General features: G+C 40.7%; 68 protein-coding genes (2 of these 68 running past the window's edge). 47 read left to right on the top strand and 21 right to left on the bottom strand.

All coding sequences use genetic code 11. From position 1 onward, the window contains the following. On the bottom strand, nucleotides 1–90 hold the start of the coding sequence (locus MN869_RS10095; RefSeq protein WP_004805002.1) for a hypothetical protein. It extends 126 nt beyond the left edge of the window; 90 of the gene's 216 nt are visible here — the first part of the coding sequence; the start codon lies at nucleotides 88–90; its stop codon lies off the left edge, out of view. A gap of 98 nt (nucleotides 91–188) precedes the next feature. Between MN869_RS10095 and MN869_RS10090 the strand changes: the two genes are divergently transcribed. The 12 genes from MN869_RS10090 (at nucleotide 189) to MN869_RS10035 (ending at nucleotide 6,410) form a co-directional block, all read left to right on the top strand. Further along, a complete protein-coding gene (locus tag MN869_RS10090) occupies nucleotides 189–479 on the top strand; it encodes a hypothetical protein (protein ID WP_243307410.1) in 291 nt (96 codons plus the stop codon). A gap of 67 nt (nucleotides 480–546) precedes the next feature. Then, on the top strand, nucleotides 547–990 hold the full coding sequence (locus tag MN869_RS10085) for a hypothetical protein (RefSeq protein WP_243307408.1): 444 nt from the start codon (nucleotides 547–549) through the stop codon (nucleotides 988–990). Nucleotides 991–1,003: 13 nt separating this feature from the next. Further along, nucleotides 1,004–1,327, top strand: coding sequence for a hypothetical protein (locus MN869_RS10080; RefSeq protein WP_243307397.1), 324 nt, complete (start codon nucleotides 1,004–1,006; stop codon nucleotides 1,325–1,327). 14 nt (nucleotides 1,328–1,341) lie between these two features. Beyond that, the gene (locus tag MN869_RS10075; protein ID WP_004804997.1) at nucleotides 1,342–2,352 is read left to right on the top strand and encodes an ERF family protein; all 1,011 of its coding nucleotides are present in this window, start codon (nucleotides 1,342–1,344) and stop codon (nucleotides 2,350–2,352) included. After that, nucleotides 2,349–3,032, top strand: coding sequence for a DUF3820 family protein (locus MN869_RS10070; protein WP_243307388.1), 684 nt, complete (start codon nucleotides 2,349–2,351; stop codon nucleotides 3,030–3,032). The genes MN869_RS10075 and MN869_RS10070 overlap by 4 nt, the downstream gene beginning before the upstream one ends. Before the next feature lies 1 nt (nucleotide 3,033). Then, on the top strand, nucleotides 3,034–4,368 hold the full coding sequence (locus MN869_RS10065) for a hypothetical protein (RefSeq protein WP_243307385.1): 1,335 nt from the start codon (nucleotides 3,034–3,036) through the stop codon (nucleotides 4,366–4,368). Nucleotides 4,369–4,507: 139 nt separating this feature from the next. After that, a complete protein-coding gene (locus MN869_RS10060) occupies nucleotides 4,508–4,744 on the top strand; it encodes a hypothetical protein (protein ID WP_243307383.1) in 237 nt (78 codons plus the stop codon). Further along, nucleotides 4,741–4,977: a hypothetical protein gene (locus tag MN869_RS10055; RefSeq protein ID WP_171551691.1), complete on the top strand. Its 237-nt coding sequence runs from the start codon at nucleotides 4,741–4,743 to the stop codon at nucleotides 4,975–4,977. Before MN869_RS10060 ends, MN869_RS10055 begins: the two co-directional genes overlap by 4 nt. A gap of 1 nt (nucleotide 4,978) precedes the next feature. Beyond that, nucleotides 4,979–5,584, top strand: coding sequence for an HNH endonuclease signature motif containing protein (locus MN869_RS10050; protein ID WP_171551692.1), 606 nt, complete (start codon nucleotides 4,979–4,981; stop codon nucleotides 5,582–5,584). Then, nucleotides 5,578–5,982: a helix-turn-helix domain-containing protein gene (locus MN869_RS10045; protein WP_243307381.1), complete on the top strand. Its 405-nt coding sequence runs from the start codon at nucleotides 5,578–5,580 to the stop codon at nucleotides 5,980–5,982. The genes MN869_RS10050 and MN869_RS10045 overlap by 7 nt, the downstream gene beginning before the upstream one ends. Next, nucleotides 5,979–6,161: a hypothetical protein gene (locus MN869_RS10040; RefSeq protein ID WP_243307379.1), complete on the top strand. Its 183-nt coding sequence runs from the start codon at nucleotides 5,979–5,981 to the stop codon at nucleotides 6,159–6,161. The genes MN869_RS10045 and MN869_RS10040 overlap by 4 nt, the downstream gene beginning before the upstream one ends. Beyond that, entirely contained in the window at nucleotides 6,162–6,410 is a 249-nt protein-coding gene (locus tag MN869_RS10035; RefSeq protein ID WP_004805755.1) for a hypothetical protein, read from the top strand. On the opposite strand, the gene MN869_RS10030 is transcribed toward MN869_RS10035, so the two are convergent. The 4 genes from MN869_RS10030 to MN869_RS10015 form a co-directional block, all read right to left on the bottom strand. Then, nucleotides 6,407–7,630 (bottom strand): site-specific integrase, encoded by a 1,224-nt coding sequence (locus MN869_RS10030; protein ID WP_243307377.1) that lies wholly within the window; start codon nucleotides 7,628–7,630, stop codon nucleotides 6,407–6,409. The two genes, MN869_RS10035 and MN869_RS10030, sit on opposite strands and share 4 nt — an antisense overlap. Before the next feature lie 434 nt (nucleotides 7,631–8,064). Continuing rightward, nucleotides 8,065–8,595, bottom strand: a complete 531-nt coding sequence (locus tag MN869_RS10025; RefSeq protein ID WP_005322095.1) for a GNAT family N-acetyltransferase — start codon at nucleotides 8,593–8,595, stop codon at nucleotides 8,065–8,067. 36 nt (nucleotides 8,596–8,631) lie between these two features. After that, nucleotides 8,632–9,084: an acyl-CoA thioesterase gene (locus MN869_RS10020; protein WP_033133639.1), complete on the bottom strand. Its 453-nt coding sequence runs from the start codon at nucleotides 9,082–9,084 to the stop codon at nucleotides 8,632–8,634. 121 nt (nucleotides 9,085–9,205) lie between these two features. Then, nucleotides 9,206–10,582, bottom strand: a complete 1,377-nt coding sequence (locus tag MN869_RS10015) for a Do family serine endopeptidase (RefSeq protein ID WP_004805748.1) — start codon at nucleotides 10,580–10,582, stop codon at nucleotides 9,206–9,208. 372 nt (nucleotides 10,583–10,954) lie between these two features. Here MN869_RS10015 and nadB point away from each other — a divergent pair, with 372 nt between their 5' ends. Beyond that, a complete protein-coding gene (nadB, locus tag MN869_RS10010; RefSeq protein ID WP_171248658.1) occupies nucleotides 10,955–12,592 on the top strand; it encodes an L-aspartate oxidase in 1,638 nt (545 codons plus the stop codon). Between the two features lie 205 nt (nucleotides 12,593–12,797). On the opposite strand, the gene tmk is transcribed toward nadB, so the two are convergent. Genes tmk through pabC form a run of 3 tightly spaced genes read right to left on the bottom strand, consistent with a single transcriptional unit; the run spans nucleotide 12,798 to nucleotide 15,290 of the window. Further along, nucleotides 12,798–13,397, bottom strand: coding sequence for a dTMP kinase (tmk, locus tag MN869_RS10005; RefSeq protein WP_033133637.1), 600 nt, complete (start codon nucleotides 13,395–13,397; stop codon nucleotides 12,798–12,800). Continuing rightward, on the bottom strand, nucleotides 13,397–14,476 hold the full coding sequence (gene mltG, locus MN869_RS10000; RefSeq protein WP_005322091.1) for an endolytic transglycosylase MltG: 1,080 nt from the start codon (nucleotides 14,474–14,476) through the stop codon (nucleotides 13,397–13,399). The genes tmk and mltG overlap by 1 nt, the downstream gene beginning before the upstream one ends. A 1-nt stretch (nucleotide 14,477) precedes the next feature. Further along, a complete protein-coding gene (gene pabC, locus MN869_RS09995; protein WP_033133636.1) occupies nucleotides 14,478–15,290 on the bottom strand; it encodes an aminodeoxychorismate lyase in 813 nt (270 codons plus the stop codon). A 251-nt stretch (nucleotides 15,291–15,541) separates the two neighbouring features. Here pabC and MN869_RS09990 point away from each other — a divergent pair, with 251 nt between their 5' ends. The 6 genes from MN869_RS09990 to MN869_RS09965 all read left to right on the top strand — a co-directional run bounded on the left by MN869_RS09990 (nucleotide 15,542) and on the right by MN869_RS09965 (nucleotide 21,151). Further along, nucleotides 15,542–16,549 carry a sulfate ABC transporter substrate-binding protein gene (locus tag MN869_RS09990; protein ID WP_004654537.1) on the top strand — a complete coding sequence of 336 codons (1,008 nt, stop codon included), beginning with the start codon at nucleotides 15,542–15,544 and terminating at the stop codon, nucleotides 16,547–16,549. 148 nt (nucleotides 16,550–16,697) lie between these two features. Beyond that, the gene (locus MN869_RS09985) at nucleotides 16,698–17,300 is read left to right on the top strand and encodes an alpha/beta hydrolase (protein ID WP_033133635.1); all 603 of its coding nucleotides are present in this window, start codon (nucleotides 16,698–16,700) and stop codon (nucleotides 17,298–17,300) included. A gap of 77 nt (nucleotides 17,301–17,377) precedes the next feature. Continuing rightward, complete coding sequence (gene cysT / locus MN869_RS09980; RefSeq protein WP_005189928.1) at nucleotides 17,378–18,211, top strand: sulfate ABC transporter permease subunit CysT; 834 nt, start codon at nucleotides 17,378–17,380, stop codon at nucleotides 18,209–18,211. Next, a complete protein-coding gene (gene cysW, locus MN869_RS09975; RefSeq protein WP_243307374.1) occupies nucleotides 18,208–19,092 on the top strand; it encodes a sulfate ABC transporter permease subunit CysW in 885 nt (294 codons plus the stop codon). The genes cysT and cysW overlap by 4 nt, the downstream gene beginning before the upstream one ends. Before the next feature lie 11 nt (nucleotides 19,093–19,103). After that, nucleotides 19,104–20,174 carry a TOBE-like domain-containing protein gene (locus tag MN869_RS09970; protein WP_005204853.1) on the top strand — a complete coding sequence of 357 codons (1,071 nt, stop codon included), beginning with the start codon at nucleotides 19,104–19,106 and terminating at the stop codon, nucleotides 20,172–20,174. Nucleotides 20,175–20,227: 53 nt separating this feature from the next. After that, a complete protein-coding gene (locus MN869_RS09965) occupies nucleotides 20,228–21,151 on the top strand; it encodes a CysB family HTH-type transcriptional regulator (RefSeq protein ID WP_005189937.1) in 924 nt (307 codons plus the stop codon). Between the two features lie 103 nt (nucleotides 21,152–21,254). Here the strand turns inward: MN869_RS09965 and carO are convergent, their stop codons facing one another. Next, complete coding sequence (carO, locus tag MN869_RS09960; protein WP_033133633.1) at nucleotides 21,255–22,004, bottom strand: ornithine uptake porin CarO; 750 nt, start codon at nucleotides 22,002–22,004, stop codon at nucleotides 21,255–21,257. Between the two features lie 577 nt (nucleotides 22,005–22,581). Here carO and dapD point away from each other — a divergent pair. The 8 genes from dapD to MN869_RS09920 all read left to right on the top strand — a co-directional run bounded on the left by dapD (nucleotide 22,582) and on the right by MN869_RS09920 (nucleotide 27,762). Further along, nucleotides 22,582–23,403, top strand: coding sequence for a 2,3,4,5-tetrahydropyridine-2,6-dicarboxylate N-succinyltransferase (gene dapD / locus MN869_RS09955; RefSeq protein WP_005204857.1), 822 nt, complete (start codon nucleotides 22,582–22,584; stop codon nucleotides 23,401–23,403). Between the two features lie 119 nt (nucleotides 23,404–23,522). Then, the gene (queE, locus tag MN869_RS09950; protein ID WP_005204859.1) at nucleotides 23,523–24,233 is read left to right on the top strand and encodes a 7-carboxy-7-deazaguanine synthase QueE; all 711 of its coding nucleotides are present in this window, start codon (nucleotides 23,523–23,525) and stop codon (nucleotides 24,231–24,233) included. 77 nt (nucleotides 24,234–24,310) lie between these two features. Then, nucleotides 24,311–24,979: a 7-cyano-7-deazaguanine synthase QueC gene (queC, locus tag MN869_RS09945; RefSeq protein WP_201772399.1), complete on the top strand. Its 669-nt coding sequence runs from the start codon at nucleotides 24,311–24,313 to the stop codon at nucleotides 24,977–24,979. A 30-nt stretch (nucleotides 24,980–25,009) separates the two neighbouring features. Then, on the top strand, nucleotides 25,010–25,435 hold the full coding sequence (locus MN869_RS09940) for a hypothetical protein (RefSeq protein ID WP_004805717.1): 426 nt from the start codon (nucleotides 25,010–25,012) through the stop codon (nucleotides 25,433–25,435). 94 nt (nucleotides 25,436–25,529) lie between these two features. Beyond that, complete coding sequence (locus MN869_RS09935) at nucleotides 25,530–26,216, top strand: diphthine--ammonia ligase (RefSeq protein ID WP_033133681.1); 687 nt, start codon at nucleotides 25,530–25,532, stop codon at nucleotides 26,214–26,216. A 19-nt stretch (nucleotides 26,217–26,235) separates the two neighbouring features. Beyond that, on the top strand, nucleotides 26,236–26,697 hold the full coding sequence (locus MN869_RS09930; RefSeq protein WP_033133632.1) for a peroxiredoxin: 462 nt from the start codon (nucleotides 26,236–26,238) through the stop codon (nucleotides 26,695–26,697). 121 nt (nucleotides 26,698–26,818) lie between these two features. Beyond that, entirely contained in the window at nucleotides 26,819–27,388 is a 570-nt protein-coding gene (locus tag MN869_RS09925; protein WP_033133631.1) for a CAP domain-containing protein, read from the top strand. An 11-nt stretch (nucleotides 27,389–27,399) separates the two neighbouring features. Beyond that, nucleotides 27,400–27,762 carry a glyoxalase/bleomycin resistance/extradiol dioxygenase family protein gene (locus tag MN869_RS09920; protein WP_033133630.1) on the top strand — a complete coding sequence of 121 codons (363 nt, stop codon included), beginning with the start codon at nucleotides 27,400–27,402 and terminating at the stop codon, nucleotides 27,760–27,762. Nucleotides 27,763–27,810: 48 nt separating this feature from the next. On the opposite strand, the gene MN869_RS09915 is transcribed toward MN869_RS09920, so the two are convergent. The 3 genes from MN869_RS09915 to gstA are packed head-to-tail and all read right to left on the bottom strand — an operon-like array spanning nucleotide 27,811 to nucleotide 29,058. After that, complete coding sequence (locus tag MN869_RS09915; protein ID WP_033133629.1) at nucleotides 27,811–28,185, bottom strand: nuclear transport factor 2 family protein; 375 nt, start codon at nucleotides 28,183–28,185, stop codon at nucleotides 27,811–27,813. A 2-nt stretch (nucleotides 28,186–28,187) separates the two neighbouring features. Further along, entirely contained in the window at nucleotides 28,188–28,415 is a 228-nt protein-coding gene (locus MN869_RS09910; protein WP_005204869.1) for a 4-oxalocrotonate tautomerase family protein, read from the bottom strand. 40 nt (nucleotides 28,416–28,455) lie between these two features. Then, complete coding sequence (gstA, locus tag MN869_RS09905; protein ID WP_005204870.1) at nucleotides 28,456–29,058, bottom strand: glutathione transferase GstA; 603 nt, start codon at nucleotides 29,056–29,058, stop codon at nucleotides 28,456–28,458. Between the two features lie 97 nt (nucleotides 29,059–29,155). Between gstA and MN869_RS09900 the strand changes: the two genes are divergently transcribed. Beyond that, nucleotides 29,156–30,073: a LysR family transcriptional regulator gene (locus MN869_RS09900; RefSeq protein ID WP_033133628.1), complete on the top strand. Its 918-nt coding sequence runs from the start codon at nucleotides 29,156–29,158 to the stop codon at nucleotides 30,071–30,073. Nucleotide 30,074: 1 nt separating this feature from the next. On the opposite strand, the gene MN869_RS09895 is transcribed toward MN869_RS09900, so the two are convergent. Then, a complete protein-coding gene (locus MN869_RS09895; RefSeq protein WP_162180585.1) occupies nucleotides 30,075–30,641 on the bottom strand; it encodes a nicotinate-nicotinamide nucleotide adenylyltransferase in 567 nt (188 codons plus the stop codon). A gap of 107 nt (nucleotides 30,642–30,748) precedes the next feature. Here MN869_RS09895 and MN869_RS09890 point away from each other — a divergent pair, with 107 nt between their 5' ends. Further along, nucleotides 30,749–31,549 (top strand): enoyl-CoA hydratase-related protein, encoded by an 801-nt coding sequence (locus tag MN869_RS09890; protein ID WP_033133626.1) that lies wholly within the window; start codon nucleotides 30,749–30,751, stop codon nucleotides 31,547–31,549. Between the two features lie 132 nt (nucleotides 31,550–31,681). Next, nucleotides 31,682–32,827 carry a glycerate kinase gene (locus tag MN869_RS09885; RefSeq protein WP_033133625.1) on the top strand — a complete coding sequence of 382 codons (1,146 nt, stop codon included), beginning with the start codon at nucleotides 31,682–31,684 and terminating at the stop codon, nucleotides 32,825–32,827. Between the two features lie 3 nt (nucleotides 32,828–32,830). On the opposite strand, the gene MN869_RS09880 is transcribed toward MN869_RS09885, so the two are convergent. Both MN869_RS09880 and MN869_RS20410 read right to left on the bottom strand, forming a co-directional pair. Beyond that, nucleotides 32,831–33,145 carry a hypothetical protein gene (locus MN869_RS09880; protein WP_004805695.1) on the bottom strand — a complete coding sequence of 105 codons (315 nt, stop codon included), beginning with the start codon at nucleotides 33,143–33,145 and terminating at the stop codon, nucleotides 32,831–32,833. 63 nt (nucleotides 33,146–33,208) lie between these two features. Continuing rightward, nucleotides 33,209–33,340, bottom strand: coding sequence for a KGW motif small protein (locus tag MN869_RS20410; RefSeq protein WP_264673604.1), 132 nt, complete (start codon nucleotides 33,338–33,340; stop codon nucleotides 33,209–33,211). A 162-nt stretch (nucleotides 33,341–33,502) separates the two neighbouring features. On the opposite strand from MN869_RS20410, the gene MN869_RS09875 reads away from it, so the two are divergent. After that, the gene (locus MN869_RS09875; RefSeq protein ID WP_241345135.1) at nucleotides 33,503–34,096 is read left to right on the top strand and encodes a hypothetical protein; all 594 of its coding nucleotides are present in this window, start codon (nucleotides 33,503–33,505) and stop codon (nucleotides 34,094–34,096) included. Here the strand turns inward: MN869_RS09875 and MN869_RS09870 are convergent. Next, entirely contained in the window at nucleotides 34,091–34,501 is a 411-nt protein-coding gene (locus MN869_RS09870) for an NUDIX domain-containing protein (protein WP_033134583.1), read from the bottom strand. The two genes, MN869_RS09875 and MN869_RS09870, sit on opposite strands and share 6 nt — an antisense overlap. Nucleotides 34,502–34,563: 62 nt before the next feature. After that, a complete protein-coding gene (locus MN869_RS09865) occupies nucleotides 34,564–35,124 on the bottom strand; it encodes an SMI1/KNR4 family protein (RefSeq protein ID WP_033134582.1) in 561 nt (186 codons plus the stop codon). Between the two features lie 387 nt (nucleotides 35,125–35,511). On the opposite strand from MN869_RS09865, the gene MN869_RS09860 reads away from it, so the two are divergent. Then, the gene (locus tag MN869_RS09860) at nucleotides 35,512–36,060 is read left to right on the top strand and encodes a hypothetical protein (RefSeq protein ID WP_033134581.1); all 549 of its coding nucleotides are present in this window, start codon (nucleotides 35,512–35,514) and stop codon (nucleotides 36,058–36,060) included. 65 nt (nucleotides 36,061–36,125) lie between these two features. On the opposite strand, the gene MN869_RS09855 is transcribed toward MN869_RS09860, so the two are convergent. Beyond that, nucleotides 36,126–37,331: a multidrug effflux MFS transporter gene (locus MN869_RS09855; RefSeq protein WP_033134580.1), complete on the bottom strand. Its 1,206-nt coding sequence runs from the start codon at nucleotides 37,329–37,331 to the stop codon at nucleotides 36,126–36,128. A gap of 75 nt (nucleotides 37,332–37,406) precedes the next feature. Then, the gene (gene purL, locus MN869_RS09850) at nucleotides 37,407–41,237 is read right to left on the bottom strand and encodes a phosphoribosylformylglycinamidine synthase (RefSeq protein ID WP_033134579.1); all 3,831 of its coding nucleotides are present in this window, start codon (nucleotides 41,235–41,237) and stop codon (nucleotides 37,407–37,409) included. A gap of 464 nt (nucleotides 41,238–41,701) precedes the next feature. On the opposite strand from purL, the gene MN869_RS09845 reads away from it, so the two are divergent. The 10 genes from MN869_RS09845 to pal all read left to right on the top strand — a co-directional run bounded on the left by MN869_RS09845 (nucleotide 41,702) and on the right by pal (nucleotide 50,808). Further along, nucleotides 41,702–43,042, top strand: coding sequence for a deoxyguanosinetriphosphate triphosphohydrolase (locus MN869_RS09845; RefSeq protein ID WP_004805678.1), 1,341 nt, complete (start codon nucleotides 41,702–41,704; stop codon nucleotides 43,040–43,042). Between the two features lie 74 nt (nucleotides 43,043–43,116). Next, entirely contained in the window at nucleotides 43,117–43,719 is a 603-nt protein-coding gene (ruvA, locus tag MN869_RS09840; RefSeq protein ID WP_033134578.1) for a Holliday junction branch migration protein RuvA, read from the top strand. A gap of 7 nt (nucleotides 43,720–43,726) precedes the next feature. Further along, entirely contained in the window at nucleotides 43,727–44,725 is a 999-nt protein-coding gene (ruvB, locus tag MN869_RS09835) for a Holliday junction branch migration DNA helicase RuvB (RefSeq protein WP_033134577.1), read from the top strand. Nucleotides 44,726–44,813: 88 nt separating this feature from the next. Further along, nucleotides 44,814–45,722 carry a hypothetical protein gene (locus tag MN869_RS09830; protein WP_033134576.1) on the top strand — a complete coding sequence of 303 codons (909 nt, stop codon included), beginning with the start codon at nucleotides 44,814–44,816 and terminating at the stop codon, nucleotides 45,720–45,722. A gap of 130 nt (nucleotides 45,723–45,852) precedes the next feature. Further along, nucleotides 45,853–46,260: a tol-pal system-associated acyl-CoA thioesterase gene (gene ybgC / locus MN869_RS09825; RefSeq protein WP_004805671.1), complete on the top strand. Its 408-nt coding sequence runs from the start codon at nucleotides 45,853–45,855 to the stop codon at nucleotides 46,258–46,260. 24 nt (nucleotides 46,261–46,284) lie between these two features. Then, nucleotides 46,285–46,983, top strand: coding sequence for a protein TolQ (gene tolQ / locus MN869_RS09820; protein ID WP_004805668.1), 699 nt, complete (start codon nucleotides 46,285–46,287; stop codon nucleotides 46,981–46,983). After that, nucleotides 46,983–47,435: a protein TolR gene (gene tolR / locus MN869_RS09815; RefSeq protein ID WP_004805667.1), complete on the top strand. Its 453-nt coding sequence runs from the start codon at nucleotides 46,983–46,985 to the stop codon at nucleotides 47,433–47,435. Before tolQ ends, tolR begins: the two co-directional genes overlap by 1 nt. A 3-nt stretch (nucleotides 47,436–47,438) precedes the next feature. Next, nucleotides 47,439–48,836 (top strand): cell envelope integrity protein TolA, encoded by a 1,398-nt coding sequence (gene tolA / locus MN869_RS09810; RefSeq protein WP_033134575.1) that lies wholly within the window; start codon nucleotides 47,439–47,441, stop codon nucleotides 48,834–48,836. Between the two features lie 99 nt (nucleotides 48,837–48,935). After that, nucleotides 48,936–50,219 carry a Tol-Pal system beta propeller repeat protein TolB gene (gene tolB, locus MN869_RS09805; protein WP_005322019.1) on the top strand — a complete coding sequence of 428 codons (1,284 nt, stop codon included), beginning with the start codon at nucleotides 48,936–48,938 and terminating at the stop codon, nucleotides 50,217–50,219. 22 nt (nucleotides 50,220–50,241) lie between these two features. Beyond that, complete coding sequence (gene pal / locus MN869_RS09800; RefSeq protein WP_004805662.1) at nucleotides 50,242–50,808, top strand: peptidoglycan-associated lipoprotein Pal; 567 nt, start codon at nucleotides 50,242–50,244, stop codon at nucleotides 50,806–50,808. 58 nt (nucleotides 50,809–50,866) lie between these two features. Here the strand turns inward: pal and MN869_RS09795 are convergent, their stop codons facing one another. Continuing rightward, nucleotides 50,867–51,052 (bottom strand): NF038105 family protein, encoded by a 186-nt coding sequence (locus MN869_RS09795; RefSeq protein ID WP_004805661.1) that lies wholly within the window; start codon nucleotides 51,050–51,052, stop codon nucleotides 50,867–50,869. A gap of 178 nt (nucleotides 51,053–51,230) precedes the next feature. Between MN869_RS09795 and MN869_RS09790 the strand changes: the two genes are divergently transcribed. The 5 genes from MN869_RS09790 (at nucleotide 51,231) to MN869_RS09770 (ending at nucleotide 54,501) form a co-directional block, all read left to right on the top strand. Continuing rightward, on the top strand, nucleotides 51,231–52,202 hold the full coding sequence (locus tag MN869_RS09790) for a class 1 fructose-bisphosphatase (protein ID WP_004805658.1): 972 nt from the start codon (nucleotides 51,231–51,233) through the stop codon (nucleotides 52,200–52,202). A gap of 56 nt (nucleotides 52,203–52,258) precedes the next feature. Next, nucleotides 52,259–53,035, top strand: a complete 777-nt coding sequence (locus MN869_RS09785) for an RNA methyltransferase (RefSeq protein WP_004805656.1) — start codon at nucleotides 52,259–52,261, stop codon at nucleotides 53,033–53,035. 159 nt (nucleotides 53,036–53,194) lie between these two features. Further along, nucleotides 53,195–53,812: an RNA polymerase sigma factor gene (locus MN869_RS09780; protein WP_033134574.1), complete on the top strand. Its 618-nt coding sequence runs from the start codon at nucleotides 53,195–53,197 to the stop codon at nucleotides 53,810–53,812. Next, nucleotides 53,799–54,122, top strand: coding sequence for a hypothetical protein (locus MN869_RS09775; RefSeq protein WP_004654617.1), 324 nt, complete (start codon nucleotides 53,799–53,801; stop codon nucleotides 54,120–54,122). Before MN869_RS09780 ends, MN869_RS09775 begins: the two co-directional genes overlap by 14 nt. Beyond that, nucleotides 54,112–54,501, top strand: a complete 390-nt coding sequence (locus tag MN869_RS09770) for a DUF3106 domain-containing protein (RefSeq protein ID WP_033134573.1) — start codon at nucleotides 54,112–54,114, stop codon at nucleotides 54,499–54,501. Before MN869_RS09775 ends, MN869_RS09770 begins: the two co-directional genes overlap by 11 nt. A 64-nt stretch (nucleotides 54,502–54,565) precedes the next feature. Here the strand turns inward: MN869_RS09770 and MN869_RS09765 are convergent, their stop codons facing one another. Then, nucleotides 54,566–54,944: the end of a CSLREA domain-containing protein gene (locus MN869_RS09765; protein WP_033134572.1), read on the bottom strand. 2,132 nt of this gene lie beyond the right edge of the window; the window shows 379 of its 2,511 coding nt (coding positions 2,133–2,511); the start codon falls outside the window, past its right edge — the gene reads right to left on this strand; it ends in the stop codon at nucleotides 54,566–54,568.

Here is a 54,944-nt window from a genome sequence, read left to right as displayed (position 1 = left end):
AATCTCACAACCACTCGTCAAACCAGCATCAATTAACTTTTCACACATTGCTTGACGAAATTCGATTTTTTGTGAATTTGATAAACTCATCTCAATAAACTCCAATCAACCCACCCCTATGGTGGGTTTTCTTTTGTCTATTAAAACATAAAAATTCGGGATACCTAAAATAAAATTAGGAATACCTATTGACTTATTTGTTAGGCATACCTAATATTTACCTCATGAACAGCAAAAACCCTGACCACTTGCAGGAAATCAGGGCTTCTTACTCAAATGAGGAAATGGTTATGAATATGTTCAAACTACGCAACAAAAAAACTGGTCATAAAACCGTAATCCACACCAGTAAGACAAGTTCGGCGGTTGCTAAAGATCAGGCAATCAAGGACTACGCTGAAGTTATCAATAAGACAAATAACACGCGCGCAAACTGGGAGGTTTTGGACTTCACAAGCAATGGTTGCTGGAATTACTAATTTTTCACCAAATAAAAAAAGTCCTGACTGTTTGGCGACGCAGGACTTCTCTCACGAGGATTTCATTATGGAACAAAATGTTTTAAATCACAATCGCAGCTTTGCAATAAGCAAGAGAGTGTTAAAAAAATGCGCAGCTGCAGCTCTTGGTGCTGGTGTATTAACTGGTGCTTATGCACTTGTTACTAAGCCAATGAATCCTGCACCTGTTTACTCTTATGCGAACACGCAATCTGTATATGGGCCAGTAGCGGTTCAAATCACTTCTGATACCACAGGACAAGCCGTAGTTAATCTTGATGGTTTCCGTGTCTACGTTAGCTTTGACTTTGAGCTAATAGAAGAATGGAACGGTGCAATAGGTGGTGAAAAACCAACAATACATATCACCAACTTGGCTGTTGACCAGATATTCACTCCTGATGGTGGCAACTACGGCGATTTCACAAACTCTGATGATATCCGAAACATGATTTCAATCATCACCGCCCATATCGAAAAAATAAGATGATTCGGGGGTGATCATGAGCATTACTAAATTCACTACCCCATTCCGCGAGTTCATTACTCGCGATGACATGGGCCGCTATCACGTCCGTTTGGGTCCTCAAATATTCTCTACAAACTGGAAGCTTACGGATATTCGTATCGAAAACGAGCACGGCGGCTCACCAGTTGAACCTGAGTATTTGAGATCTAAGCCATGGATTTTGCGCAATCTAAAACAAGAAGTAGCTAAGCAGCGAGACGAAGAGCGTAAAGCTATGTTCGCAAAGGATTGTTTTCAGCGCACCCCATACAGCGCAAACCAAAAAATTGCATATAAAAATGCACGTTATAACGGATAACAGAGGTACTCACTATGAATGCTGCGATTCATCCAGACGTGATGGTGAATGCCATCCCTGAGAATATTCTTGATTTACCTGGTCTTGAACAGGTATATCACCACCCTACTTTCTTGAAAGTAATTAACGAACTGGAAGCGCCAAAAGGCCACACTAGTGATTTTGGTGGTTATAAGTATCGTTCTGCTGAAGATGTTCAAGCTGCTCTAAAACCAATTTTACTCAAATACAAATGCACGGTATTTACCCGTAAGTTTGATCTTGAGGATGGTTTTGAGGTTTACGCTTATATCGTATTCAAAGATCAAAAATATATGCGCTGCGACCTACCTGGTGTAGCAACTTATGACTTTGCTAAAGATCTAGCCAGCAATAAGAAAATCTCAAAAACCCAGCAATATGCTGCTTATCAAAGTTACGCCAAAAAATATGCGCTTTGTAATTTGTTATTGATTGATGACTCACAGAATGATCTTGATGCTCTTACCAATAAGAATATCGAAAATGAACACCAGTCAAAGAACAAACAGAATTACCAAAACCAAAATAACAATCGTGTAGCAACACAAGCCGATTGTGATCGTGCATTAAAGCAAATTGAGAATTTACCTCTAAACACTTCACTTGAGCAGGCCTCATTTATTTTTGACGGCCTACGTCGACAATACCCTGAATTTAACCAGGTAATCTTTGATGCTGGTTGTGCGAAATATAACGCAATCATGCAGCATTTAGAGGCTTTAGGTCAGCAACAGCATTCCTCAAATCAAACTGGTGATACACAAAAGCAAGCCAACCAGGCACATCAAAGCAATTCAGCAACAACTGCCAATAATACAGGCTCCCCATGCATCACCAACAAGCAACGTGATCATCTGCAGGCATTTATTCATGAGCGCGGCTTAGATGTTCGCCAGGTTTGCAAGCACTTTGGTATCGATACATTAATGAAGATCCAAGAGCATGCTTTGGATGAAGCAAAGCAAGAAATTGAAAAACTAGCCAAACAGGAAATAAAGGCATGAGCGCAATAATTTTAGATACAGAAACCCATGACATGAATGGTTATCCAATCGAGATTGCTCATGTGCCTGTAAGTTTTCTTGAAAGCGGTGAACTATCTGTTGATAAAGATGCTTGTTTTGATGAGTACTTTTCATGCCCTAAGCCAATTAGCTACGGCGCTATGGCGGTCCACCACATTCTTGAATCAGATATTGAAGGCAAGCCAGGTTATGAAACTTTTCGCTTACCTACAGGCATTCAATACATCATTGGCCACAATGTTGATTATGACATTCAAGCAATAAAACTGGCTGATAAATCGGTTGATGCAAAAGCTATATGCACGTTGGCTTTATCTCGAATGGTTTGGCCAGATGCTGCACACAATCTTTCAGCATTAATTTACATGCTGGCCAAAGGATCTTTTAAGTCACGCGAATCTATCCGGAATGCTCACAATGCAAAGAAAGATATTTTGCTGACTGCAGTATTACTTAAACAGATCTGCAAATCACTTGGCATCAAAGATATGCAATCTCTTTATCTTTTCTCAGAGCAAGCTCGCGTACCTACCCGCATGCCTTACGGCAAACATAAGAACACCCTTATCAAAGATCTGCCTGCTGATTATGTGTCCTGGTTACTCAGACAAGATGACCTCGATCCGTATATCAAAAAAGCATTAGTAAAAGGACAATAACATGGAAATTATTTTAAATGCACAGGATGCTTTCACAGCCCTCCAAAATGGAAAAAATCTATTATGTCGCATGATTGGTGGCGAGTTTGATGAATTAAATCAATTCCCTGCTACGGTTTTTGGTTTGGATGGTTATGAATTTTGCATCGACCTGGAAAAGATTGAATTAGCCGGTATTTCATTTACCAAACCGTGCACTGTTGAAGAACTCACTAATGGCCAAAAAATCTTTGTTGTTAATTTCTCTCAAGCAACAATTAATGAAATGGCATTTAAATCAAATGTTCCTGATGCAAACAATCTTGTGTATTGCGGCGTTGTGCAGCGAGATTTAGAAAACGCAACGCTACAGATGAAAGCCTATCACGCATTTTTGGGTTTAGACCTGGCAATAACAATTAATGGTGTCGCCGATGCAGGAAGGAAACAACCTAAGAAACGGGAAAGCAAAAAAGTTGATGTAGATCCACAGATTGAGTCAAACAAGGATCTCGTTATTGATGCTATCGGTACGTGCTTGACTGCAGAAGAAGTTGAAACCACTTGTTATGGTTTAGATAGAAATGGATTTAATGAAGCGCAACTTGAAGCTATCACTGGTGCCAAACTTGCAAAACTGGAACAGTTAGCACAAGAAAAGGTTGCAGCTGAAAGCGAAGATCATGAGCTGTTTATCCAGGACAAATCTGAACCTGAGTTATCTGTTTTATGTGAGGCATTTATCGGGGAAATAATGGAAGCAACCACCCCCGCTAAACTAAATGTTATTCATGGCCGTATAAATACAAGCACAGGATTGGAAAGTTTTGAGCATGAGATTCTGGCCAAAGAACTAGAATTAAAATACACCTCATTTACAGCACAAGAACCGCCTGTTGATATTGAAGTAGTAGCCGCCGCCGCAGTTGCTAAAGCTCAAAATATAGATGTTGAAACTGTGCAAAAAAACAATGAGCTCAAGCCAATCGAAGAAGAAGAGGAAAAATACCAAAACAAACTTATCAGTTTGAAGAAACGTGTTGATGAGTCCACGACACCTGAAGAGGTCAATACTGTTATTAAATCAACTAATTCTTGGTCAGCAAATCAACGCCAGCCATTAATCAAGTATATGCACAAGCGATTAGAAGAACTGCAAAACGAAAAAGCTGCAGCTCAACCCTCTTTAATGGTTCAGATCCAGAATGCAACAGATTTAACTACACTGGACGCTCTTGAGATCGATGTATCAAGCTTGGACCCAATAGCCCAACCGGAAATGATGCGTTATATCCGTTCTCGCAGAGCAGAGTTGGAACAATCTGCATCAACCTCCATCGATGAGGATCTGCCATGAAATTCAACTACTCAACCAAAACCCGAATACTTTATGTATTCGGTGGGAATATGACGCACATTTTTCAAAATGTGAATGAATCAGAAGTAACGGACCTGGTGGCCAACGCCAAGTTTAAAGAATCGATTTGGAGAAAGTAATGTCAAATCAAGATCAAGAAAAATTTATTCTTATGCCTGCCGAGTTGAGCCTAGAAACTGCCACTAAACGTGCAGAAGAACAATTGGCCGAGAACTTTGGCATCTTTATAAATATGAACCGGTATTGTACAGAGCAAGAGCTCACACGCCAAAAAAGTCGGTGGATTGAGAAACGTGCTGTGGAATTACAAGAACAATACCGTGCTCTGATTAAAGTAGTTGGGAGAACTTCATGAATACATTAGGTGATTTGAATAAAGCTCTATTTGACCAACTCGACAGACTTTCAAATGCAAGTAAAGAAGATCTGGCTACAGAAGTTGTTCGTGCGCAAAACATGGAAATCATTAGCGAGCAAATCATTAAAACACATGAAACTCAACTTGAAGCAGTGAAACTGGTTGCTGAATACAAGGGTTTAAGTGAAAACCAAACCGCCCCACTACTAGACGTGAAATACGAGGGATAACATGCCAAAAGGTCAAGCGATTAAATATACGCCTGAGCAATTAGACTTTATTAAGTCTAATTGCAGCCTTGGGCGCAATGAACTTACAGCAAAAGTGAATCTTAAATTCAACGAGAATTTTACTGTTGATCAAATCAAATCACTTTGCACACGTAATAAATGGAACACTGGCCGAACCGGTTGTTTTGGAAAAGGTGACAAGCCTTGGAATACTGGTACTAAAGGCCTGGTTAAACCCAATTCTGGAAACTTTAAATCTGGTCAGATTGCATGGAATAAAAAGCCAATTGGCTATGAGCGAATCTGCTCTAAAGATGGTTATGTAATTATTAAAATTGCTGAACCAAGTGAATTTGCTCATAAACACCGTGTTGTATGGGAAAAAGCTCACGGCCCTATTCCAGACGGCCAAGTGGTAGCATTTAAAAACATGGATAAAACTGACTGCCGTTTAGATAACCTTATGCTTATGACCAAAGCTGAAATGGTTCGTTATAGCCAAAGCTTTTACAAATTGGCCAATTCAGCAACAAATGAAACTTGCCTACTTATGGCCAAAGTGAAATCGAAAAAACACCAGGTAATTAAAGGCGGTGCGTCATGTTAAATATCAAAGTTGAGCAAGCATACTTTACAGACCATGTTAAAGCCTTAGGTGTGCTGAAAATTGAATGGGATCAGAAAGGCAGTATCCATTCTATCCAGCGTGACACAAACTGCATTTTTAGATTCGATCAAATTGTAGTTCTTTGGGATACCTGGCTAAAAGCTAAAAATACAGGGATTGTTCTTTGTGAGAATGATATTGAATGTGCAATTGAGGTCGAAGGTACGGCGGTTAAAAGAATCCTATCGCATATTGAAATGACCATCATTCAAAAAGCATTAATTTATAGCAAAGGTAATCAGCGTTTAGCTGCAGATCAGATCGGCATGAGTCGCACCAAACTCGGATACAAAGTTAGAGGCATTAGATCCAATACAAGCGTGAGGGCTGCAGCATGAATGAATTAACTGCAAAAGCAGCTGATGCAATTATTGAAATCTGCAATGACCTAGTGATTGATAATATCGAAGGTGAAAAAGCTGTTCCAGAATGGCGGTACCAAACTATAGAAAAAATTGAATCTTGGGCGAAAGCTATACGCGATGCGAATAGAAAAGAAAATGTGGAGAGCAAATAAATGGCTAGTTTTCAAGGTATGACAATTGAAGAAGCTTTGAAGTCTGAACCGGTATTAAAGACTGCAGATCTAGAGCAAATTCTTAAACGCTCATCACGTACATTATGTCGCTGGCAAGATGAGGAAGAATTTGAGAACCCTATGCCTAAGCCATTCTCAGCATGCCGTAATTCAGGCAACAATTATGACTCAGGCAAAATCCTTACATGGTTTCAATCGTTGCCACTCCGCAAAAAGAAAAAACGCTAGTTCGCTAGCGTTTCATCTATCCAAATATTTTCTAACCGTTCTACCCACTTCGTATAAGCTTCATATTGCTCATCTAAATAATCATGCTTATCGTATGTTCCCCAAATTTTAGGCAATGCATGCCCTAGCATGATCTCACATACGTGCGGCTGTGCGATCGTAGACATGTTTGTTCTCATGGTACGTCTCAAGTCATGCACTGACCAGTGTTGAATCTCAATCCCTTTATGCCGCTTTAACCATTGAAAAATGTTATATGGCATTGTCAGGTGTGATGATTCACCAAGTGGCTGATCTGATCCATCTGCAGTGAATAGATAAACTGATTCAGGTGATAACTTCATAACTTGCATCAAATATGGCTTGATGTTTTCGGTAATTGGCCTGATTAAAGGTTTTTTAGTTTTTTTGCCAGTTTTATGGTTTGCTGCTGGTACTGACCAAATATTCTTTTCAAAATCAAAATCTGATTTCTTGGCTAATTTTAACTCTCCTACTCGGCATCCATATACCAATAGCATCGTTAAAAATAGCTTATTCTTTTCGGCCATTCTTGTATTTTTCAACGCATCAAATGAGATATGAATTTCATAATCACTTAATGCCCTCTCTTTTACGTTCTTCTCGATTCTAAGGTCATGTTTTGCTGAGACGTTGGCAAGGTGGTTCGTAGTAACTAAACCCCGCTTACCGCCCCATTTTAAGCACTGGTTAGCATTCAAAAGTAAACGTGCTGCAATTGATGGGCTATGACGCACGACATCCTCTAATAATGAAATCCATTGATAAGCTGTAATGTCATCACTATTTTGGCTTCCAAATTTCGGCAGAACATAAATTTCGAATGAACGCTTAATATCATGATGACTAGCTTTGTTAGGAAAACAGAATTTTTCATACCATTCAGAAAATAGTTTTTCAAATGTATAGGCATTCTGAATGCTTGAAAGCTCTTTTAATCTTACTTGTTTAGGGTCATGGCCTTTTTCCAATAGAGCACGTAAACGATCCGACTCTAAACGGGCCTCTTTTAAAGTGATGTTTGGATATGAGCCAAGATCAAGTCGGTGTTGTTTCCCGTTATAGCGGTATCGTAATTGAAATATAACTTTGCCCTTGGGTGTGATTCTCACCCCCATGGCATCACGATCTGAAAATTCTTCTAGCTTATCTCTATCCCTTCCGAGCTGCGCTTTTAACCAAGATTCTGTAAGAGCCATAAATACCAACACTAAACTGAAGGAACAGTGAAAAACCCTCAAATATGTACTCATTTGTGTACATAATTTGCTTTGCTTATAGGTTCGCTTAGTGTCTGATTATGTCCGATAGTGACCGTGAAAAAAAGCCCAACATGTGGGCTTTACTTGATTTCTTGACTTATTGTGTCCGATAGCGACTTTTAGCTACTCCACTTCAATCATAAATATGAGCAATGATCGAGAAATTGCGTATATTTTTGATATCTACGGATTTTTTAGCTTGCGCCATGGGTTACCTTAACAAAATAGAACGCCCTATACTTTCAAAAAGTAGTGAGCCAAATGGTTTAATAAAATTGCCCGCGATTATAACAGAAGCTCGGTATGAAGACGAAAGAAATTTATGCCTAGACGTTTTATGCGGTATAGCATTAGGCCCAAATAGCTCAATATCAAAATAACGACAATCGGAATTGTAAGAAAGTTCGCCCCATTTCGACCACAGGTTGAATTTGATGAAATTCTAATTTCTGTAACAGTCGTTGTGATTTAAGGTTTTGCTGCATGACTTGTGCATCTACATGGCGAATTTTTCGATCAAACAACAACTCGGTTCGAATCAAATTTAACATCGCTGTAATCGCCTCAAGCATATAACCATTTCCCCAATAGTTCGGATGTAAGTCATAACCAATAATCGCACGATGATCACCCTCCTCCTCAACAATACGATTAACACCACAACCACCTATCATTTCGCCGGTCTTTAAACGTATCGCATAACGAAAGCCCGATGCTGAACAATAACGATGATGCATTCGATGAATCAGCGCTTCCGCCTGTTCAATCTCAGAGAAAGCATCTAAATCATAAAATTCGAGTACTTGAGCATTTGAAAACATATCGAGAACGAATGCAGTATCATCTAAATGTAGGCTATTTAAAATCAAACGTTCTGTTGCTAAAGTCTTCAATGGTTGCATCAAATACTCTCTCATCTGGTCGAAACTTAATGCTTTCTATTCAAAATAGGTCACACTAAAGTCCATTGGATTTAAACTGGTTGCAATTGGCTGATACGCTTGGGTAAAGCTTGGTGACATTCGCTTTGGTCGCCCTGAATCAATTTCTATACACGCCCATTTGGTATTGCCAACAAATAAAATACTCTGATCTTTAGGTCGATAGAAGGCGTACTGACGGAACGAGTAAAGTGCATTAATATCATCTAGCCATGTCCGCAAAATGACTTCTTCGCCTTCCAGTGCAGCCTTACGGTATTGAACATGATGTTCAACCGCGACCATAGCGTGTTTCAGTTCTAAATATTGTGCCAAACCTAAACCCAATGCTTCGATGTGCGCTGAAGCAACGTCTTGCATCCACTGGATGTACATCACATTGTTCACATGACCCAATACATCGATATGCTTGGGCTGGACTTGTATTTTTAAATCAAAAATCGTACTCATAATTTTGTATACTTCATCAAACAATGTGCCGCTAGCTACACTAGTCTAAACACGAAAGTATTTCAAAATAAAAACCACCCTAATCTAGAGTGGTTTTAGCAACATAACCTTCATGCCATCATTAAGGTAAACGTAATCCAAGGATTGCACGTTGACCTTGGCGAATAATCGTTACACGCGCAACACTATTTTTTGGTAAGGCAGAAACAGTTTTTGCAAACTGTTGGCTATTGGTAATCGCTGTACCATTCACCTGTACTATCACATCACCCGCAACCAGATTTGATAACGACGCAGTACCACCACGCTTCACATCTTGTATCAAGATACCACCACGCACATCTAAACGCGCTTGCTCAGCTGCCGTTAGATCACGGATACTCATGCCTAAACCACTGGTTGGGTTATTTTTCTCAGCATCAGCAGCAGTGTCATCTGGTGCAGTGCCCAATGTTGCTGAAATTGTACGTGTTTTATCATCACGTAGAATTTCCAGTTGAACAGTTTGGTTCGGCGCGATACGGTTGAGTGAATAAAGCAAATCGCTAGTACGCGAAATTGGCGCACCATTGGCTTTTAAAATCACATCACCAGATTTTAGACCTGCTTTTTCAGCTGGGGACTTTGGCGCAACCTGAGTAATCAACGAGCCTTCTGGCTTCGGTAACTTATAGGCTTCTGCCAAGTTACGATCAATATCCTGCATCATAATACCAAGATAAGAACGGGTGACTTTACCAGTTGTTTTCAATTGTTGTACGACATCCATCGCCACATCAATTGGGATCGAGAATGATAAGCCCATATAACCACCCGTACCACTAAAGATACGTGAGTTGACTCCCACTACTTCACCACGCTGGTTAAACAATGGACCACCTGAGTTACCTGGGTTTAAAGCCGCATCAGTTTGAATAAATGGAACCGAAGTTTCTCCACTCATATTTCTTGATTTTGCACTGACGATCCCTGCCGAAGCCGAATAATCAAAACCAAATGGCGAACCAATTGCGAGTACAGGTTCGCCAACTCGGAGTTGGTCTACATTACCAATTCTTAATTCTGGAAAATTATTGCCATTCACTTTAAGCAATGCAATATCGGTACGCTCATCACTTCCTACAAGTGTCGCATCCAATTCACGACGATCATTTAAGGTAATACTGATACGTGAAGCATCTGCAATTACATGACGGTTCGTGAGTAAGTAGCCATCTTTCCCGATAAAGAAGGCACTACCATATGCCGTTTTTTCTTGAGGTCCCTGCTGTTGAGGGATAATCACTTGGTTACCAAAAAAACGACGTAGAATTTCTGGGACTTGTTGCTGTAATAACTCTTCCTGAGTCATTTTCTTAACAACATTGACACTCACAACCGCAGGACTGACCTGCTCAACGAGATTTGAAAAATCTACTGGCGATGCAGCATTGACTTGAGATGCTGCTATCGTAAATACCGCAGCATACATTCCTTGTTGTAAATAGCGACTTTTCATGAAGCAAGAACCTACATACTGATAATTAAAATGAAATTTAGGTCTATATTTCTAGCACACACCCATCATTCTTTTCGTAAAAATATGTTTATATTTTCAATGCATACAACGATCTAGAATGATGAAATGTGAATAAACTATGGAGAAACACACCATAATTTACCCGATAGAAATGGTTTTATCCTGAACAGCTTAACGATAGATTAAAACAATGTACTGAAACGTAATCATTTTCTCATCCATATAGATTAAGCAAAAAATAATCGGCAAATAAATCTCATTCGCTAAAAATTCACTCAATTCTAGGCAGATTGGCCCTTGCCTTTTTGATAAAAAAGCGGTGTCATTAGCAAACGTTTAAAACTGAAGCAGATTGACATGCCTGATTTAAAAACAATTCACCATTTTGATGTGATTATTGTGGGCAGTGGCGGTGCAGGTTTAAGTCTTGCACTCTCTTTACCAAGTCATTACAACATTGCAATTTTAGCTAAGGCGGCGCTGACGGAAGCCAGTACCTTCTATGCGCAAGGCGGTGTTGCTGCAGTATTAGATGAAACAGATTCTATTCAACAACATATTAATGACACTATGATTGCAGGTGGTCATCTTTGTGAATTAGATGCCGTCAAACATACCGTCGAAGGTGGCAAACCTTCCGTTGATTTCCTGCTCAAACAAGGCGTGCAATTTACGCTAGATGATGACGAACAATTGCACCTTACCCGCGAAGGTGGTCATTCACAACGTCGTATCATTCACTCTGCCGATGCAACCGGCAAAGCCATTTCAACCACCTTGGTTGAACGTGCGAAAGAACGAGAAAATATTACGATTTTTGAAAATTATATTGCGATTGATCTGATTACCCTACACAAGCTTGGGCATCAAAACCAAGCCAATCGTTCAATTGGTCTTTATGCTTTAGATGAAGCTAATGAACAGGTGCATACTTTCCTCGCGCCATTTACTGCACTGGCTTGTGGCGGTGCAATGAAAGCGTATCTATATACTTCAAACCCTGATATTGCCACAGGTGATGGTATTGCCATGGCTTATCGTGCAGGTTGTCGCGTGGCGAATATGGAATTTAACCAATTCCATCCAACCTGTTTATATCATCCGAAAGCGCGTTCGTTCTTGATCACCGAAGCGATGCGTGGTGAAGGTGCTTATTTACGCTTACCAGATGGCGAACGTTTTATGCTGCGTTTTGATGAACGCGCTGAACTTGCTCCACGTGACATTGTGGCACGTACCATCGACCACGAAATCAAACGTTTAGGTATTCGTCATGTCTGGTTAGACATCACCCATAAATCACCCGAATTTATTACTGAACACTTCCCGACACTATATGCGCGCTTACTTGAACTCGGCATTGATATCACTAAAGATATGATCCCTGTTGTTCCAGCAGCACATTACACCTGCGGCGGCGTGGTGGTAGATGAACATAGCCAAACTGATTTAGACGGTTTATATGCCATTGGTGAGACCTCTTATACAGGTCTACACGGCGCTAATCGTATGGCGAGTAACTCACTACTTGAATGTTTCGTTTATGGCATGAGTGCAGCAGAAGATATCGAACAGAAATTTGATGCTGAGTTTCAATTCCCTGATGTTCCAACATGGGATGAAACGCAAGTTACAGATGCAGATGAAGATGTGGTAATCCTGCAAAACTGGGATGAGCTTCGTTCTACCATGTGGAACTATGTGGGTATTGTCCGTACCACCAAACGCTTACAACGTGCCTTGCACCGTATTGAAATGTTGAAACGTGAAATCACTGAGTATTATCAGGATTATCGTGTCAGTAAGAATCTAATTGAATTGCGTAATCTAGTTCTAGTTTCGGAAATGATTGTACGTTGTGCAATGGAACGTAAGGAATCACGTGGTTTACATTACACGCTAGATTATCCTGAACTTTCAAATGAGATTCGTAAAACAGTGTTAACACCACCTAATTTTAAAGTGGAACAGCCGTTGGTGAATGAGTGATACTTTCAAAGAAGACTCTTAGTTAATATTTACTATCGCGGTAAGCGACAGGGATGTCGCCCGTTGAGCTGCGGTATCAAGGATGTACCGTCAGCTCAACAAAGGATTTTTGTTACTTTTCATCCCTGAAAAGTAAGGCATAAGAAATAAAGCCAAAGCATCACACAAACTTTTTAGATGATGCAGATTGAGTATATAGCTGCTTTCATTTCAAATATTGCAGCGCCTCTTCAAACACAACATCTGCATTCTGTGTTGCATCCAAACGCTTCATCCGTTCAGGTTCTGCTTGCCATAAGGTCTCATAACCTGCACGCACCTTAGCAAAGAAACTTAATTTCTCCTGCTCAAAACGATCCAATGCACCACGCTCTCGCGCACGGGTCATGCCCAATTCAATTGGGGCATCCAGCCAAAAGGTGATATTCGGCATTTTCGCCACAAAGGTTTGATTTAACAGTTGCAACTTTTCCTGACTTAAACCACGTCCAGAACACTGATAAGCAAAGCTGGCATCGGTAAAACGATCACTCAACACAATCTTACCCGCCTCTAATGCAGGTAAAATCACTTGCTGTAAATGCTGTGCACGCGCTGCATAAATTAATAACAGCTCGGTATCATGACTCATTTGCTCTTCATGATTCACCGCCAATAATAAGGAGCGAATCTGTTCCGCCAATGGTGTTCCACCTGGTTCACGGGTCAACACCACTTCTTTACCTTGCTGTTCAAAGTACTGATGAATTTTACGAATCAGCGTAGTTTTTCCTACACCTTCCGTCCCTTCAAAACTAATAAACATTATTCGCCCTGCTTTTTCTTTGAACGTAGCACAGTTAAATATTCTTGCACTGCACGATTATGGTCTTCTAAAGACGCGGTAAATTTATGCCCACCATTGCCCGTGGCAACGAAGTAAATATTTTTGGCATCATCAGGATGCATCGCTGCTTCAATTGCTTTCTTACTTGGCAAAGCAATTGGCGTTGGTGGCAAACCATTAATGGTATAGGTGTTATAAGCCGTTGGCGTACGCAGGTCATTACGGGTGATATTGCCTTTATAGTTATCGCCCATACCATAAATCACCGTTGGATCTGTTTGTAAGCGCATACCCATTTTCAAACGACGGACAAATACACCTGAAACTTGTTCTAACTCGCTATCAAGGCTAGTTTCTTTCTCAATAATCGAAGCCATGATCAACGCTTCATACTTATCTTTATACGGTAAGTTCGGTGCTTTCTTGGCCCAAGCCTCATCCAGCGATTTCATTTGACGGCGATACAAATCGGTTAAGATTTTTTTATCGGTCTCGCCTTTGGCAAAGAAGTAAGTATCAGGCGCAAATAGGCCTTCTGGATGCGTATATGAGATATTTAATTGTTTTAATAATTCACTGTGCGGAAGATCAAGCAAAGTATTGGTGACATTTGGGTCTTTTCTTAAACTCTGAATCAATTGTGAAAAAGTGGTTCCTTCAATCACTAAAATACGGTTCATCTGTGCATTGTCTGCATCAGACAACATATCCATCACCTGACGAATACTCATGCCTTCTGTAATTTCATAAACGCCCGCTTTCATGGTGTCATGAATCATAAACTTCTGATACAGCTTTAAAACTATTGGAAAATTCACCTTATTTTCTTTGGCTAAACGATCAATAAAGCGTGAATAGGTATCACCAGAAGAAATCACCAAAAGCTGTTTTTTACTGTCTACAGGGTAATTTTTAAATAAACTCGACCATACAATGCCAAAGATCGCCAATACAAAAATAACAATGGCGATCAAAAAGGCTTTAAAAAAAGAAAATCTAGATTTCGGTTTCGCTTTGGGCTTTTTCTTACTTTTGCTGGAATTTGGCGGCTTTGGCATATTAATCAATCTGGCTAAGTTTTAAAGTTTCAAATAAATCAAGATAGGGTTGCTGCGCTAAGGCCTGATCATTAAATCGAACAACCGCTTTCATTGGATGTAACGCATTGCAAAAAAATAAACTTTGGATATGGCCAATCTCATTCATATCGATACACCGCTGCTCACATTCAATCTGATATTGCTGCATTCTCGACAAGATTTTGGCTCTCATCACACCGTGGACGCCATTATAACGAAGTTCAGGCGTAATCCATCGATCATTTATACGAATAAAACAATTACTGCTTACCCCTTCAACAATATAACCTTGTACATCACTAACAAGGGCTTCTAACCAACCACGCTGATCAGCTTCTTGCTTGAGTAAGACCTGTTCTAATCTATTCAGCGTTTTTAAACCCACTAAATGCGGCATATTCAAACCCAAAGCATGATTTAACATGCCACTTTCAATCCACTCAGGCTGAAAAGCCTGTGTCACTCTTGGGTAATACCAGACATACACATCAGCCGCATGTAATGGCAAACTATAGCCACGATCGCCTTCACCACGGCTAATCACGACTTTTAATGTGCCATTGAGATTTGAATATTGCTGCTGTAATTGTACAAGAGACTTTTCTATACAAGATAAATTTGCATCCAGCTGTAAGGACTGACATGCCAATTTTAAACGTGCAAAGTGTAGTTCTTTTAGTTCAAAAATTCCGTGAAAAATACGTGCTGTGGTAAAGCAGCCATCGCCATAATGAAAAGCTCGGTCTAATAAAGGGATGGAATCAATTAATTGTCCATTTTTATAACACTGCATAATCTAGATACCTTTCCACTTTATAAGCCAGCATCACCAAAACCAATAAGCTATTGATTTTAAATAAGTATAACAATTAAAATCTAAAATTAAAAATCACTTATATATCAATAATTCAGCAAAGCTTATCTGTTTTATCTATTTCTATTTTTTTCATAACAAATTCGATTTTAATTATTTTTTTTGCAAAAAAACTGGCGTTATGCTGCGTACATATTCCAAACAGTGATTTAGATTTTAAGGGGTTTTCCATGCGTTTTTCTCAAGTTAAAGTCGGCGTCATTGCCGCATTACTCTCAGTTTCTTCATTCGCGGCACAAGAATTCTTAAACGTTTCTTATGACCCAACGCGTGAGCTGTATACAGATTTCAATAAACAATTCGGTACGTTCTGGAAACAGCGTACAGGTCAGGACATCGACTTTAAACAATCACACGGCGGTTCAGGTAAACAAGCCCGTGCCGTGATTGATGGCTTAAATGCCGATGTAGTCACACTTGCACTTGCAGCAGATATCGATGAAATCGCTGAAAATGCAAAACTTCTTCCAGCAGACTGGCAAAAGAAATTACCGAACAACTCTACGCCATATACCTCAACAATTGTATTCCTTGTTCGTAAAGGCAATCCAAAACAAATCAAAGATTGGGGTGATCTGGTTAAGCCAGGTGTAGAAATTATTACACCAAATCCAAAAACATCGGGTGGTGCACGTTGGAACTACTTAGGTGCCTGGGCTTGGGCGAAACATCAAAAAGGTGGTAACGACGCTAAAGCTCAAGAATTTGTTCGTCAAATTTATAAACAAACCAAAGTACTAGATTCAGGTGCACGTGGTGCAACCACAACATTTGCTGAACGCGGTATCGGTGATGTATTGCTGGCTTGGGAAAATGAAGCCTACCTTGCAGTCCGTGAACAACCGGGCAAATTCGAAATCGTTACCCCTTCTCTATCGATTCTCGCTGAACCACCAGTGGCTGTTGTAGAAAAGAATGCTGAGAAAAAAGGCAACTTGCAAATCGCTCGTGGTTACTTGAACTACCTGTATTCACCAGCAGGACAAGAGATTGCTGCACGTAACTTCTACCGTCCACGTAATGCCGCGGTATTAAAGAAATACAGCAACGTGTTTAAACCACTTAAATTGGTAACGATTGATCAAGAATTTGGTGGCTGGACCAAAGTACAAAAAACACACTTTGATAACGGCGGTATCTTTGACCAAATCGTCAAGATCAACAGCACAGGCAAATAAAAATCTCCCTTGCGCTGCAATAAACGCAGCTCACCTCTTTTGAAAGAGGGGAATTACACAGATTTTAGTTTAGTTACTAAATTCGTGTTACTCCTCCCTTTCTTAAAGGGAGGTTGGGAGGGATTCTAAGGGGTTAAGGAGAATAGACATGATTCATACCGTAATTGTTCCAGGTGTAGGTGGTAGCGAAGCGCAGCATTGGCAGTCTTGGTTACAACAGCAACTCGTGTCTAGCTCTCGCGTTCAACAGAAACATTGGGATCGTCCTGTGTTAAGCGAATGGGTTGCTCAATTTGTTAAAACTGTTGTTGCAGCTCCAGCGCCTGTTCAAATCGTTGCACATAGCTTTGGCTGCTTAACCAGTGTTGCTGCGCTGGCTGAACACCCAGAACTCAGAGCAAAAGTTAAAAATCTGATTTTGGTTGCACCCGCGAATCCAGCACGTTTTGGTGAAGCAGGCTTCGCTCGTCATAGCTTGACTGACTATAAACAGTATTTTCAGCAACTGAAAATTGACGTGCCGACCACGTTATTGATCAGTGAAAATGATCCGTGGTTGGGTTATGTCGATGCACTACAACTTGCTCAAGCATGGAAATTAACACCAATCAATTTAGGTCCAGTTGGTCATATCAATGTTGCTTCTGGATTTGGTCCTTTCCCTGAGATCCTGAACTACCTGCTACCTGAAAAAAAGATGCAGCCTATCGTCCGAATGAGTCAGGCAAATTTTAATTTGAAATTTGCCTAACCCCAGCTTTCCGTAATTTTAGTATTCGCATTATTTATTTGCTTGTTTTAGCAAACATTTCTCTTTGAGGAAATATCATGTCGCAGCGTTCCCGAGTGCTGCCTGGGTTTGGTCTCTCATTAGGCTTCACCCTCGCTTACGTGTCTTTGATTGTGCTTATTCCTTTATCTGCTGTCTTTATCAAATCTTTAGGGATTGGATGGGATGGCTTATGGGAAATCTTAACCTCAGAACGAATTTTAAAATCCTTACAGCTTAGCTTTAGTGCCGCACTGATTGCCGCTTTGGTTAACGTTATTTTTGGTTTGTTATTGGCTTGGTGTCTTGTGCGTTATAACTTCCCAGGCAAACGCATTGTCGATGCTTTGGTGGACTTGCCGTTTGCCCTACCGACTGCTGTTGCAGGTATTGCCTTAACCTCTTTATATGCCCCAACAGGCTGGATTGGACAATACCTTTCTCCACTCGGGATTGAAGTGGCTTATACCCCGATTGGGATCACACTTGCTTTAATCTTTATTGGTCTACCCTTCGTGGTTCGTACCGTACAACCTGTACTCAGTGATATTGAAACCGAATTGGAAGAGGCAGCTTCAGCACTAGGTGCCAATCGCTGGCAGACCATTACCAAAATCATTTTGCCGATTTTATTCCCCGCTTTGCTAACAGGTTTTGCCTTAGCATTTGCACGTGGCGTTGGTGAATATGGCTCTGTTATTTTCATTGCAGGCAACCAACCATATAAAACAGAAATTGCACCATTGATGATCATCTCTCGCTTAGAGGAATACGATTACGCAGGTGCAACGACCATTGCTGTGGTTATGCTCATCCTCTCTTTCGGCATCTTATTTTTAATTAACTTGGTGCAAGCATGGGCTAGCCGTCGCACAGGGAGAGTTGCACAATGAGCTTAAATACCAATAGCAACGCTTTAGCAATCAAATTACAAACCCGAGATGCAACCCGAGAACCAACTTGGGTTCGCTATACCTTGATTGGTGTTGCCTTAATCTTTTTTTTAAGTTGCCTACTACTTCCCCTGATCTTGGTATTTGTTGAGGCATTTAAGCAAGGTCTGAATGTTTATATTAACGCCTTAACCGATTCGGACACATTATCTGCAGTAAAGTTAACCTTACTTACAGCCGCGATTGCTGTACCCATTAATGTGGTGTTTGGTGTCGCAGCAGCATGGGCCGTTGCGAAATTCCATTTCCGCGGTAAAGCCATTCTTACCACGATTATAGATATACCATTTTCGGTCTCTCCTGTGATTGCAGGCTTGATGTTAGTCTTGATTTTTGGCGCGCAAGGCTGGATGGGTGGCTGGTTAATGGATAACGATATCAAAATTCTTTATGCCGTACCTGCGATTGTACTCGCCACCATTTTCATTACTGTTCCGTTTGTAGCCCGTGAAGTCATTCCATTAATGGAAGCACAAGGCACAGAGGAAGAAGAAGCCGCAATTGTACTTGGTGCTTCAGGCTGGCAAACCTTCTGGAGAGTCACTTTACCCAATATCAAATGGGGTCTGATTTACGGCGTGATTTTGTGTAATGCCCGCGCAATGGGTGAGTTTGGTGCAGTATCCGTGGTTTCTGGTCATATTCGTGGTCAAACCAATACCTTACCGCTACACGTCGAGATTCTTTATAACGAATATACCTTTAGTGCTGCATTTGCTGTGTCATCGTTACTGGCATTTTTAGCGATTCTCACTTTGATCTTGAAAACGTGGCTCGAAGTCCGCCAAGAACAAGCAAATAAACATCAGCCCAATCACTAAGGAATAAACACATGAGTATTCAAGTTAAAAATATTGAAAAACACTTTGGTGCATTCCATGCGCTAAAAAATATCTCTTTAGATTTTCCTGAAGGTGAATTGGTTGCCCTACTTGGTCCTTCAGGCTGCGGTAAAACAACATTATTACGCATCATTGCAGGATTGGAATCTGCAGATGGTGGTCAGGTTTTACTTGAAGGTGAAGATGCAACAGACATCCACGTGCGTGAACGTCAGGTTGGTTTTGTTTTCCAACATTATGCCCTATTCCGCCACATGACTGTTTTTGACAATATTGCCTTTGGTTTACGCGTTCGCCCACGTGCAACACGCCCTTCGGAAGCTGACATCAAAAAACGTGTGACACGCTTACTTGATCTGGTGCAACTTGGTTTCTTGGCAGATCGTTACCCTGCTCAGCTTTCTGGTGGTCAACGCCAACGTATTGCTTTAGCCCGTGCACTAGCAGTTGAACCACGTGTTTTGTTACTTGATGAACCATTTGGTGCACTTGATGCCAAAGTACGTAAAGAATTACGCCGTTGGTTACGTACCTTACATGATGAGCTGCATATTACTTCGATCTTCGTGACTCACGATCAAGAAGAAGCTTTAGAAGTGGCTGACCAGATCATCGTGATGAACAAAGGTGACGTTGAACAGATTGGTTCACCACGTGAAGTGTATGAAAAACCTGCTACCCCATTTGTTTTTGATTTCCTTGGTCAAGCAAATCGTTTTGAAGGTGAGCATACTGGCGGTATTATCCGTATCGGCGATGACCGTATTCAGCTACCGACTCTATTAGATGCGCCACAAGGGAAAGTCATTGCATTTGCACGACCAAATGAATTACATATTCATACCCAACCTCAAGCCAATACCCTTGAGGCAACGTTCTTACGTGAAGTGTGGATTGCAGGTAGAGTTGTGGCGGAATTACAAGATCGTAGTGGACGTACTATCGAAATTTTATTAAGTGTAGAAGAAGCGAACTTACATCAATTCAAACCAAATCAAACCGTTTGGATCAGTGCAGCTCAACTTCATTTATTCGCAGATCAAACAACGCAAGTTGCTTAAAATAATATTGATGGGGTAAAACACGCCCCATCCTCTTATGAGGAAAAACTTTTATGAACTTCCAACAACTCAGAATTATTCGAGAAACTGTTCGCCAAAACTTTAATTTAACTGAAGCATCTGCGGCACTTTATACCTCCCAATCTGGTGTCAGTAAACACATTAAAGATTTAGAAGATGAATTAGGTGTACAACTTTTTGTACGTAAAGGTAAACGCTTATTAGGCCTCACCGAACCAGGACAATCCTTATTAAGCATTGTAGAGCGCATGTTGGTCGATGCTGACAATATTAAACGTCTAGCCGATGATTTTAATAAAGTGGATGAAGGCACACTGACCATTGCAACCACGCATACTCAGGCACGTTATGTGCTGCCACCGATTGTGAATCAGTTTAAAAAATTATTTCCAAAAGTCCATTTGGTTTTACAACAGGCCAGCCCAGTTGAAATTGCAGAAATGCTGCTACAAGGTGAAGCAGATATTGGTATTGCAACCGAATCATTAACAACAGAAGATAATTTGGCCAGCGTACCTTATTATGAATGGCACCATAGTATCATCACCCCAAAAGACCACCCTCTAGCGAAACTAGATAAAATCAGCTTGGACGTCTTAGCCGAATATCCGTTGATTACCTATCATGGCGGTTTTACAGGCCGTTCTAAAATTGACAAAGCCTTTGAAGATGCACAATTGCATGCCGACATTGTAATGTCAGCCCTCGATGCCGATGTCATCAAAACCTATGTCGAACTGAATATGGGGGTCGGGATTGTCAACGATGTCGCTTATGATGCGGAGCGTGATTATCGTTTACAACAAATTAAAACAGATATATTTGGTGTTAATACCACTTGGATTGCGGTACGAAAAGGACATCTGCTCCGTGGCTATGGTTATGAATTTATTTCGCTCTGCTCACCAGAAACAGATATTAAAGCACTGAAAAAAGTAGCTTATCCAGAAGAATAAATTATCCAAAAAAACAAAAGGCTCATATGAGCCTTTTGTTTTGCTTATTAAAACGCATAAAAAAACGAGCATTGAGCTCGTTTTTTTATGCTGAATGCATGGATTAGAACTTGAAGCTCACACCCACTTTTGCAACTGGCATCCACTCATATCTGCTCTTATTCGCGATTTTATCAGCATCACGATCAGCCGCAGCTTGACCTGACTCGGTACCACCTACTTTAATTAAACCTTCAGACTTTAAATCAACTTCAGGATTACCAGTATAGTACGCACCGACTTCACCAAATACACCAAAGTTTTTATAAACAGGACTATTTAAACCTAAGCCTACGTATGGAGCAATTTGGTTATCATAATTTAAATGGCCTTTAACCGAACCCTTTCCGCCAGGAGCGTAGTAGTTTGAACCATCAATTTTGATTGTATCGTTTGTATTAGAAACAGATTTTTTCAAATCATAACTATTATCAAGATAACCAACACCTGCCGCTACATAAAGTGCACGAGCAAATGCATTTTGGTTAGTACCCCATGGATAAATTTCAGCATTTAAATATGCTGTTTTATTGTCCATGTCCATATCATATTTCGTGCCATCAATTTTCAAACTGTCTGACCAAGAAATATCGCCACCATTATAACCAAGGCTTAAGCTCACGTATGGGTTGACTTTATATGAAATTGCACCACCGTAGCCTGTAGTACCTACCTCAGCACGAACAGAAACTGGATCTAAGTATGAAGGGAATGCATAAACTGATTCCTTCACCACTTGTTTATCCGCTGCAAATGCAGTACCTGCAATCGCTGTTAATGCACCTGCTGCTAACATAACACGCAAAGCTTTCATTGAAGTCTCCTCACAAAACGCTTTTATTTAAATAAATATATAATTGTTGCTTGTGGAATAAGCATAAAAGAATGATCGCTAACTTTTTATACAGAAACTGATTACTTTTTGTTATTTTTTGATACAAATTCGAATGAATTATGTATTTCTAAATTATAGATAAAAAACAATGGTCTCCATTTTTATTACAGTTTTGTTGCTTAAATTTAAAACAATATATTGTAACTACTTTTTTCAAAGATTCTGAGGGTCTGCTGCCACTTTATCTATGGTTGCGACATGAGCCGTATACGGCGCAAGATTTTTTAGGCGATACAAGGCATGGCTTGTGAAGTTTAGGCTTTCTAAATGAACAAGACATAACGATGTAGCGACAAAAAAACTTCTTGTCCCAAAGGGTTATAGCTAAAATTTCCTCATACTTCGTTATGAAACTTGGCAAGGGAATAGCCATTCCCTGCGTTTCATGCCTCGTCTGATAAAATTTTAGCTTATAACGCAACCTATTTATAAAATGGCAACAGACCCTACAAAATTAGTGTAAAATCTTCAAAATTTTTTTGGAAGAACGAAGATCATGTCTCAGCTTTCTACAATCATTGAGCAAGCATTTGAAGACCGTGCCAACTATAGCGCAACGGACTGCCCAACAGAAATCCGTCAAGCTGTAGAAGAAGCATTGACTGCTTTAGACAACGGTACACTTCGTGTAGCGGAAAAAATCGATGGTGAGTGGGTTGTTCACCAATGGTTAAAAAAAGCAGTTTTACTGTCATTCAAACTCAATGACAACAAGCCAATTGAAGCTTGTGATCTTCGTTTCTATGACAAAGTAGATACTAAATACGCAGGTTGGACTGAAGAACAGTTCAAAGCTGCGGGTGTACGTGTTGTACCGCCTGCTGTTGCTCGCCGTGGTAGTTTCCAAGCGAAAAATGTGATTTTGATGCCTTCATATGTCAACATCGGTGCTTATGTAGATGAAGGTACGATGGTTGATACATGGGCTACTGTAGGTTCATGTGCGCAAATCGGTAAAAATGTTCACTTATCTGGTGGCGTTGGTATCGGTGGTGTTTTAGAACCATTACAAGCAAACCCAACCATTATTGAAGACAACTGCTTCATCGGTGCACGTTCTGAAATCGTTGAAGGCGTGATTGTTGAAGAAGGTTCTGTCATCTCAATGGGCGTTTTCATTGGTCAATCAACCAAGATCTTCGATCGTGAGACTGGTGAAGTTCATTATGGCCGCGTACCAGCAGGTTCTGTGGTTGTTGCGGGAAGCCTTCCATCTAAATGCGGTACTTACAGCCTTTACGCTGCAATCATCGTGAAAAAAGTAGATGCGAAAACTCGCGCTAAAACCAGCTTGAACGATTTATTACGCGAAGACTAATTTGTAATATTTATTGCGGAACTTGATCGTTCCCCATCTCTACGATCAGTCATGGTCGTAGAGATTTTGTTTTTTATGTAGCATGCTGCTTGTGTAGCAACTGTTTGTGGTAACTGTTTATGGCTTCCTTACGTTCTTCTGCAATTCCTGTCTCCGATCCTGCGGCGGGTTTACGCATCACGGAGATCTTTTACTCTTTGCAAGGCGAAGCGAATACCTTTGGTCTACCGACCGTTTTTATTCGTTTAACAGGTTGCCCTTTACGCTGTAGTTATTGTGATACGACCTACTCCTTTGAAGGTGGTGAGCGTTTATCGCTTGAACAGATTATCGAAACTGCAAGCCAACATAAAACACCCTATATTTGCGTCACAGGAGGCGAGCCACTTGCTCAGCCGAATTGCCTGATTTTATTACAGCGCCTATGTGACCTCGGTTTTGAAGTATCTCTAGAAACCAGTGGTGCCTTAGATGTGTCTAAAGTTGATCCACGTGTTTCCAAAGTACTGGATTTAAAAACACCGACCTCTAAAGAAGATCATCGGAACCTATACAGCAATCTTGACTATTTAACGCCACATGATCAGATTAAATTTGTGATCTGTAATCGTGCGGACTATGAGTGGTCGAAACAACAACTTGAACAATTCCAGTTGCAAGATAAAGTGAGTACAGTATGGTTCTCGCCTGCTTTTGCAGTTGAAAAAGGTGCTGTTGCCCTGCCTGCTTTGGCGCGTGACTTAGCCCAATGGATTTTAGAAGACCATCTCCCTGTTCGTTTCCAATTACAGTTGCATAAGCTGTTATGGAATGATGAATCTGGTCGTTAAAATACTCACCATATCCGTTCTGCAAAATAGATCGGCTTTTCTCAAATTTATTTTTAGGTTGAATCATGGAAAATAATATGCGTTCTCGTGCCATCGTATTATTGTCTGGCGGCTTAGACTCAACAACGTGTCTTGCTTGGGCACAGGCAAATTATGAATGTATCGCCCTAAGCTTTATGTATGGTCAACGTTCGACGACTGAACTTGATGCAGCAAAAGCACTTGCACAACGTGCAGGCGTAGAACACCGTGTCATTAATATTGATTTGGGTAATTTAGGTGGCTCTGCGCTTACAGATCATAACATTGAAGTCCCAGAACAATTACAAGAAGGCATTCCTGTAACTTATGTTCCAGCACGTAACACTATTTTCTTATCTTATGCACTTGCTGCAGCCGAGGTTTTTGACGCTGCTGCCATCGTCATTGGGATCAATGCTGTTGATTATTCAGGGTATCCAGACTGTCGTCCTGAATTTATTGATGCTTTTGCCAATTTGGCTCGTCTGGCGACAAAAGCTGGTGTGGAAGGAAAACCCCTTAAAATTGAAACACCTTTGTTACATTTATCCAAAGCGAATATTATACGCTTAGGCATCGAACATGGCGTAGACTATAGTCAAACGGTATCCTGCTATCAGGCAGATGCTCAAGGACGTGCATGTGGCAAATGCGACAGCTGTCGTTTACGTCAACAAGGTTTTATCGAAGCAGGTATTGCGGATCCAACGCGTTACGCTGAATAACCGATATAGGGTAAAAATTAGGTACATTATATGAAGTTTTCTAAATCAAATCTTATTCTTTCTACAATGATGTCAGCTGCAGCATTATTTGCAACGGCAACTCACGCAGCTGATAATCCATTACAAACTGCGTATAAAAGTACCAATGTAAAAGCAGCGTTGGTCAATGTATGTAAAGACCAAACTGCGAAAGGCGGCAAATTAACAGCAGCAGAAGTAACTAAATTCTGTGGTTGTCAAATTGACGCGCAAGGTAAAGTAACTGAAGCACAAAAATGGGAAATCCAAAGCGCAATCAATGCGAAGAAAAGCCCAAGTACTTTAGGTTTTGTACAACAGCAAAATAAAGATTTACAAGCTTGCTTAGGTGCACCGCTTGTGAGCAAGTTAGAAAAGCTCACTGAAGAAGCAATGAAAGCTGCCCAGCAACAGCAGCAACAAGCGCCGAAAAAATAAGCTTGTCTTGCTCAGAACAAAGCCTGCATTTATGCGGGCTTTTTTATTAGGCTTTGTTAAAATCCCTCCTATCGTGAATAAGTTGAACAACACCATGCAAGACCAATGGAAAACCAATGCTGATCAAAGGCAGTCTATCGTCTCTTTTAGTGGTGGCAAAGACAGTTCCCTCGCCCTATATCACGCCATGCAAACAGGCACAGTGATCGGGTTAATTATGATGTTAGAAGAACAAGGGCAACGCTCTCGTTCACATGCAATGCCACTGGATATTATTCGCGCACAAGCAGAGGCCATTGGTTTGCCAGTGTATATGGCATCTTCCAGTTGGGCGGATTATGAAAGTAAATTTATTGCCCTACTCGATCAAGCCAAACAACACGGTGCCGAAGTATTGGTAACCGGTGATCTAGATATGCCTCAACATGGCTGTTGGCATGATCGTGTTACCCAACAAGTAGGGTTGCAATTGGGTATGCCGCTGTGGTTACGCCCACATAAAGAAGTGGTTGAAGAATTTATCAATCTGGGTTTTCGCAGTATTCTCGTAACGGTTAATCTTAAACTCGGCATGAAAGTCGAAGATTTAGGCAAAACGCTCACGCTGGAATACATCCAAGAATTAGAAAATCGTGGCATTGATCCATGTGGTGAAGGCGGTGAATTCCACACCACCGTGATTGATGGGCCAATTTTTAACAAAGCTATTCCTGTACGCCAAGGCGATATTGTTTATCATGAGGAATATGCTTTTTTGCCACTTGAGCTTGAACAACATTAATTTTATCGAAGGATGAACAATGTCTGAGAATATTCAATTACCGAATCACACCTTCCCAACCACACAGGGTGAAGTGAATCTTGCAGAGCTGAGTAGTGAATGGCTGGTACTTTATTTCTATCCAAAGGATTCAACCCCTGGTTGTACCACTCAAGCCGTTGGCTTTTCTTGCTTAAAAGACCAATTTGAAGCGTTAAACTGTCAAATTATTGGTGTCTCACGCGACTCAGTGAAAGCACATCAGAACTTCACAGAGAAACAAGCACTCACGATTGATTTAATCAGTGATAAAGAAGAAGTGTTATGTAAACATTTCGATGTGATCAAAGAGAAAAATATGTATGGCAAACAAGTAATGGGCATCGAACGCTCAACTTTTATTTTCCATAACCAGAAATTGGTCAAAAGCTATCGTAAGGTCAAGGCTGCTGGACATGCAGAACAAGTGCTTGAAGACTTAAAAGCGTTACAATCAGCATAATCATGTTAAGTAACAAAAAAGCGAGTTAAAGACTCGCTTTTTTTATTCAAGCAAATTGCCCTCAGCTTTGCGATTGACGTATGATAAATAGATTAAAAGAATTAAATTAAAGACATTTAAAATGACTCAGCCCAATGCTTTTTTGCCCCTATCCTTGTTATTTTTTCTAGCGGCATGTAACTCCAATGCACCTACGACTTCTCAAGATTCTGCCCCCTTAGTCGCACAAATTCAAAAACCACCGATTGAAATACGCTGCCAAGACCTACAAAACCCGGCCTATCAACAAGTGCTTCTTGATGCAATTAATGAAATTCGGCAACATCCACATCAATGTGGTGGACAGTATTTTCCCGCAGTTGCACCACTTAGATGGAACAATCAGTTATATCAAAGTGCATTGGCGCATGCCGAAGATATGGCGCAGTACAGTGTGCTTGGACATGTCAGTAGCACAGGGCAAGATTTTAGAACCCGTCTAAAACAAACACAATTTAAAGGTCGAGGCGGCGGTGAAAACGTAGCACGTGGACAAAAAAATTTAAATGATGTGATGGCTACATGGCTTGCCAGCCCTGTGCATTGTCATAATTTAATGCATCCAAAATTTACAGATTATGCGCTAGCCTGTACAGTCGACGCATCAGCCAAGCAAAAGAGTTATTGGACTCAACAGTTTGGTGTTCGCTAAGAGGAAGAACCATGCAATCTGGATTAATTACCCCGATTTTTCGTATTTTTGATATTGAACTTGCTCAAGCATTTTATCTTGAGTATCTCGGCTTCCAATTGGACTGGCAACATACGTTTGGGGATAACTTCCCTATTTATCTACAGATTTCCAAAGGCGATTGCATTATCCACTTATCGGAACATTTTGGTGATACTAGCCCGCATAGCGCCATTCGTATTTATTGGGAAAATCTCAGTTTGCTGCATGCAGAATTAGATGCAAAAGACTATAAATTTGCTAAACCTCAAGTAGAGAAAACCGACTGGGAAACATTGGAACTGAGTATCACCGATCCATTTTCAAATCGAATTATCTTTTGGGAAGATGCTTAAGCAATATAAACTCAAGCAGCTTTCCGTTTAGACTTAAAGGATTTATAGCTATAGAATTTCATATTGAAAAACTTTGCTTATAATTTTCCATTGTTGATGTTCATATATCAATGTTAATGCGTCATAAAAATATTTTGGCTGAATTGCACATTCAACATGCACAATTGCCAATCGCTCATGAATCAGGTTGATGGAAACCACTTTATCTTGTCTTAGCGCATTTTGAGAAGCGGGTGAAATACGCTTCTCCACAATAGAAAAATAGCTTGCCATATCCAGTTTTAACAAAGGATGATCCGTTGCATTGATATAAATGGCATCAGGGTGAAATACTTGTTGCAAACGGTTCACATCACAAAAATATAAAGCATCAAAATATTGATGCAGTTGCGAATGGATCGCTGAAATTACATCGTTAACCATAATTACCCCGTCGCCTCATCATTATGGACGAGTTGCTTTCGTCGCAGCATTGATACTGTCTCTCCCGCCACTCCCCAATTATCTGTATTCACCTCATCAATCACCACAAATGTGGTTGCAGGGTCCTTATCCAGTACCCGAACTACAAGCTCTGTCGCCTCCTTAATCAATTGCTGCTTTTGCTGTACTGAAACATTCTCTTTGGTAATTTGAATCAAAATATAAGGCATGATTTTTCTCTTCTAGAATAATTTTATTGAGATCAATACGCTAAGCGGCTTCGACTGCAATCGCATTTTTGACGGTCTCACGATTGGCAACTCGCTGCATAAATTTGGTCAAATGTATGCAATCTGTTAGATCCAATTCAATGAATGCTGCCCAGCGTGTCACCACAAACAGATAAATATCCGCAATCGTAAAATCCGGTCCAGTTAAGTAATGCTGCTCAGCTAATTGCTGATCTATCCATCTATAATGCTTATTTAATATTGAGCTAAATACTGCTTTACGCTGATCAGCATAGCTGTCATGAAAAAAAGGCGTATATGCCTTATGAATTTCTGAGGCAATAAAATTCATCCACGCCAGTACCTGATAACGTTGAGGTGTATTGATTTCTGGTAATAGATCTTTTCGCCCAGCCTGATCCACTAAAAACTGGCTAATCACACTGCCTTCAGATAAAAATGATTCATCATTCAACTGGAGTAAAGGAACTTGCCCTTTGGAATTAAGCTGATAAAAATCGTCGCCTAATACAGTCAAATGCTGCTGTAAATCGACTTTGATCAATTCAAATGGAATTCCAAGCTCTCTTAAAACAATATGCGGGGCTAAAGAACAAGCGTTTGGTGAATAAAATAGTTTCATACAATCACTCCATCACAAGGGATGAAGCTATCTTATTATTTACATTTATGTGCTTAAATAGCGTACAACTCAAATCATTTTTTACATGGTGTAATGAATGTCACAGCAACTTAGACGAATGATGTTTAGCAGCGTCGAACTGTTTTGTTTAGTTGCTGAATACGAAAGCTTTTCTAAAGCTGCATTACATGCAGGTGTTAGTCCTGCCGCTGTGAGTCGTTCAATCGCACGCCTTGAAAAGCATTTAACCCTTCCATTGTTTATCCGAACGACACGCCAAGTCCGTTTAACCCCACAAGGAAAAATCTATTTTGATGAATGCAAACAAGCATTAAATCAAATTCTTGAAGCAGAACAACAATTAAAGAATCAAAATCAGCAACCAACAGGTCTCATCAGACTCAGCGTTCCCACACCTTATGGGCATTATCGAATATTGCCTTTACTGGCAAAATTCTCACAACAATATCCAAAGATTGAAATTGATGTACAACTCACCAATAAAAATGTGGACTTTATAGCAGAAGGGTATGATTTAGCGATTCGTGGCCGGCAATTCGCTGATTCGAATCTGATTGCACGTCAACTTGAACAAGCTGAGTTGATCGTAGTTGCATCACCAGAATATCTAAAGCAATTTGGTACCCCACAATACCTTGAGGATTTACAGCATCATCAATGCATTCAATTTGTATTACCTAGCACAGGAAAAAATGTTCCTTGGCTATTCAATCTAAATCGCCAAATTGTAGAATATGTAACGACTGCAAAAATACGTTGTTTGGATGATATCTTAGGCACAGTTACCCTGGCCAAGCACGGTGCAGGTTTATTACAGACCTATCGTTTTATTGTTGAAAAAGAAATCGAAAATCATACGCTTGTTGAAGTATTAACTGAATTTTCTGGTGCATCCCGCCCTTTTTCTTTGGTTTATCCATCGAAAAAACACGAATCTTTTCATCTCCGTGTTTTGATTGATTTCCTGGTCAACGAGTTAACAAACGCCAATTAAATTATTCAATATTACTGCGATCATCCATTAAATATTTTTTCTGTAATTCAGCATAGATCGCTGATTTTTGAAACTCACTCAGAAACTGTATTGTCCCCTCAGGGAAAAACTCAGCTTGAATCTCCCCCCGATAATAAGCTTCACGCATTGGCGTTGCTGAAATTGAATCTTTCAAACTATCCAGTTCCACCATCTGCCACTCAGGGAATAAACGTAAATAATACGAAGATTCATCCTTGAAATGACCGATTAAGCCCACTTTCGCATTGGGTTCAATGACGGCATTGACTAAATCTTTAACTTGTTTAACCCATTTTTCATCATTATAGACATCCACGACATGCACAAAATGAATCCGCTTTTGATCTTGTTCAGAAAAGTTCGACAAAATCATCTGTTCACGTTCAGTGGCTAAAAAAGGATTTTTGATATTCCGTTCAGATTGAGCCGAACCCAGAGCCAATATCACGTTCTGACTTTGCTGTAACGCAATTTCAATGGTTTGCATATGCGCCAAATGAAAAGGCTGAAAACGTCCAATAAAAACAAGATAGTCAAATGTGTACATAGGCGTAATTTCACTTTTTGTGAACTCATCAGTTGTGTCATTCAGATAAATATGCGACATAATGAGGGCACTTAAAAATCAATCTGGATTAAAGCAAGGATAGTACGATGACACTTAGCTGTATTCAACAACCTCATCAACATTTGCAAGCAAATTTAGAAGATGGCGTACTCACCTTAGCCATTAACCGTTCAGAAGCAAAAAATGCACTCTATGGCGAACTTTATCTTTGGATCGCAAAAGCTTTGGATGAAGCAGATGCAGATAAAGACGTTCGTGTGGTGATCTTCCGTGGTGCAGAACAAGACTTTACTGCGGGTAATGACATGAAAGACTTTATGGGCTTTATCCAAAAGCCACATGAAGGTAAAGCTGGCGATCAACCTCCATTTGTATTGTTAAAAGCTGCTGCACGTTTGTCTAAGCCATTGATCATTGCGGTCAAAGGTGTAGCAATTGGTATTGGTGTAACGCTGCTATTACATGCTGACCTTGTTTTCGCAGATAAAAGCGCCCTGTTCCAAATTCCATTTGTCAGCCTTGGCCTGTCTCCTGAAGGTGCTGCAAGTCGTTTATTAGTCAAACAAGCGGGCTATCAAAAAGCTGCTGAATTGCTATTTACTGCGAAGAAGTTTGATGCAGCAACTGCGGTGAAAGCCAATCTGGTGAACGACGTGGTTGAAGATGTTTATGCAACTGCACAACAAACAGCTCAACATTTAGCTGCGTTGCCATTGGCTTCAATCAAACAAAGTAAAGCGTTGATGAAACAAGACTTGGCTGAAATCATTCAATGTGTGGATGATGAGGCAGAAATTTTTATGCAACGTGTGCGCTCTCCTGAAATGATGGAAGCAGTACAAGCCTTTATGCAAAAGCGTAAACCTGATTTTTCTCAGTTTAATTAATGCAATAGTCGTTGATTAAACCAAGCCACTGAGTTGCTACTTAGTGGCTTTTTTATTTTTGTCATTCATCTAGATATTCAACATCGGACAGACTAAGCTCAAGCTAGATTAAAATTAGATTGCAAAGAATTTATGAAAGTTGTGATTGCCCCTGATTCATTTAAGGACAGCCTATCTACACATGGTATTGCTCAGGCAATTGCTTTAGGTTGGCAACAGGTCTTTCCTGAAGCAGAAATCATTCAATGCCCTATGGCAGATGGTGGTGAAGGCTCTATCGAGGCTGTATTGGAAGTTTGTTCTGGGCAATGGCGTGAGCAAATGGTACAAGGCCCTCTTGGTGAACCTGTACTGGCAAAATGGGGCTGGTTAGATGCTAAAAAGATCGCCATCATTGAAATGGCACAAGCCAGTGGTATTCAACTGCTTCAACCATCACAACGCGATGCATGTCATAGCAGTACATACGGTACTGGACAACTGATTCTCGCAGCATTAGATGCGGGTGCTCAGGAAATCATTTTGACAATTGGCGGTAGCGCAACCAACGATGCAGGTACAGGTTTACTCAATGCATTAGGTGCTAAATTTCTAGATGCAGATCATCAAGTCTTGCCTGCTGGTGGTCTTACCTTGCAAAACTTGGCACAGATCGATCTAGAAAATTTTGATTCACGAATTCAACAGACTAAATTTTTATTGGCTGCCGATGTGACCAATCCTTTATGTGGCCCAAATGGTGCATCTCATATTTTTGGGCCACAAAAAGGCGCTTCGCCTCAACAAGTGTTGGAGTTAGATCAAGCTCTCTCCCATTTTGCCGACGTTACTGCTCAATTGCTTAGCGTCGATCAACGTAATGAAGCTGGTGCAGGAGCCGCAGGCGGACTTGGTTTTGCTGCTAAAACATTCTTAAAGGCTGAGTTTCGATCTGGAGTTGAAGTCATTGCAGAACTGAATCAACTTGCTGCCAAAATCCAAGGAGCTGATTGGGTGATTACAGGTGAAGGAAAGTTTGATGAGCAGACTTTAAACGGCAAAACACCTTTTGGCGTCGCTAAAATTGCACAAGCCGCCAATGTACCCGTGATTGTGATTGCAGGAACGCTTGGAGAGAATTACCAAGCACTTTACGCCCATGGTATTACTGCTGCTTTTTCATTAACCTCAGGCCCGATCAGCCTAGAAGAAGCTTGTACCAATGCAGCAGAACTGGTGAGCGCACGGACAACAGATATCGCTCGGTTGATTCAAAGCAGTATGCTTAGAAAAGAATAAAGCTTATTGAATCTCTAAAATCTGGATAAACTCAAAAGCAGGTTCTTCATAGGGATGACTTGCTTTTAGAGCTTTTGCCACAGCACTGGCCTTTTCTTTTGTGACAATAGTTTCAACTCGCCATTCTTCGAGCTGCTCTAATTCATCCAACTGCCCTAAAAAAGGATTTGCACCTTTTACAGGCTTAAATTGTCCAATGCCTTTGACTTGCCAAGCACAATGCTCGTAATTGCCAATACCACCTGCCCCTGCTTCGAAAATGGCAGATTTTGTAGATTCAAGGTGAGACTCTGGCACGTAATAAATCAATTTTAGCATCGTTTAAATAGCTCAAATAAGCGTAGATCAGACTTCAATCATAACGCGATAAAAGCTTAACAATCAAAGTGAAATATTCATCATCAAATAGCTCACGCTTATCAGTACGATTTGAATAACGACAGTCAAGCCAAACCAAAACCAACCTCGATCTTTTGTATGCAATGTTCTTAAATAATTTTCATGTTTTATCATGTTGTTCTCCAATTCTTATGATCATTATTGAGAATGCAAAAATTGAACCATTTTTTCAAAGTGAAAATTAATATGAACCTATTCTCCTAATTTTTTTACTTCTTAAATTAATTATTCCAAATTATATTAATAATATATTACTAAATTCTTCTATGTCAAAATATGAGCAACTCATTTCAATCCCTATGGGATCAGTTCTATGCCGACAAACTTCCAATTTCTCATCTACTTAAGCACTACTTTCCACAATTTTGGTTCAGAATTCATAGCCTTCCCAAGTCAAAAAGATATGCGGATACGACTGCCGAATATGAATTGTTATTAAATCGACATAATAAAATTATTACAGACTGCTTTGGGGATGATGCTTCTATATTCATTGTCTCAGGTCACTATTTTAGCCATTCCCGTAACAATAAAGCCTATGATCCAGCCTTTATACTCCCCTACAAATTTCATTTAGAGCAAGAAATAAACTTAAAGCAACTCAATCCTGAAGATTATGATGATGACGAAGAAGATTCTTTTTTTAGACCATATTCTCTAGAAACAACTTGGCAACCGAACACTCACAATGAATTATTAAAAAAAATTGCTGATGATGAGTTGAGGGCTTTTATGATTTCTTTCGAGAAAAATATAATTGTTGCACCTTATGATGGCGGCATTGATTTTATTATCTTTGATGAAGCGAAAAGAAATGATTTAAGAAACAAATATCAAGACTGGCTTTCACCAAGAGCAGATGGATTATAACGACGTTAAGCTATTCCTTAAAAAGCTTAACGCTTCTCTAAAGGTTTCATGCCAATGATCATCTGGTTGTTGATCTAAACAATACCAAAAGAACCTAAATTCTAAACCACCGCCATCCTGACAATGATGTTGCCACGTTTCAGCCAGCTCACCCTTCACCTCGCATACATAGAAATACCAGTTTTGCTGATTAAATTTAAGTATGAGCTTACCCAAAAACTTGGGATTAGGCTGAGCACTCAATCCCGACTCTTCAAACAACTCACGAATTGCAGCCTGTTCATATTGCTCACCCTGTTCAATTGTGCCCTTAACCAATTGAGTCCCAGCAAGTGGATGATGAAAAGCCAATATATCTATACCTGGGTTTTTATGTCTTAAAACTACAGGGACAACTTTTCTCATAGCACTGCACTTTTAGTCGCTCGAAGTTATATAAATAAAACTTTTATTTCTAAACCAATAATTTAGTCTAATAATTTCCCCGTAATATATTGTTTATCCTGTTCAAAGTTGGCCGATTTGTCTCCAAACCGTGCTTGTTTAGTCTCATATTCTACTAACCATTTTAAATATTCTAAAAGTGTAGATCCAGTACGACTAAATTCAGATTCTGGTTGTCCATCATCCCATAACCAAACATAATCATTTTTTAAAGCAGTCGCCAGATATGCAAACTGATTGCCTTCATTTTCATTTGTTAATGGGAAGAGTTTATTTTCAACGGCACTAATCCACCCATTAGGTTTATTTATTTCATCTTCATCATCTAAAACTTTTTGATAGCCTGTATATGCCTCTTTATTCCATGAATATCTGAACATAGATACAGTACCCCACAACAAACCGCCTGAGCATCTTCCCATTTGCGATAAAAACTCTCGGAACTGCCCATGAATCTCTAGATTATAAATTTCAGCAATTTGATCAATTTCTTGCTCTGTATAGCCTTGAATATGTTCTGGATAAAAAGGCAAATGCGTATCTTCATGTCGACAGCTTATCAACTCAGAAACAAAATCAACCATATATAAAAATCTCTAATTCTTTAATTTTACAATCTCTACCTTTTTTATTTTACACCCATCAAGTGCATTGTTCTCAACCATTCACTTACTACTCTTATTCGAAATTATACCAAACATACCTTTGCCATCATCAGCCACAACACCCCATCGATCTGCCTAAAAAAATGAGTGCTCATATTATCCAACATCTTATCCTTTAATTATAAACATCCTAGGACAATTTTAGCTATTGCTCATCTTATGATCTTTTAACCGATGTTAAAAAAATATATAAAAGATCAATCAGGATATATAACGCTCAGTCAAATATCCCTTGATTCGCTCAATTAGATTTTAAAGCGAATCAATAGAATTTTAAAACTAGAATCCAAAGCAAAGAGTATTTATATGCCCCATAAACCTCTAATGACCTTAATTTTCGCTTTTAGTGCTTTAACAAAATCAACATTTCTCTATGCAAATGAGCTTATTCAAGCTGACTCAAATTCACACTATCCATTAACAAGCTCTAAAAACATGAAACAAATTTATCAAGGTGAACATGGAATATGGTTTCTTTCTAAACATCGTGGCAGAAAAGGAGGATGTGCCGTCTCTTATAATTCTGGTTTGAATCAACTTACTCTGTTCGGTCCTTCAGAAAGAAGTACTGGAGCATTGGTATTTACAGGTCCTCATATACCAACAACGGCCAGTAATCAACAACTCGACATTGTGATACGGACTGATCATTCAGTCATGCCAACGGAGGCTACCCTACTTCCTAGCCCAAAGAAAGGTATGCTGCTCGTTCCTGTAAGTATGGTACAGACAGCCCCCAAACTGGATGATGTCGGTGCAATGGAAATTTTACTGCAAGGAAAAACAATCTACGCATCATCCATTAGTGGTGGATTTAGAGCTCGCGATGCATTAATGAGTTGCATCAAAAGCTAAATATAAAAAAGCCATCATCAGATGGCTTTTAAATGTATTTCAGTCCAAAAATCAAACTATAAGATTTAACTTGCTAATTTAGTTAATTGTCGTTTTTCATATAAGGTCAGCACAAAAGCCAAACCACATAAAATCACAAAACCACAGGTCATTGGAATTAAAGTTCCGTTATATAACTGACCAATAATAGAGGCGAGAATAAGCGATAATACCGAAGACGATGCACCAATAATCGCAGAAGCCATACCGGCCACATGCCCCATCGGTTCCATTGCAATCGCATTTAGATTGCCAAATAGTGTTCCAAACAATAAAAATAGAATGCAGGCATACAGCATAAACATCCAGAATGAGATGGATACGCCAGAAAGCTGAATGATGAGGAACAGCAACGAAATTAGACTTAAACCAAGAAAGCCATAAATACAGATGGGACGCATGCCAAACTTCATGACAATTCTAGAATTGGTAAAAGATGCAATCCCCATCACACCTGCCAATAAAGCAAAGTAAGCACTAAACTCCTGCCCTGTTTTGCCAAATTGTTGCATAAAAATTTGTTGTGACGTTCCAAGATAGCCAATAAACCCACCAAAGCAAAAGCCTGCACACAACAAATAGCTCATGGTAGTTTTATTACTCACCACTTCCTTAAAACCATCCTTAAATGCTTGTACCCGCATTGGCAGACGATTTTCAGGCACTAAGGTCTCTTCCAAGCGCAAAGCAACCCATGCTCCAACAGCGATAGCATAGACCATATACAACACAAAAATATCGCGCCAGCCAAAGAAATGGATGATCAACTGTCCCAAGCTCGGTGCAACTGCAGGCGCGACCATAAATACCATCATGATCAGAGACATGATGCGGGCCATTTGGGCACCGCTATATTTATCACGCACAATCGAAATCGAAGCGACATAAGGTCCAGAAACACCTACACCCTGAATAAAACGTCCGACCAAGAACCATTCAAAGCTTTGAGTGGAATAGCACAATAAGCTTCCTAAAAAGTAGATGACAATACCTGTAAATAAAATCCGTTTCCGTCCAATTGCATCGGACAATGGTCCTGCAATCAGTTGCCCGATGGTCATGCCTGAAAAAATACTGATAATGACCCATTGCGCCTGATTACTATTTTGCAAAGTAAAAACACGACCAATTTCACCGAGTGCGGGTAAAACAGCATCAATTGAGAATGAGACGATGGACATCAGTAATGCCATCAGCAGTGCAAATTCGCGGAAATGGATTTTTGATTTCATTTTTCTTGTCCATTGATGATTATTTTATACGGAATGAAATAAGCCACCTGACGGTGGCTTATTTCATGACTTTAATTAACCAATAAATTTACGTGCGTTACGGAACATACGTAACCAAGCACCATCTTCTGCCCAATCTTCAGGCTTCCAAGAATGCTGTAAAGCACGGAAGTTACGTTCTGGATGCGGCATCATCACGGTTGCACGACCATCTTTAGAGGTTAAACCTGTAATCGCCTCAGGTGAACCATTCGGGTTCAATGGATAGTGTTGAGTTGGATTACCCAAACTATCCACATAGCGTAAGATCACTTGGTTCTCAGCATTTAAAGCAGCAATTTGCTGTTCAGTTGCAACCAGACGACCTTCACCATGCGCAACAGCGATTGGTAAAATCGAACCTTGCATATCTTCAAGTAATACAGAAACTGATTTTTCTACACGAACGTTCACGGCACGCGCTTCAAATACTTCTGAAGTGTTACGGTGGAAACGGCCCCAATGCTCTGCACCTGGAATCAGTGGTGCAAGTTGCGACATCATTTGACAACCATTACATACGCCTAAGCTGAATGTATTTTGACGATGGAAGAACTGCTCAAACTGGTCACGTAATTTCGCATTGAACAAGACTGATTTCGCCCAGCCACCACCAGCACCCATCACGTCACCGTATGAGAAACCACCACACGCCACTAAACCTTCGAAGTCGCTCAAGCTGACACGACCTGCTAGTAAGTCACTCATGTGTACGTCAATGGTATTGAAGCCAACTTTGTCAAAAGCAGCGGCCATTTCAACATGACCGTTAACACCCTGCTCACGCAAGATGGCCATATTAGGACGACGTGTATTGATAAACGGCGCTTCAACAGGTTCATTCAAGTCATAAGTTGCTTGTGCAATCAAACCTTTGTGGTTTTTGTCTGCGATTAATGCAAACTCTTGATCAGCAGTCTCAACGTTATCACGTAAGCGTTGGATCTGATGCGATACTTCTGCCCATGCTTGTTGCAATTCAGCACGCTCTAAAGTTAAACCATTCACAGCCAATTGATCGGTTGTATTGACACGGCCCACAACTGCAATGGCATCTTTCAGGCTAGATGCTGCAACTTCAACTTCTAACTGAGCCCAATCCGCCGCTGTGATTTGAAGTACAGCACCAATTTCTTCAGCGAATAAACTTTCAGTTGATTGATTTTCTAAAGCAACACCTAAGCGCGAAGCAAACATCATTTCAGCAACAGTCGCCAATAAACCGCCATCACCGATATCATGGTAAGCCTTAATCACACCGCGATTGTTCCAGTCTTGAATCAAGGCAAAGAATGCTTTGAAGTCATCAAAACTATCCACATCAGGTGTCACTGAACCAATGGCTTTATACACCTGCGCAAGGATCGAACCACCTAGGCGGAACTGACCTTTAGATAGGTCAATACGTACCAGTACTGAGTCTGCTAAGTTTTTCAATTCAGGCGTTAATGTTTTACGAACATCTAACACTGGAGCAAATGCAGTGATCACACCGGTCATAGGCGAAGTCACTGCTTTGTCTTCACCATCATTCCAAGTGGTACGCATTGAAAGTGAATCTTTACCGACTGGAATTGCGATACCTAATGCAGGACACATTTCCATGCCAATCGCTTTCACACCTTCAAACAAGGCTTGGTCTTCACCTTTTTGACCTGCCGCTGCCATCCAGTTTGCAGAAAGCTTGATATCGCTGATTTGTTCGATGTTGGCACAAGCAATATTGGTGATTGCTTCTGCAACCGCTAGACGCGCAGATGCAGCTGGATTTAACAACGCTACTGGTGGACGTTCACCCATTGCCATTGCTTCACCTGTGAAGCCTTGCAAGCTAGTGGTGGTTACAGCAGCATCAGCTACAGGAACCTGCCAGCGACCCACCATCTGATCACGTGCAACCATACCCGTAATCGAACGGTCACCAATGGTGATCAAGAATGATTTAGACGCAACTGTTGGATTTTTCAATACACGGAAAATCGCATCTTTTAAATCAACTTTCGCAGCATCAAAGTCGTTACCCGTACGCTCAATCGTTTCATATGAACGTTGCATACGCGGTGTACCGCCTAAGATCACCTGCATTGGAATATCAACAGGCTTGTTCTCAAACAACGGATCTTCAACCGTTAAGTGACGCGCTTCAGTCGCCTCACCCAATACCGCAAACGGACAACGCTCACGTGCACAAATTTCTTCAAACTGTTCTAAAGACTCTGGGCGAATAGCAAGTACATAACGTTCTTGCGCTTCATTTGACCAGATCTCCATCGGGCTCATACCTGGCTCTAATGATGGAATTTTACGTAGGTTAAGCACTGCACCCAACTCATGATCATTCACAAGTTCTGGCATGGCATTAGATACACCACCTGCACCGACGTCATGTACAGACACAATTGGGTTAAAGTCTTCTAAACGCCAGCAGGTATCGATGACTTCTTGGCAACGGCGTTCCATTTCTGGGTTTTCACGTTGCACCGAAGCAAAGTCCAAGCTCTCGCCCATGGTACCGCTGTCTACAGAAGACGCTGCGCCACCGCCAAGACCGATCAACATTGCAGGGCCACCCAATACAATGAGCAAGTCACCCGGTTGAATCGCATCTTTTTCAACATGGTCAGGACGAATATTACCGTAACCACCAGCGATCATGATTGGCTTATGGAAGCCTTTCACTTCACCATTGACATTCTGTTCGAAAGTACGGAAATAACCATTTAATGCTGGGCGACCAAATTCGTTGTTAAACGCAGCACCACCCAATGGACCTTCGATCATGATTTGTAATGGCGATGCCATACGTGAAGGTTTACCGTAGTTATCTTCCCAAGGTTGTTCAAAACCAGGGATATTTAAGTTTGAAACCGTAAAGCCAGTTAAACCTGCTTTTGGTTTACCACCACGACCTGTTGCACCTTCATCACGGATTTCACCGCCCGAACCTGTTGCAGCACCTGCAAATGGAGCAATTGCAGTTGGATGGTTGTGTGTTTCAACCTTCATCAAGATATGAGCAGCTTGGCTCTTATATTTATAAACGAAGTGACCATTTTCATCCGCCTTCGGATAAAAACGCATCGTGTCATAACCCACAATGACAGAGGCGTTATCTTTATATGCTGATAACACATCGGTTGGAGATTCTTTATAAGTGTTTTTAATCATTTGGAACAATGATAATGGTTGTTTTTCACCATCAATTGTCCATTCAGAACCAAAGATTTTATGACGACAGTGTTCAGAGTTTGCCTGTGCAAACATCATCAACTCGATGTCGTTTGGATTACGACCAAGCTTGGTAAATGCTTCGGTTAAGTAATCAATTTCTTGCTCAGATAAAGCAAAGCCAAACTCATTGTTGGCTTTGACTAGTGCTTCTTTTCCTTGACCCAAGATATCAATTGAGTTCAATGGCTTCGGCGCTGTTTCTGAGAATAGAGCTTTTGCATCATCAATTTGAGCAAAAACACTCTCTGTCATCCGGTCATGTAAGGCCAATTTCACTTCGTTCGAAATCTCTTTCACACCTTTAAGTGTAAATAACAGACCACGCTCTAAACGGTGAATAGGTGTATTACAGTTTTGGAAAATATCGGTTGCTTTAGATGACCACGGCGAGATTGTCCCCACACGCGGTGTCACTAAAATCTGGATTTCATCACTTGCAGCTTGGCGAAGTTCGAAAGATTGACCATCGTTTAAAAGTTGTAATGCCGATTGATGTTGCTGCTCGTTGAGCGCTTGATCAAACAAATAAACCCACTGGCTGTCAAAAGATTGAACAGAACTCATTGACGTTAATCGGTTTAAGAGTTGAGCTTTCTTGAAAGAAGAATGTGCTGATGCACCGGCCACGATAAACATGTTGACTTTGGCTCCACGGGTGGGTCTAACGAACCTACCACAATGTGACTTATGAAAGAGCGCATATTCTACTGTGAAAGGCTCATTTCAGCTAGCTATATCCATCTTAAAAATCAGAGTTTTCTACTGCAAATGGCTTAATTTCTTGTAGCTTTATCTATTTTACTTTATTCGTAACAATTCATTTAGCCTGCTGTATAACTCATATTTCTTGTTTGCAAGTCTTCTTTTGTGGAAATACCAAACTAAATAAAGAATTGCTCATTGCTTGCAAGTGACTCTTTTACCCCACCATCAACACCTTTAAAAGCCATATATGTGAGCAAATAAATGCCTTAAATTATGATTGAATACAAAACTATAAACGACAACATACTGATCCAAGACAACTTATGTCGCCCTACTCTAGTGCTTTAATCTTTTTTTTGGCATGATGATCCTGAACTCGTAGTGAATAATGATGAATGGAACAAATGCGTTGGGTAGAATTGCTTTCTGCAATTCGTTTAGGTAGTAAAAAAAGTAGTACTGAATTGGCTCGAAGCCCATTCCACAAAGATTATGACAGAATTATATTTTCTCAAAGTTTCCGTCAATTAAATAGAAAAACACAGGTTCACCCACTGACTCAACATGATGGGATTCATACCCGTCTCACACACTCGCTAGAAGTGTCTTGTATTGGGCGTTCACTCGGCATGTTGGCCGCAGAAAAAATCAAAGATGAATTACCGATGTGGATTTCACCTGCTGATGTTGGTGCGATTATCCAAGCTGCCTGTCTAGCGCATGATATTGGTAATCCACCTTTTGGTCATGCAGGCGAATATGCGATTCGTGAGTGGTTTGATGATGCATCGCATCGTGATTTCTTGACAAAACTCACCCCAGAAGAAGCAGCCGATGTACGTCAATTTGAAGGCAATGCCCAAGGACTTCGACTACTCAGCCGTATTGACTATCACCCCGATGATGGTGGTATGCGCTTAACCTGTGCAACACTCGGTGCCTATTTAAAATATCCGTGGTTATCTAAAACCATCGAAGAACAAGGCGATATGCCGTCCCATCAACGGGCAAAGTTTGGTTGCTATCAATCTGAAAAAGAAATTTTAAAACAGTTAGCAGAGCAACTTGGTCTGATTCAGCTTGGTGACTATCACTATTGCCGCCATCCACTGACCTATTTATTAGAAGCAGCTGATGATATTTGTTATGCACTCATTGATTTAGAAGATGGCATTATTCTGAACATGTTGAACTATGCCGAAGTCGAGCCAATTTTTCTGAATCTGATTGCAGATTATGGTTATCCAGAAGAACTCCATTTACCACATACCACATGGCAGCAAAAAATTGCAGCTCTCCGTGGGCGTGTAATGAAGCGTTTAGTCGATGAGGTGACCACGGCATTTGCCAAACATCAGTATGAAATTTTAACCGGTCAGCTCAAAGGCAGCCTATTGCAATATTGCTCACCGGATATTGAAGCAGGTATCCAAACGGCGAAGAATCTTGCCCGAGACCGTATTTTTGAGCATCCTCAAAAATCTGGTTTAGAAATTATTGCACACCAAAGCCTACAAACGATTTTGGACGCCTTTATCCCATTGACCATGCCGCATAAGACATTAAGCTTTAAAGAACAGCGGTTGATGTCAATTTTGCAACATTCAGGGGTAAATCTGCAAAACAACCACTATAATAATATTATGCAAGTTCTCGATATTATTAGTAAGTTCTCGGATCATCAGGCTTATAGCTTGGCGCAAGAGCTGCAAGGCAATAAGATAGGGTTCTTTTAGCCACTAGATGAGTTGGCACCCTTTCCTTTTTATACCCAAACTAAATTGTTTTTAAAAATAGTGAAATTTAACTCATGATCGGATGTTTAATTGGCGAAGTGTTTGCCCTAGAAGCCCCAACCGTATTACTCAATGTAAATGGCGTTGGCTATGAAATTGACACACCACTTTCGACATTTTGCCAATTACAAAAGGGACAGAAAGTTACTTTATGGACCCACCTAGTCGTTCGTGAAGATGCGCAACAACTTTACGGCTTTAGAGATGCACAAGAAAAAACCATTTTCCGTACCCTACTCAAAGTGAATGGCGTTGGCCCCAAAATGGCTTTGGGCATTCTATCGACATTAAGTGTTGAACTGCTCATCCACACAATTGAACATGATGATATTAATACGCTGATTAAAGTTCCGGGTGTAGGCAAAAAAACTGCTGAACGATTAATGATTGAATTACGCGATCGTTTCAAAGCCTTAGCACATTCAACTGGCAGTACGACAAATGCTGCTGCTCAAATTCAATTTATGGCAAATTCACCAGTTGCCGAAGCTGAAGCTGCTTTGCAATCCTTAGGTTATAAACCAGCAGAAGCACAAAAAGCAGTGGCAGCAGTTAAAGCAGACTATACTGAATCTGCTGACATTATCCGTGCTGCGCTTAAATCCATGATGAAGTAATAGATATATGCAAGATCGTCTTATTAGCGGAACAGAAAAACCTGAAGATCATTTTGATCGTGCCATTCGTCCGACCTCATTGGCTGACTATATTGGTCAGCCTGTGGTTCGTGAGCAAATGGAAATCTTCATTGGTGCAGCGCGTGGTCGTGGTGAAGCCCTAGATCATACTTTGATCTTTGGCCCTCCAGGTTTAGGGAAAACCACGTTGGCGAATATTATCGCAAGAGAAATGGGCGGTAATTTAAAATCAACTTCTGGCCCTGTATTAGAACGTGCTGGTGATTTAGCTGCCATGCTGACCAATCTGGAAGAAGGTGATGTGCTATTTATTGACGAGATTCATCGTCTTTCACCCGTGATCGAAGAGATTCTCTATCCAGCCATGGAAGACTATCAACTCGATATTATGATTGGTGAAGGCCCTGCTGCTCGTTCAATCAAGCTCGATCTACCCGCCTTCACTTTAGTTGCTGCCACAACACGTGCAGGTCTACTCACCTCTCCGTTACGTGACCGTTTTGGGATTGTACAGCGTTTAGAGTTCTATTCAGTTGAAGACCTGACCCATATCGTGACGCGTTCAGCTAACTTGATGGATGTCCCGATTACCAAAGAAGGCTCAACAGAGATTGCCCGTCGTGCCCGCGGCACCCCACGTATTGCCAACCGTTTATTACGTCGTGTGCGTGATTATGCGCAAGTGAAAGGTACAGGCGAAGTGACTCAAGATATGGCACAACGTGCTTTAGACATGCTTAATGTCGATAAAGCTGGTTTAGATACACTCGATCGTCGTTATCTCAGTATGTTATTGGAACGTTTTGAAGGCAGACCAACAGGTGTGGAAGCTTTGGCCGCAGCCATGGCTGAAGATAGTGGAACGCTTGAAGATGTGATTGAACCCTATTTAATCCAGCAAGGTTATGTGATGCGTACTGCACGTGGCCGTATTGCAACCAATATGGCGTATTTACAATTTGGGATGACGCCACCTGAAACATAAAAATATTTTCAACTTAGTGCTTCTTATAATGGGATGATTAGAATAGGATATGCCTGATTTTAATCATCTCATTATTTTTAGGGTAACAATGAAAAATAAAACTTTAACTTCCGTATTTTTGAGTAGCTTATTTTTAACAGCCTGCGGGGGTGGAGGTGATAATGCAAATAATGGCAATTCATTTCAAGCTAAAGAAAAACTAGATTATAGCAAACCAGAAAATCTTGAATTGATTTATGCACCCATTATCAATTTATCAAGCATTAATGAAAATCAACTCATTGATACGATCACGCTTGCTGAATCCGTTTTTTATTTAATTCAAGGTGGAGAAAAAATGGGCTACAAAGCCTTCTGCCGAAATAAAGAAGGGAGCTTTAGCAGAAATAGCCAAACTGTTACGCTGAATAAATGTGATTTACAATATACAAAAGATGGCGTTATTCAACCTGTTTCTGAGGAACCAATGATTCTGTCTGGAAGTGTTAGCACACAAGGATACTGGTCACAGGATAACTTTAAAATCGATACGATACTGAACCAATTTAAAGTAGAAGTTGATAATGAAATAACAACCTTTAATGGAAGCAAAAGCAGTCTATCTTATTATGCTGATGCTCGCCCCTTCAAATATGACATTGCTCAAATGGAATTCACATGGGCTGATAAAAAATATACCGAAGTCTATAAACTTACAAACTATAGCTTTGAGCCTTGGTCAACTGGATCAATTACCAAAGGACGTCTAGTTGGGATATCCAATAATAAAGAATTCTCTGTAAATTTTGACAATCAAATCAAATTTGGAAGTGTCGGTGATGTATCAGTATTTTATCCAAGTTTTGCTGAAATTTTTATTGAAGATACTAACAACAATAAAAATGCAATCACCATTACTAAAACCGTTGACTATAAAGCATTAATGCGTGCATATGCCAATGGCGTTACCGTCACAGGCTTCCCTAAAGTCGTCGCTTGGGAAGAACTCAACTATTAAAAGAAAGAGCCCTATTCAAGGGCTTCTTTTTTACCTCATTCAACAATATGTTATTTATTACTATTTCCTTAACCTTATTGAGGCAATATCATTCCTGATTGCTGACAGTACGCAAAAATAGGTAATAGAAATGGCAAATCATTTTGAGTTCAACATTCGCGTTTATATCGAAGATACAGATGCAGGCGGTATCGTTTACCATGCCAATCATATCCGTTTTATGGAGCGTGCCCGTACCGAATGGCTACGTGCAGCTGGTGTTGATCACTACTGGCACCAAAAAGATTACAGCTTCGTTGTACATCAAATCGCTGTTAAATATGTACGCCCAATATTAATGGATGATTTAATTACCGTTACAGCACGTGTTATTTCGTGTAAAGCCGCATCTTTTGTGTTGCAACAAAATATTTATCGTGGTGAAATCTTGCTGGCTTCAGGTGAGGTTGTGTTGGCATGTTTAAACAAAGAGTTAATGCCACGTAGACTTCCTGATGAAATTCGTGATCTGATTCAAAAAGAATTAGCACAGGACTAAAATAAACTTTCGGCACAGCAACTTATGGCAACTAACTTAGAATCTTCCCTGCATATTTCTGACCTAATTTTACAAGCAAGTCCTGTTGTACAACTGGTCATGCTGATCCTGCTACTCTCTTCAATTTATAGCTGGTATCTGATTGCCAAATTATATATGGGCTTTAAAAAAGCAGGACAAGAGGATGAGCATTTTCAAAAAATGTTCTGGTCAGGTGCCGAATTAAACACGCTTTATAATAATGCACAATTGAACTCTAAACGTCGTGGTCTAGAAGATATTTTCTACCAAGGCCTAGGTGAGTTCTTTAAGTTGCAAAAACGTAAAGCAGACACCAATCAAACCATCGAAGGAACTGAACGTATCCTGCGTGTTGGTTTAAGCCGTGACCAAGGTGGTTTAGAAGTCGGCTTGGGTGCACTTGCTAGTATTGGTTCAGTTGCACCTTATATCGGCTTATTTGGTACGGTATGGGGGATTATGAATGCCTTTATCGGCCTTGCTGCCGTGGACCAAGTGACTTTGGCAACTGTTGCTCCTGGTATTGCCGAAGCCCTCATTGCAACTGCGATTGGTTTGTTTGCAGCAATTCCTGCTGTACTTGCGTTTAACCACTTTACCGCTAAAGGTGAATCAATCTATTCAGATCGTGCTTTATTTGCAGAAGAAATGGTTGCCCTATTACAGCGTCAAGCGATTGGAACGACACAGGAAGATGCATAATGGCGATTCAACGATCTGGACGCTTTGAGCGGATTAAAAAACCGCTCAAAAGTGATATGAATGTGGTTCCCTATATCGACGTCATGTTGGTGTTATTGGTCATTTTTATGGTGACCGCCCCCATGATTACCAGCGGTATTAAAGTAGATTTGCCACAAGCCAATAATCAACCTATCGAATCAAAAGATATGCCAGCAATGGTGACTTTAGGTAAAGATGGCAATATCTACCTTGAGTATAAAGAACATAAAAGTAGTGAACCACTTTCACTTGAACAGCTCGAAACTGTGTTAAGCGAAGCTCAAGTACAAGCTGAACAAGAAAATAAGAAGTTGATGGTATTAGTCAATGGAGAGGAATCTCGTCCATATGGTGAAGTTGTCGCTCTTATGTCTAGTTTACAAGAAGCTGGTCTTACTCAAGTCGGCTTACTCACGAAGTCTTTAAAATAAGCTATGAAAAAATTTCAAGAGCCACCTTTTAAGCAAAATGCGATTGCGCTGGGTTTTACCCTCGGTGTTCATGCAATCGCAATTGTTGGCTTGTTGTTTTTAGGCTTGAGTAAACCCCCTGAAGAACCTAAAAAACTGACCACTATTTTGGTGAAGCCAGAAGATTTACCACAGTCATTACAACAACCCGAACAACAAGTCTCTGCTGAACATCAGGCAGAAGAAGTGCAAAGCCCTATCGTGGATACAACACTTCCTGAAAATATTCCTGTAACACCTCCGCCGCCAACTGCACAACAACTTGCGGCTGAAAAGCAAAAAGCTGAACAGGCACAGCAAGCCAAACTTGCTGAGCAAAAACGCAAAGCAGATGAAGCTGCTCGTGCACAGCAAGTTGAAGAACAACGTAAACTTGCAGATGCTCAAGCACAGAAACAACGTGCGGACGCTGAAGCGAAACGCCAAGCAGAAGCAGATACGAAGCGTAGAGCTGAACAAAATGCCAAAGCCGAGGCTGAAGCCAAAGCACGCCAAAAAGCGGAACAAGATGCGAAATTAAGACAGCAAAAAGCTGCTGAAAATGCAAAACTTCAAGCGCAACAGGATGCCAAGCGCAAAGCTGAGGCAGATGCCAAGGCGCGTGCTGAAGCAGATGCAAAACGTAAAGCTGAGGCTGACGCGAGAGCAAAAGCCAACGCAGATACGAAGCGTAAAGCCGAAGCTGATGCCAAGGCACGTGCTGAAGCCGATGCAAAACGTAAAGCTGAGGCCGACGCGAGAGCAAAAGCCAACGCTGATGCGAAGCGTAAAGCCGAAGCTGATGCCAAGGCTAAAGCTGAGGCCGACGCGAAACGCAAAGCAAATGCTGATGCCAAAGCAAAAGCTGACGCAGATGCGAAACGTAAAGCCGAGGCCGATGCGAAGGCAAAAGCTGACGCAGATGCGAAACGTAAAGCAAATGCAGATGCCAAGGCAAAAGCTGATGCAGACGCGAAACGTAAAGCCGAGGCCGATGCGAAGGCAAAAGCTGACGCAGATGCGAAACGTAAAGCTGAGGCTGAAGCAGATGCCAAAGCTGCAGCCGCTAAAAAAGCTGAGCAGGAAGCTGCCCAGAAAAAAGCGGATGCAAAACGTGTTGCTTCAACTGCGAAACGTGATTTCGAACAAAAAATCTATCGTGCGTGGAATATGCCATCTGGCTCATCGGGTCAGCGTGCGAGCGCTCGTGTGACTTTAAGCGATAGCGGTGCCGTACTTTCTGTCGTTGTAACAGCGAGTGACCCAGACGTTAAGGCGAGTGTCGAAGCTGCGGTAAGAGCTGCTGCTCCTTACCCGATGCCAGATGATCCAACCGCCCGTCGTGAAGCAAGAAGCTTTACTTCAAGTTTTACTGCAAAATAGTAATGAATAGTTAACGTTACATGCTTTTAATAGCACAAAGCATGTAACTATGTTAAATAATCAACAGCCACAAAAATACGAACGCAAGTAATTGTAACTATGGACAAGACTCGTAAACACCTCCTCTCTTTAGCAGTATTTGCTGCGATTAGTACAGTTGTTCCAACAGCAACTTTCGCACAATTACACCTCGAAATTGCTAAAGCACCTGAACAAGCACCTAAAATCGCGATCATCCCATTTGCAAATGACAATGCGATCTATCCAATTGTGGAAAGCGACTTGAATCGTTCAGGTCGTTTTACCAGCGCATCTCAAAATTTGCCGGCTACTGCAAGCCTTAATCAGGTTCAAGCGGGTGATTGGCAGAATGCCGGTGTGCCGTATGTTGTCGTTGGACAACTTAAGGCGGTTGATGCCAATACTTTTGAGATTCATTACCAGTTATATGATGTACAGAAACAACAATACTTACTCAATGAAGTACTGACTGTACCAAGCTCACGTGTACGCCAAGCAGGCCACCTGATCAGTGATACCATCTATCAAGCTTTAACAGGTATTGCTGGTGACTTTAGTGGTCGTATTGCTTATGTATTGCGTAATCAAGCGACACCTGCCCAACGCTATACATTACAAATCGCCGACACAGATGGTGAGCAACCTAAAACAGTATTGTCATCACGTGATCCTATCTTATCTCCAGCTTGGACACCTGATGCTAAGAAAATTGCTTATGTATCATTTGAAACCAAACGCCCTGCAATTTACTTACAAGACTTAGCCACGGGCCAACGTGAAGTTTTAGCGAGCTTCCGCGGTCTAAATGGCGCTCCAAGCTTCTCTCCAGACGGAAAATCGATGTTATTCACTGCATCAATGCATGGTAACCCAGAAGTTTATCAAATGGATTTAAGCACACGTCAAGTACAGCGCATGACCAATGACTCTGCGATTGATACTGAAGCACGTTATTCTCCAGATGGTAAATCATTTATCTTTACTTCTGATCGTGGTGGTTCACCACAGATTTATCGCTATAGCTTTGATGATAGTTCTGTAAAACGCTTGACCTTCAAAGGTGCGTTTAATGCACGCGGTACTTTGAGTGCTGATGGTAAAAAGATTGCTTTAGTACATCGTCCAAGTGGCAGTAACTACAAAGTTGCAATCCAAGATATCAATACTGGTATCACCAATATTCTGACACCGACAAGTTTAGATGAATCACCGAGCTTCTCACCAAATGGACAGATGGTGGTTTATGCAACACGTGAAGGTAGTCGTGGTTTGTTATCCGTCATGTCGACTGATGGCCGTTTCCGCATGAATTTACCAAGCGAGCAAGGTGAAGTTCGTGAACCAGCTTGGGCACCAAAATAAGTTTAATCGATTGGAGAATCATATGAACATTAAATATCTAACGCTTCCACTGATTGCTGCAACACTTGTATTTACAGGCTGTGCAAGCCGTAAGCCTGCCGCTGAAATTACTACTGGCACAAATCCAAATGGCTCAACCACAGTCAGCACAGATGGTTTAAGTGAAGATGCAGCATTAAATGCGCAAAACTTGGCTGGTGCATCTTCTAAAGGTGTCACTGCTGCAAATAAAGCATTCTTGGCAAAACGCGTGGTGCACTTTAACTTTGATAGCAGTGATTTATCGAATGAAGATTATCAAACCCTACAAGCACATGCTCAATTCCTAGTTGCTAACGCTAACTCTCGTGTTGCTCTGACAGGCCATACGGATGAACGTGGTACGCGTGAATACAATATGGCACTTGGCGAACGCCGTGCAAAAGCAGTTGAAAGCTTTTTGATTACCAACGGTGTAAACCCACAGCAACTTGAAGCAGTTAGCTACGGTAAAGAATCACCGGTGAATGCAGGTCATGATGAAGCGGCGTGGAAAGAAAACCGCCGCGTAGAAATTAACTACGAAGCAGTTCCACCACTATTAAAATAATTGTGGTTTCGCTGTAAATAAAAATGCTCACTTCATGTGAGCATTTTTATTTCATTTATTAAGACGAAGATTGAGCATCAGGCTTGTTTTGCATTGATTCAATCAAATCGTGCTTATTAAACTCTTTATATTCTGGCTTAGCTTCATACTCTTTCCATGCATCCTTCACATTTTCTTTGGAAATCGTATCTAAGCTAATCGGCTCACTCGGCGTGGGCGTTGCCTCAAAATTCTTGGTTGACATCGGTAGCCTCCAAACATCCTGTTTAGTATCTATGCAACATAGCATGTAATGCTGCACTTGTAATCATAAAAGCAACATAAATAAAGTAAGATAATTTTTATTTTCGGACGATCTCATCTAGAATACCCACATTCTTTTTTTATCAATTTTTGACACGGCCAAATCGGAGCTATTCAATATGTCAAACCTTACTTTGACCCAATACCTAGAACAACAAAATGGGAATTTGACTCCAGAGTTGGCACAAGTCATCGAAACAATTGCGGCTACATGCCAAACCATTGATCAGGCACTTCAAAAAGGTGCTTTAGCTGGTATTTTGGGCAGTGCAGGCAACGAGAACGTTCAAGGCGAAACACAAAAGAAATTAGATGTTATTTCTAATGATTACCTGATTGATGCTTTAAAAGCACACCCACAAGTGGGTGGTTTGGCCTCAGAAGAGCTAGATGACTTCACCCCTGCCCAAGAAAATGGTAAATATCTAGTTTTGTTTGATCCACTCGATGGTTCAAGCAATATCGACATTAACATGTGTGTCGGTACAATTTTCTCTATTCTTCCTGCAAAGAATTCTGTCACTCAATCTGCAGACTTTATGCAAGCTGGTACAGCGCAAGTTGCCGCAGGTTATGTGCTTTATGGCCCGTCAACCATGTTAGCACTTACAGTGGGTGCAGGTGTTGCGTTCTTTACTTTTGACCCAACAACACAAAACTTCTTGCTAACGACAGAACAAGTGCAAGTCACAGCAGATACACAAGAGTTTGCAATTAACTCGTCGAATCAACGTCACTGGGAAAACCCTGTAAAACGTTATATTGACGAACTTTTAGCGGGTAAAACATCAGTCCGTGAAAAAGATTTTAATATGCGTTGGGTTGCATGTATGGTAGGTGATATTCACCGTATCTTATGTCGTGGCGGTATTTTCCTTTACCCTTACGATTTAAAAGACCCAAAAAAAGCAGGTCGCTTACGTTTGATGTATGAAGCAAATCCAATGAGTATGTTGATCGAACAAGCTGGTGGTGCGTCTACGACAGGTCGTGTTCGTATTATGGACATCCAACCAACAGAACTACACCAACGTGTCCCTGTGATTATTGGCTCTAAAAACGAAGTGGAACGCGTAACAAGCTACCACTAATTAATTTTATAATCAGGGCATTATAAAATTATGATGCCCTTTTGGATGTTTATCTTATGGCGGTTATTTTCCTAGAATCAAAAGACAATGCAAAAATTAAACATTTGCGTGGTCTGATCGAGCTTAACAGTGCTCGAAAAAAACATCAGCAAACCGTTCTAGAAGGTACACATCTGTGCTTGGCTTGGTTGCAACAGCAGAAAAAAATCTTTTCTTTATTTACCACCGAACAAGCCTTAGAACATCCAGATTTACAAGAAGTGATTGAACTCCATCAAGCTCACATCTTTGTTATTAGTGAAGTCCTGTATAAGGATTTAAGTACCTTAGGCACAACCCTGCCTTGTCTCGCGATTGTTGATTTACCCAAAACTGCCGCCACGATTGATTTTAAGGCGGATACTTTAATTCTAGAAAATGTTCAAGATCCTGGAAATGTAGGGACACTACTCCGCTCTGCTGCCGCTGCAAACATCAAACAGGTGATTTGTACACAAGGCTCAGCTGCACTTTGGTCTCCACGTGTGCTTCGAGCAGGTATGGGCGCTCATTTTAGTCTTCAATGTTTTGAAAACTTCCAGCTCACAGATATTCTTCCAAAATTTCAAATTCCAGTTTTTGTGACCAGTTCACATCGCTCAACCAGTTTATATAGCCAAGATTTAACTCAAGCCTGCGTCTGGATTTTAGGCAATGAAGGTCAAGGTGCAAGTGACTATGCACTTGAGCATGCTCAGGCAGTAGCGATCCCTCAACCTGGTGGACAAGAGTCTCTCAATGTCGCCATTGCAGGTTCAGTATGCTTCTTTGAAATGGTTCGCCAACGTCAGTAAAAACGTTAAATTATTTTAAATACGATTTTTTTACTGAGAAAATCAATTACACTACTAAAAATAATTGCTTAAGTTGTCAACGCGCCCACCATTTTCAACGTTATATGATTAATGAATTGGAATTAATGGTGGGTATCCATGACAGGATTTTCCATCTCTATGGATTTAGCACCGAAACAGGCTCGAACCGAAAACAGTACTGATCACAGTACTGTTGAACAACGTCTGCGTTTTTTTATGCAAGACGTTACAGGTCGTGCCTTGGTTATGATGGAAAGTGCAACGCAGGGACAACAAGGCATTGCAATGGATTTAGTGCAAGAAGCTTTCATTTCATTGCACAAATCATATGCAGATAAAAGTACTGAAGAATGGTATCCCCTGTTCTACACCATATTAAATAACAAACTCCAAGACTGGCGACGCAAAGAAGCTCGCCGTGCGAGTCCATTTTCATTATTTAAAAAAATTAGTTTAGATGATGACGAAGAAATCATTGATGTTGTGGATGAATCGACCCCTAATCCGTTTGAATTTCTTGATCAAGAAGTCACGATGGAGGAAATTCAAGCTGCAGTCAATCAACTACCCGTCCGTCAACAACAAGCATTTATGCTAAGAGCGTGGGAAGGTTTTGATACGATGACCACAGCACAAATTATGGATTGCAGTGAAGGCAGTGTGAAAACACATTACCACCGTGCAATTCAGGGACTCCGAATTGCTTTAGAGCATTTAAACCCGCATACGGGAGGATCATCAGATGAAAAAAGATGAGTTCACTAAACATGTGACTTCCAGACTTGACCAACTTGCGAAAGAACAGCACCACAATAAAATGATGGTGATGAATCATGTTCTCGATACTGTACAAAAGAAACCAACCTCTTATTACAGTGTTTGGAAAATGACTGGTTTTGCGTTTGCTGCTGCCCTCATGGGGATTGTGGTTCTACCTAGTTCGTTGCAATTGGCAGATCAACCACAAAACCAAGTTGTCGTGAATCCAAAACTTTCACCGCAAATGGTTGAAGATATGGAAATGTTATTGGTCTTAGGTGAGGATAAAGTTCCACATGGCAGCTAAAAAATTAGCACTTGTTGTGTGTACGCTCGGCTTATTACAAACCAGTTTTGCAGGTTCAGAACGTTTTTGGGTATTTTCCAAACCGAATAAACCAGCAACGGAAGAAGCATGGGATGACTTATCACCTGAGGAGCAACGCGTTTTAATCAAGCGCTATCAGACATTAAAGGAAGTACCAACCAATCAAAGCACACAGCTTCAACAACGAATGGAGTGGTTCACGCAATTACCTGAAGAAGAAAAACAGAAAATGCGTGATGTTTGGCAAAAAATGAGTATGCAAGAACGTAACATTCTTCGTAAACGCATGCTAAATGCCAGTAGCGAAGAGCGTGTAAATATCAGAGAAGAATATCTCAGTAAATACGCTGAGCACTGAGTTTTAAATTGATAACAATAAAAAATAGCGCCTAAAAGGCGCTATTTTTTTATCTTTGGTCTACTTACTTTTTAAAGCGACGATAAGCTAATAGTCCCAATAAACCAAATATCGAATAGAAACTCATACTACCCCCACCACTGCTCGCTGGACGAGTATCATCAGTCGTGGTTGCTGTACTAATGGTTCGCACAGTAGCTGAATTTGATGATATACCATCAGCATCATAAACTTGATAGTTAAATGAGAAGTTAAATGGGTTAAATGCATTTACTTCCTGAACGTAAATATTCCCACCGTAGCAAGTCTCTTTTTCATCTGGTGCAGGACAAGCACCTTTACGATCAGCTGTAATACTCAAATCATTGGTCGGCACATTGGTCAAGCGAATTGGTAACTCAATACCTTCTGCATTCTTCCAAAATTGAGATTTATTTGGATTT

The organism is Acinetobacter sp. NIPH1876, from assembly GCF_022808535.1.
GTDB classification, from domain to species: domain Bacteria; phylum Pseudomonadota; class Gammaproteobacteria; order Pseudomonadales; family Moraxellaceae; genus Acinetobacter; species Acinetobacter higginsii.
Note: the sequence above shows the minus strand (reverse complement) of the source record. Positions and strands in the feature narration are given on the sequence as shown.

Coding starts and splice junctions, on each gene's coding strand:
- MN869_RS10085 (WP_243307408.1), top strand. CDS start 547: ATGGAACAAAATGTTTTAAATCACAATCGCAGCTTTGCAATAAGCAAG.
- MN869_RS10080 (WP_243307397.1), top strand. CDS start 1,004: ATGAGCATTACTAAATTCACTACCCCATTCCGCGAGTTCATTACTCGC.
- MN869_RS10075 (WP_004804997.1), top strand. CDS start 1,342: ATGAATGCTGCGATTCATCCAGACGTGATGGTGAATGCCATCCCTGAG.
- MN869_RS10070 (WP_243307388.1), top strand. CDS start 2,349: ATGAGCGCAATAATTTTAGATACAGAAACCCATGACATGAATGGTTAT.
- MN869_RS10065 (WP_243307385.1), top strand. CDS start 3,034: ATGGAAATTATTTTAAATGCACAGGATGCTTTCACAGCCCTCCAAAAT.
- MN869_RS10060 (WP_243307383.1), top strand. CDS start 4,508: ATGTCAAATCAAGATCAAGAAAAATTTATTCTTATGCCTGCCGAGTTG.
- MN869_RS10055 (WP_171551691.1), top strand. CDS start 4,741: ATGAATACATTAGGTGATTTGAATAAAGCTCTATTTGACCAACTCGAC.
- MN869_RS10050 (WP_171551692.1), top strand. CDS start 4,979: ATGCCAAAAGGTCAAGCGATTAAATATACGCCTGAGCAATTAGACTTT.
- MN869_RS10045 (WP_243307381.1), top strand. CDS start 5,578: ATGTTAAATATCAAAGTTGAGCAAGCATACTTTACAGACCATGTTAAA.
- MN869_RS10040 (WP_243307379.1), top strand. CDS start 5,979: ATGAATGAATTAACTGCAAAAGCAGCTGATGCAATTATTGAAATCTGC.
- MN869_RS10035 (WP_004805755.1), top strand. CDS start 6,162: ATGGCTAGTTTTCAAGGTATGACAATTGAAGAAGCTTTGAAGTCTGAA.
- MN869_RS10030 (WP_243307377.1), bottom strand. CDS start 7,630: ATGGCTCTTACAGAATCTTGGTTAAAAGCGCAGCTCGGAAGGGATAGA.
- MN869_RS10025 (WP_005322095.1), bottom strand. CDS start 8,595: ATGCAACCATTGAAGACTTTAGCAACAGAACGTTTGATTTTAAATAGC.
- MN869_RS10020 (WP_033133639.1), bottom strand. CDS start 9,084: ATGAGTACGATTTTTGATTTAAAAATACAAGTCCAGCCCAAGCATATC.
- MN869_RS10015 (WP_004805748.1), bottom strand. CDS start 10,582: ATGAAAAGTCGCTATTTACAACAAGGAATGTATGCTGCGGTATTTACG.
- tmk (WP_033133637.1), bottom strand. CDS start 13,397: ATGTTTATTAGTTTTGAAGGGACGGAAGGTGTAGGAAAAACTACGCTG.
- mltG (WP_005322091.1), bottom strand. CDS start 14,476: ATGCCAAAGCCGCCAAATTCCAGCAAAAGTAAGAAAAAGCCCAAAGCG.
- pabC (WP_033133636.1), bottom strand. CDS start 15,290: ATGCAGTGTTATAAAAATGGACAATTAATTGATTCCATCCCTTTATTA.
- MN869_RS09990 (WP_004654537.1), top strand. CDS start 15,542: ATGCGTTTTTCTCAAGTTAAAGTCGGCGTCATTGCCGCATTACTCTCA.
- MN869_RS09985 (WP_033133635.1), top strand. CDS start 16,698: ATGATTCATACCGTAATTGTTCCAGGTGTAGGTGGTAGCGAAGCGCAG.
- cysT (WP_005189928.1), top strand. CDS start 17,378: ATGTCGCAGCGTTCCCGAGTGCTGCCTGGGTTTGGTCTCTCATTAGGC.
- cysW (WP_243307374.1), top strand. CDS start 18,208: ATGAGCTTAAATACCAATAGCAACGCTTTAGCAATCAAATTACAAACC.
- MN869_RS09970 (WP_005204853.1), top strand. CDS start 19,104: ATGAGTATTCAAGTTAAAAATATTGAAAAACACTTTGGTGCATTCCAT.
- MN869_RS09965 (WP_005189937.1), top strand. CDS start 20,228: ATGAACTTCCAACAACTCAGAATTATTCGAGAAACTGTTCGCCAAAAC.
- carO (WP_033133633.1), bottom strand. CDS start 22,004: ATGAAAGCTTTGCGTGTTATGTTAGCAGCAGGTGCATTAACAGCGATT.
- dapD (WP_005204857.1), top strand. CDS start 22,582: ATGTCTCAGCTTTCTACAATCATTGAGCAAGCATTTGAAGACCGTGCC.
- queE (WP_005204859.1), top strand. CDS start 23,523: ATGGCTTCCTTACGTTCTTCTGCAATTCCTGTCTCCGATCCTGCGGCG.
- queC (WP_201772399.1), top strand. CDS start 24,311: ATGCGTTCTCGTGCCATCGTATTATTGTCTGGCGGCTTAGACTCAACA.
- MN869_RS09940 (WP_004805717.1), top strand. CDS start 25,010: ATGAAGTTTTCTAAATCAAATCTTATTCTTTCTACAATGATGTCAGCT.
- MN869_RS09935 (WP_033133681.1), top strand. CDS start 25,530: ATGCAAGACCAATGGAAAACCAATGCTGATCAAAGGCAGTCTATCGTC.
- MN869_RS09930 (WP_033133632.1), top strand. CDS start 26,236: ATGTCTGAGAATATTCAATTACCGAATCACACCTTCCCAACCACACAG.
- MN869_RS09925 (WP_033133631.1), top strand. CDS start 26,819: ATGACTCAGCCCAATGCTTTTTTGCCCCTATCCTTGTTATTTTTTCTA.
- MN869_RS09920 (WP_033133630.1), top strand. CDS start 27,400: ATGCAATCTGGATTAATTACCCCGATTTTTCGTATTTTTGATATTGAA.
- MN869_RS09915 (WP_033133629.1), bottom strand. CDS start 28,185: ATGGTTAACGATGTAATTTCAGCGATCCATTCGCAACTGCATCAATAT.
- MN869_RS09910 (WP_005204869.1), bottom strand. CDS start 28,415: ATGCCTTATATTTTGATTCAAATTACCAAAGAGAATGTTTCAGTACAG.
- gstA (WP_005204870.1), bottom strand. CDS start 29,058: ATGAAACTATTTTATTCACCAAACGCTTGTTCTTTAGCCCCGCATATT.
- MN869_RS09900 (WP_033133628.1), top strand. CDS start 29,156: ATGTCACAGCAACTTAGACGAATGATGTTTAGCAGCGTCGAACTGTTT.
- MN869_RS09895 (WP_162180585.1), bottom strand. CDS start 30,641: ATGTACACATTTGACTATCTTGTTTTTATTGGACGTTTTCAGCCTTTT.
- MN869_RS09890 (WP_033133626.1), top strand. CDS start 30,749: ATGACACTTAGCTGTATTCAACAACCTCATCAACATTTGCAAGCAAAT.
- MN869_RS09885 (WP_033133625.1), top strand. CDS start 31,682: ATGAAAGTTGTGATTGCCCCTGATTCATTTAAGGACAGCCTATCTACA.
- MN869_RS09880 (WP_004805695.1), bottom strand. CDS start 33,145: ATGCTAAAATTGATTTATTACGTGCCAGAGTCTCACCTTGAATCTACA.
- MN869_RS20410 (WP_264673604.1), bottom strand. CDS start 33,340: ATGATAAAACATGAAAATTATTTAAGAACATTGCATACAAAAGATCGA.
- MN869_RS09875 (WP_241345135.1), top strand. CDS start 33,503: ATGAGCAACTCATTTCAATCCCTATGGGATCAGTTCTATGCCGACAAA.
- MN869_RS09870 (WP_033134583.1), bottom strand. CDS start 34,501: ATGAGAAAAGTTGTCCCTGTAGTTTTAAGACATAAAAACCCAGGTATA.
- MN869_RS09865 (WP_033134582.1), bottom strand. CDS start 35,124: ATGGTTGATTTTGTTTCTGAGTTGATAAGCTGTCGACATGAAGATACG.
- MN869_RS09860 (WP_033134581.1), top strand. CDS start 35,512: ATGCCCCATAAACCTCTAATGACCTTAATTTTCGCTTTTAGTGCTTTA.
- MN869_RS09855 (WP_033134580.1), bottom strand. CDS start 37,331: ATGAAATCAAAAATCCATTTCCGCGAATTTGCACTGCTGATGGCATTA.
- purL (WP_033134579.1), bottom strand. CDS start 41,237: ATGTTTATCGTGGCCGGTGCATCAGCACATTCTTCTTTCAAGAAAGCT.
- MN869_RS09845 (WP_004805678.1), top strand. CDS start 41,702: ATGGAACAAATGCGTTGGGTAGAATTGCTTTCTGCAATTCGTTTAGGT.
- ruvA (WP_033134578.1), top strand. CDS start 43,117: ATGATCGGATGTTTAATTGGCGAAGTGTTTGCCCTAGAAGCCCCAACC.
- ruvB (WP_033134577.1), top strand. CDS start 43,727: ATGCAAGATCGTCTTATTAGCGGAACAGAAAAACCTGAAGATCATTTT.
- MN869_RS09830 (WP_033134576.1), top strand. CDS start 44,814: ATGAAAAATAAAACTTTAACTTCCGTATTTTTGAGTAGCTTATTTTTA.
- ybgC (WP_004805671.1), top strand. CDS start 45,853: ATGGCAAATCATTTTGAGTTCAACATTCGCGTTTATATCGAAGATACA.
- tolQ (WP_004805668.1), top strand. CDS start 46,285: ATGGCAACTAACTTAGAATCTTCCCTGCATATTTCTGACCTAATTTTA.
- tolR (WP_004805667.1), top strand. CDS start 46,983: ATGGCGATTCAACGATCTGGACGCTTTGAGCGGATTAAAAAACCGCTC.
- tolA (WP_033134575.1), top strand. CDS start 47,439: ATGAAAAAATTTCAAGAGCCACCTTTTAAGCAAAATGCGATTGCGCTG.
- tolB (WP_005322019.1), top strand. CDS start 48,936: ATGGACAAGACTCGTAAACACCTCCTCTCTTTAGCAGTATTTGCTGCG.
- pal (WP_004805662.1), top strand. CDS start 50,242: ATGAACATTAAATATCTAACGCTTCCACTGATTGCTGCAACACTTGTA.
- MN869_RS09795 (WP_004805661.1), bottom strand. CDS start 51,052: ATGTCAACCAAGAATTTTGAGGCAACGCCCACGCCGAGTGAGCCGATT.
- MN869_RS09790 (WP_004805658.1), top strand. CDS start 51,231: ATGTCAAACCTTACTTTGACCCAATACCTAGAACAACAAAATGGGAAT.
- MN869_RS09785 (WP_004805656.1), top strand. CDS start 52,259: ATGGCGGTTATTTTCCTAGAATCAAAAGACAATGCAAAAATTAAACAT.
- MN869_RS09780 (WP_033134574.1), top strand. CDS start 53,195: ATGGATTTAGCACCGAAACAGGCTCGAACCGAAAACAGTACTGATCAC.
- MN869_RS09775 (WP_004654617.1), top strand. CDS start 53,799: ATGAAAAAAGATGAGTTCACTAAACATGTGACTTCCAGACTTGACCAA.
- MN869_RS09770 (WP_033134573.1), top strand. CDS start 54,112: ATGGCAGCTAAAAAATTAGCACTTGTTGTGTGTACGCTCGGCTTATTA.